A 57671-nucleotide genomic window follows, 5' to 3' on the forward strand; every position below is an offset into this window, starting at 1 on the left:
GCCATGGCAGCTCCTTTCTGTGAAATTGGCCGATCCTCCGGATCGGCGGGCTCGGCCGCCGGGGAGCCTGTGTCTTCCCTCCTACGCTCTGGTCGCTGCGCTCCCGGCGCTCCGTCAGTCCAGACACAGGCGCGGCCGAGCCGAAATGGGTGGCCGGGTAGGGGCCCGACCACCCGGGATCGGCTACTTGACCTTTTCCGCGTCCGCGAGGGCCTGGGTCCAGGCCTCGGCCGGGGGCTGGTTGTTCTGCTCGACGCGGGTCAGCGCGTTGTTGATGGCCAGGAGCACGTCGCCGTTCTTGGGGCCGGCGTGCTGCGGCTTCAGCGCCCTGGCGGCGTCGGTGAAGATCTTCCCGATCGGGGCGTCGCCGAAGTAGGGGTTGACGAAGGTGCTGACCGCCGGGTCGTCGTACAGGGCGGGCAGCGAGGGCAGCGCGCTGGCGTCCTTCCAGAGGGCGAGCTGGCTGTCCTTGCCGGTCAGGAAGTTGATCAGCTCGGCGGCCTCCTTGGGGTGCTTGCCCTGCTTGGGGGCGGCCAGGTGGGTGCCGCCCTGGTTGCCGCCGCCGCCGGGCACGGCCGCGATGTCCCAGGTGCCCTCACCGGGCTTCTGGTCCTTGATCACGCCGGTCTTCCAGGCCGGGCAGACCATGGTGGCGAAGGTGCCCTTGGCGATGCCGGTGGTCCACTCGGGGGTGAACGCGGGAAGGTTGCCGGAGAGCTTGTTCTGGATGATCGAGACGCCCATGTCGAACGCCTTCTTGACGTCCGGGTTGGTGGCCACCACCAGGTTGTTCTGGTCGTCGTAGAGGCCGACGGGGGCCTGCTCGACCATGGCGCGGAAGTGCTCACCGGGGCCGTCGGTGAAGGCGGCGCCCTTCACGCCCGCGGCGACGAACTTCTTGCCGGTCTCCACGTACGCGTCCCAGGTCGGCCAGAGGGCGGAGACCTCGTCGCGCTGGCTGGGCAGCCCGGCCTTCTTGAGCAGGTCGGGGCGGTAGCACATGGCCAGGCCGCCGACGTCGGTGCCCAGGCCGATCAGGGTCTTGCCGTCGGAGGCCAGACCGCGCTGCCACTTCCAGTCCAGGTACTCGGGCTGGCGGGAGGACAGCCCGTAGTCGGCGAGGTTGTGGAACTTGTCCGGGACCTCGCGGAAGGTGTTGATGAAGCCTTCCTCGATGGCGACGATGTCGGCGGCGCCGGCGCCGGTGGCCAGCTGGGTGACCAGGTTGTTGTGGTGGTCGTTGAACTGGGACCGGCGTTCGGTGATCGTGACGTTCGGGTGGGTCTTCTTGAACTCCTCGTACAGCGGCGCGAAGTGGAAGTCGGCGAATAGCGCCACGGTGAGAGTGACTTTCTCAGCGGGCGCGGATGCGGCGGCCGAGCCGCCGGGAGCTGCTGGTTCGGCCTCGCTGCCGCAGGCGGTCAGCGCCGATAAGGCGACGGATGCGGCGATCAGGGGCACGACGTGCCGCCGGACGCGGCGGCGAGGAAGCTGGAGCATGCCGTTGGAACCTTCCTATTTATGATCATGAAGAGAACGTTCCCTGTGGGGAGATTCGACCTGAGCGACAACCCTTGTCAATGGGGTCGCCAGGTAACGATCCCGCCACCTTGAGGGAACGTTCCCCCGATTTTCCCGACATTTACGCACGTCAAAGCGGCGAATTTGCGATCTTACGGGCACGGGAAAGCGTTCTCTCGCAACTCTGAGGCGTTACTCAAAAGTTAATTCAACACTTGACAGATGTACCGAAGCGCGAGCAATCTCAGTGTCCGAGAGCGCTTCCCCGAATGCGTTCCCACGGCCCGGCGCGGCCTTGCCCGGTTTGGCGGCTCCCGTCGAGGAGGTTCCATGCACGCACGCGTCCGATTAGGACTGCTTGCCGCCTTCGCCCTGGTCGTTTCGTATTTCGTCAGCGTCCCCGCCGCGCACGCGGACACCCTGCTCTCGCAGGGCAAAACCGCCACCGCCTCGTCCTACGAGGCCGCCTTCACCCCCGCCGCGGCCGTGGACGGCAGCACCGTCACCCGCTGGTCCAGCCTGTTCTCCGATCCACAGTGGATCCAGGTGGACCTGGGCGTGACCGCCGGCGTCTCCCAGGTCGTCCTGGACTGGGAGGCCGCCTACGCCAAGTCGTTCCGGCTGGAGATCTCCGGCAACGGGACCACCTGGACGACCATGTACTCCACCACCACCGGCACCGGCGGGGTGCAGACCATCCCGGTCACCGGCACCGGCCGGTACGTCCGCATGTACGGCACCGAGCGGGCCACCCAGTGGGGCTACTCGCTCCACGAGTTCCAGGTGTACGGCACCACCGGTCCCACCACCGGCTGCGGCACCGCCAACGCGGCGCAGGGCAAGCCGGCGACCGCCTCCTCCACCGAGAACGCGACCTTCCCTGCCTCCGCGGCGGTGGACGGCAACCTCGGCACCCGCTGGTCCAGCGCTTTCTCCGACCCGCAGTGGCTCCAGGTGGACCTGGGCTCCTCGGTTTCGATCTGCGGGGTCACCCTGAGCTGGGAACCCGCCTACGCGCGGGCGTACCAGATCCAGGTCTCCACCAACGGGACGACCTGGACGAGCATTTACTCCACCACCACGGGCGCGGGCGGGACCGAGACCCTGACCGTCTCCGGTACCGGCCGCTACCTGCGGGTCTACGGCACCCAGCGGGCCACCGCGTACGGCTACTCACTGTGGGAACTGGCCGTGCGCACCGGCACGTCACCTTCCCCCTCGCCGTCCCCCTCGCCGTCCCCCTCGCCCTCCCCATCACCGTCTCCGTCGCCCTCCCCGTCGCCGGGTACCGAGGTCCTGCTCTCCTACAACAAGCCCGGCGTGGCGTCCTCCTCGCAGAACGACGTCAACTGCGGGGACTGCGTCCCGGCCCGTGCCTTCGACCGCGACCCGGCCACCCGGTGGGCGACCAGCTCCACCACCGGCTGGGTGGACCCGGGCTGGATCTACGTGGACCTGGGCGCGGTGGCCCAGATCCGCAGGGTCGTCCTCCAGTGGGACCCGGCGTACGCCAGGGCCTTCCAGATCCAGACCTCCAACGACGCCACCAACTGGACGACCATCTACAGCACCACCACGGGCACGGGCTTCAAGCAGACCCTGGACGTGACCGGTTCCGGTAGGTACGTCCGGATGTACGGCACCCAGCGGGCCACGGCGTACGGCTACTCGCTCTGGGAGTTCCAGGTCTGGGGCACCGGTGGCGCGCCCATCACCCCGCCCCCGCTGCCGCCCGACCCGCGCAACCCCCCGCAGCTGGTCTGGAGCGACGAGTTCAACGACCCCGCCGGAACCAAGCCGAGCGCCGCCAGGTGGCAGGCCGAGATCGGGCCGGGCGTCAACAACGAGCTCCAGTACTACACCAACAACGACAACGCCTTCACGGACGGCAACGGCAACCTGGTGATGGAGGCCCGCCGGCAGACCGTGGCCGGTTCCTCCTGCCCGGGCGGTCCGTGCCAGTACACCTCGTCCCGGCTGAACACCTACGGGAAGTTCTCCTTCACCTACGGACGTGTGGAAGCGCGGATCAAGGTGTCCGGGACCAAGGGCCTGTGGCCCGCGTTCTGGATGCTGGGCGCCGACTTCTTCAGCCAGGGCCGGCCTTGGCCGTACACCGGCGAGATCGACATCATGGAGCACCTCGGCCGTGAGCCGCAGACCGTGTACTCGACCATCCACGCCCCCGCGTACTTCGGCGGCGGCGGGTTCGGATCGCCGTACACGATCGCGGGCGACTTCGCCAACGACTTCCACGTGTTCGCCGTGGACTGGAACAGCACCGGCATGCGGTTCACCGTGGACGGCAACGTCATCCACACCGTGGACCGGGCCAACCTCGAGGCGACCAGAGGCCCCTGGGTCTTCGACCACCCGTTCTTCATCATCCTGAACAACGCGGTGGGCGGCGACTGGCCGGGCCCGCCTGACGCGACCACCGTGTTCCCGCAGCGCATGCTCGTGGACTACGTGCGCGTCTACCAGTAGACGGCCGGAGGTGCCGGTACGGTCGCGCCGGGCCGTGCCGGCACCGAAGGCTCTATCTGTTCTTCAGCAGCCGCTGCCGCCGGGCTTCGAGCTCCTCGGCGAGCGCGTCCAGCTGATCCGCGTTCGAGATCAGCATGGACAGTTCCGCCGGGTCGGTGGGCCCGTCGGTTCGGTCGCCGATCTGTTCCCGGAGCTGGCCGGCCTCCTTGCGGACGCGGGCCAGATTCTCTTCCAGCTGCTGCAATTCATCCATGGTCCAGCCCTACCCACCGGGCTGGACCTCATCGGTTCCAGGGGTGTAAGACTTGGCCAGGCGCCGCCCCGCGCCCAACCCCTGACCGATGGTCCACGCCCATCGGCCGTGCGGGGCAAAGGGGATCATGTCCTCGGGGCAGCACCGGTCAGCCGCACAGACACCGGGCCGCGCCGCTCGCCGGAGCCCGCCTGAACGAGGCGGCCGAGCTCTACCGCCGGGCGGGCGCGTGCTGGACGACCTGGCCGGGCACGCCGCCGCCGCACTCGCCCTGGAGGAACAGGCGGTGATGTTTTTACGCGGATGACGGCATGACGGGTGGATTTTCGGGCAGCGGAAGCACCCCCACGTCATCGGCGTCCCCGGCTAGGAGTGAGAAACATGGTTTTGCTGGGCCTTCTTCTTGTCGTGGTCGCGGCCGCTGTCCTCGTTCAGGCGTCGCTGACCGAGCAGGCGACCACCACGGCCGTCAAGGTGCTGGACTGGACGTTCAACCTGACCGCCTTCGAGCTCTTCCTGGCCGGGGCCGCCACCTCGGCGGCCTTCCTGCTCGGGCTGGCCCTGGTGAGCGCCGGGCTGCGCCGGGGCACCCTCCGGCGGCGGCGCGTGCGCGATGAGCGGCTGGCCGAACGGGACCGGGTCTCCCGGTTGGAGAGCGAGAAGCGCGACCTGGAACGCCGCCTGGACTCGGCCGAACCGACCCGCCCGGAACCCCGGGTGGACCCGGCCGAACCCACCCAGCCCGCCGAACCGGTCCGGCCGGAACCCTCCGACCAGTTGGTCGCCGGTCGCCACGCCAACCGTCCGGCCGACTGACCGGATCATCGACCGCATCGATGCACGGGTACGGCCACGACGGGGCCGTACCCGTGTTGCGATTTGGGCAACAAATCACCGTTATGCCAGGAAACTTGGGATCATCACTGCCTATGGAGCTCACTACGGTGGCGCAGAGTTTCGCGGCCTATTTCCGGCCCTGGGCGCTGACCCTGCCGCGGGTGGCGGTGGACACGCGCGCGGACGGAACGCTCCACGGGCGCGGCTGGTCCATCCGCTGGCGCTGGCAGCCCGACGGCGCCCTTGAGGTGTACGCCACCAACCGGATGACCAACGACCGCTGGCAGACCCTCCACCCCGACGGCCGCACCGAACCCGGCCCCGCCCCACCGGAGATGTACGCCGACGACGAGCCCGGAGCGCGGCAGGCGTACCGGGCGGCCTGGAAGGCCTACCGGGCCACCCTCGACGAGCGGGCCCTGCACCCGCGCCCCTCCGGCGACGCGCCGAAGAAGTGGGACCCGGAGAACCAGCTGATCTGGAGCCTCGACGAGGCCACCGCCTGGGAGGTCGAACGACTCCCACCCCGTCCCGACATCTAACGCCCTTCCGCGCAGAGCGTCTGTCATGCTCTTGCACATCAAGTACGGAGAAAAAGCCAGACATGACTGATGTGTTCACCCTGGGCGAGGTGCTGGGCGTCGTCTCGGCCGAGCGGATCCGCCACGACAGCACCGTCCGCCTGGACGTCGAGGGCGCCGAGATGACCGTGGCCATCGGCCTGGCCCGGCTCGGGCACTCGGTGACCTTCTTAGGCCGCGTGAGTGATGACGAGATCGGGGTGCGCACACTCACCGTGCTCCGCGGCGAGGGCATCGACGTGGGCAACATCCGGATGGACGAGACCGCCTCCAGCGGCATCGTGCTCCGCCAGCGCCGTATCGGCCGCGTCGCCCACGCCGTCCACTACCGGCAGGGCTCGGCGGGCTCCCGCCTGTCCACCGGCGACGTGCCCGCCGAGGGCATCCAGTCCGCCCGCATCCTCCACGTCACCGGCATCACCCCCGCGTTGAGCGGCTTCACCTGGAGCGCCGTTCACCACGCCGTCAAACTCGCCAAGGACGCCGGCGTCACCATCTCCGTCGACGTCAACCACCGCGCCTACCTCTGGGAATCCGCCGAGGAAGCCCGGGAGGGCCTCACCGAACTGGCCGCCTCCGCCGACATCCTCTTCGCCAACCAGGACGAGCTCAGCCTGGTCGAATCCGCTCTTGGAGCGCTCCGGGAACTCGTCGTCACCCGCGGCTCCAAGGGCGCCAGCGCCACCGTCGACGGCTTCCGCTACGACACCCAGGCGGCCCCCGTCACCGTCGTCGACCCCACCGAAGTCGGCGGTGCCTTCGTGGCCGGCTACCTCTCCGCCCACCTCGACAACCTCCATCCCTCCGACCGCCTCAAACGCGGCATAGCCCTCGCCGCCTTCTCCGTAGCCAGCCCCAGCACCTGGCAGGGCCTCCCCACCCGCGGCGAACTCCCCCCGTGACCTCAGGTCCAGGGCTTGGCTCGGATGCGTTCGTTCGCGGGGTCGTAGACGGGGCCTGAGGTGACGGTTGCGGAGATCCAGTTGCCGTTGATGCCGATCTCGGCCTGGGAGGTGCCTTCGGGGAGGTAGGCGTAGGCGATCGAGCGGTCGGTTCGGTGGCCATAGCCGCCGCTGGTGATTCGGGAGACCGGGGTGCCGTTCACTCGGACAGGCTCACCGCCGAGGCAGATGTCTTGCCGGCTGTCGAGGAGCAGGCAGGTGAGAGTGGTCTCCGGCGGTGGGATGGTCGCGCGGCGGGCTGGGCGGACGGCGAAGGTGAGGCCGGCCGCCAGCGGGGTGGTTTCCGGGGTGATGTCCAGGCCCCAGACGCGGTAGCCCTTTTCCAGGCGCATGGAGTCGATGGCGCGGTAGCCGGCGGGGCGCATGCCCTCGGGGGTTCCGGCTGTCATCAGGGTGTCCCAGAGGGTGAGGCCGTAGTCGGTGGGGCAGTAGAGTTCCCAGCCGAATTCGCCGACGAAGGTGACCCGCTGGGCCAGGACGGGGATGTTGGCGACGCTGATCTCGCGGGCCTGCATGTAGGGGAAGGTCAGGTCGTCGTCGGTGAGGGTGGACAGGATGTCGTACGCCTTGGGGCCCCACAGGCAGTAGCAGGCGTAGGCCGAGGTGACGTCGTGGATGTCCAGGTTGTGGCGGCGGAGTAGGGCGGCGTCGTGGCCGCCGAAGGCGGTGCCGGTGATCAGGCGGAAGCGGTTGGCGGAGAGGCGGGTGAGGGTGACATCGGCTTCGATGCCGCCCTGTTCGTTGAGGAGTTGGGTGTAGACGACCGAGCCGATCGGGCGGTCGAGATCGGCCCCGGCCAGTGCCTGCAACGCCTCGAATCCCGAAATTTCCAGCTTCGCGAATGAGGTTTGGTCGAACAGCCCCGCGGCGTCCCGGGTGGCGAGACATTCCTCGCGGATGGCCGGGGACCAGAACCGCCCTGCCCAGCCCCGTGGCCGCCAGTGTTCCGGATCCCCGGCATCGCCGTTCGACGGGTACCAGTTGACGCGCTCCCAGCCGGCCTTCTCGCCGAATTCGGCGTTCAGGGCGGCATGCCGTACCCAGGCGGGAGAGCGGCGCAGTGGGCGGGCGGCGGTGCGTTCCTCGCCGGGGTAGGCGATGTCGTAGTACTTGCTGTAGGAGTCGAGGGCTTTGGCACGGGCCCAGGCGGTGGAGCGGGCGTGCGCGCCGAAGCGGGTGATGTCCATGCCGAACATGTCGTACTCGGGGTGGCCGTCCACGATCCATTCGGCCATGACCTTGCCGACGCCGCCTGCGGCGGCCAGGCCGTGCACGCAGAAACCGGCGGCCACCCAGAAGCCGCGCACGGAGGTCTCGCCGAGCAGGAACTCGCCGTCGGGGGTGAAGGCCTCGGGACCGTGTACGACCTTGACGATGCGACCGTCGGAGCGAAGAGACGGGAGGCGGTGCCGGGCCGAGGTCCAGGACTCCTCGAACTTGGGCATGTCGGGCGGGAAGAGGGTACGGGGGGCAGCCAGCGGGGAGGGGTCATCCCAGATCTCAGGTGTCCGGATATATCCGCCTACGAGGATGCCGCCGTCCTCCTCCCGGAAGTAGACGATGTTGTCGGGGTCGCGGACGGTCGGGGTGTCGGCCGGCACCCCGGAAGGAGCGGTCACCACGTACTGGTGTTTGATCGGGACGATCGGCACGTGCACCCCGGCGAGCCGCCCGACCACCCCGGCGGCGGCCCCGGCCGCGTTGACCACGTTCTCGGTCCGGATCGAGGCCTCCTCCCCGGAGGCCACCTCACGGAGCCGCACGCCATGGACCCGGCCGTCCGAGACGTCGAAGCCGATCACCTCGACCCCGGTGCAGACCCGTACGCCCAGCTTGCGAGCCCCGGCAGCGAGCGCCTTGCCGAGCATGGCCGGGTCCAGCCAGCCGTCACCCGGCAGCCACAGCGAGGCGAGCACGTCGTCCACGTCGAGCAGCGGAAGCCGGTCCAGGGTGGCGGACGGGGACAGCAGGTCCATGTCCAGGCCGTAGGTCTCGGCGGCGCCGGCCTGGCGCAACAGTTCGGCGTGCCGTTCCGGGGTGGTGGCCAGGCGCAGCCCGCCGACCCCGTGCCACCCGGGGTCCAGGCCGGTTAGCTCGCGCAGTTCCGGGTACAGACCGGCCGAGTACATGATCATGCGGGTCTGCGTCACGGTCGACCGCAACTGCCCGACGAACCCGGCGGAATGCCAGGTCGTGCCCTCGGTCAGATCGTGCCGCTCCACCAGGACCACGTCCTGCCACCCCAGCCGGGCGAGGTGGAAGGCGACGCTACAACCGGCTACCCCACCCCCGACCACGACCACTCGGGCGTCTGCGGGAAGTTGCACCATTGGTACCGTCCTGTAACACCAGGGCTCCAAAATCTGATCAATGGTCTGAAGGTAGACCAAAAGGAGCCGGGCATGCCAGATGCCGTCAAGGACGCACTGGAGATGGTCGCGGCCTGGGCCGGGCGCCCGGTCAGCCATACCACGATCAAGGGCGGGCTCAGCCACCACATCGCGCGGGTGGAGACCGAGGACGGTGACCGCTGGCTGCTCCGCGTGCTCGATCCCCGGATCGCGGAGACCGGCCTTGGCATCCCCCTGGACCAGGAGATCGCCAACACGGTGACGGCCGCCGCGACGGGGGTCGGCGCGCAGGTGCTGCACGAGCTGCCGGGCGCACTGATCCTGGAGTACCTGGAGGGCGTCACCCTGGACGCCCCGGCGGTACGCGACCGGATCGACGATGTCGCCGCGGCCTGCCGCAGGCTGCACGCGGGTGCCAGGTTCGGCAACGACTTCTCGATCTTCCGCAAGCACGACGAGTTCGTCACCCTGTGCCGATCGGCCGGGCTGAAGCTGCCCCCCGGGTACGAGGACTGGTCGCCCACCGTCCAGGAGATCGAGGACGCCCTGGCGGCCCGTCCGCTCCCCACCGTGCCCTGCCACAACGACCTGCTTCCGGAGAACTTCATCGCGTCCGGCCGTACCGTCCGGATCGTCGACTACCAGCTCTCCGGCAACAACGACCCCTCCTTCGAGCTCGGCGACGTGGCCGCCGAGGCCGATTTCACCCCGGACCAGGTGGACCAGCTCACCTATGCCTATTTCGGGGATGGCACGCACGCCCCCCGGGTCCGGCTGAATCTCATCATGTCCAACCTGACCTGGACGCTCTGGTTTGTCGTGCACCACGGGCTGACTCCGCAACACCGCGACTTCGACTACAACGCCGAGGCCGCGGACAAGTTCGCGCAAGCCGTACGCGATCTCACCGACCCCGGCTTCGGACGTCTGATCGACGCCGTGCGCCGGTAACCCCCCCAAAGGCAAGCAGAGGAGGCCTTCAGTGGCGCAAACCCTCGACGACGACGCCCGACGACTCGCCGAACTCGGTTACAAACAGGAACTGTCCCGGACCTGGAGCGGATTCTCCAACTTCGCCATCTCGTTCTCCATCATCTCCATCCTGGCCGGTTGCTTCACCACCTTCGGCCAGGCCTGGAACAACGGCGGCCCGATCGCCATCTCCTGGGGCTGGCCGCTGATCTCCATTTTCATTCTGATCATCGGTCTGTGCATGTCGGAGCTGGTGTCGGCGTATCCGACGGCGGGCGGCATCTACTGGTGGGCCGCCAAGATGGGCAAGCCGATCCACGGCTGGTTCACCGGCTGGTTCAACCTGATCGGCCTGATCGCGGTGACCGCGTCGGTGGACTACGGCTGCGCCACCTTCATGAACATCACCCTGGACCGGTTCTTCGGCTTTGAGGTGTCGCTCGGCAACACCTTCATCCTGTTCGCCGTGATCCTGGCGCTGCACGCGCTGATCAACATCTACAGCCACCGGCTCATCTCCATCCTGCAGAACGTGTCGGTGTGGTGGCATGTGTTCGGCGCGGCGGTGGTCGTGCTGATTCTGATCTTCGGACCGGACAAGCACCAGTCGATGTCGTTCGTGTTCACCGAGACGATCAACAACTCGGGCTTCAGCGACAGCAGCTTCTGGTTCTACGTGCTGCCGCTCGGCTTCCTGCTCACCCAGTACACGATCACCGGCTTCGACGCGTGCGCGCACGTGTCGGAGGAGACCCAGGGCGCGTCCACGGCCGCCGCCCGCGGGCTCTGGCAGTCCATCTTCTACTCGGCCATCGGCGGCTGGATCGTCCTGCTGGCCTTCCTGTTCGCGGCCACCAACGTGGACGAGATCAACAACCAGGCCGGGTTCGTCGGCGCCATCTTCGACACCGCCGTGCCGGGCAACATGGCCAACGTGATCTTCGCGGTCTCCACCATCGGGCAGTTCTTCTGCGGCATGAGCTGTGTCACCTCGATGTCCCGGATGACGTACGCGTTCTCCCGGGACGGGGCGATTCCCGGCTGGCGGCTCTGGTCCAAGGTGGACGCCAACCGCACCCCGGTGAACGCGATCATCTTCGGCTGCGTGGTCGCGCTCATCCTCACCCTGCCCGCCCTGTACAAGGCGCCGAACGGCGCTCCGCTCGCCTTCTACGCCGTGGTCTCGGTGGCGGTGATCGGCCTGTACATCGCCTTCGCCATCCCGATCTACCTGCGGCTGCGGATGGGCGACAGGTTCGAACCCGGCCCGTGGACGCTCGGGCCGAAGTACAAGGTGCTCGGCTGGATCGCGCTGATCGAGATCATCGTCGTGTCGATCTACTTCATCATGCCGCTGATCCCGGCGGCCGTGCCGTTCAGCGAGGGCTTCGACTGGACCGCGGTCAACTACGCCCCGATCGTGGTCGGCGTCATGGTGATCGGGGTCGGCCTGTGGTGGGCCCTGTCGGCCCGCAAGTGGTTCACCGGCCCGCGCCGCACCGTCGACGAGCCCGACGAGACCACCGAGACCGCGGTCTCCTGAGTCGCGTTCCCCCGGTACGGCTCTCGCCCGCGGGAGCCGTACCGCCCTCAGGAGGCCTGGAACTCCTGGGCCACGATCGCGCGGACCCGGTCGAAGTCGGCGGCGCCGAGTTCCTGGGCGACCGAGGTCATGTGCACGTCCGGCATGCCGCAGGCGACCGCGAGGTCCCAGGGGGCCAGGTCGCCGTTGACGTTGATGGCGAAGCCGTGGCTGGTGACCGAGCGGCTGGCCCGCATGCCGATGGAGACGATCTTGCGACCACCGCTCCAGACGCCGGTGAGCAGCTCCGAGCCGGGCGGGGTGTCCCGGCGCTCGGCCGTCAGGCCCAGCTCACCGAGGGCCGCGACCAGCCGGAGCTCCACCTCACGGATGTAGTCGACCACGCCCTCGCCGGGCTCCAGCTTGACGATCAGGTAGCCGACCAGCTGACCGGGACCGTGGAAGGTCAGCTGCCCGCCCCGGCCGGTGGACACCACGGGGATGCCGTGCGACGGGTCGGGCAGGTGCTCGGTCAGCGTGCGGCGGCCGGCCGTGAAGACCATGGGGTGACTGAGCAGCCACAGCGTGTCCGGCCGCTGGTCCTCCTGGCGCTGGGCGACCAACTCGGCCATGCGCTCCATGGCCTTCTCGTAGTCGACCAGGTCGTCCTGGATGAGGGTCAGCGGTCGGTGCTTCATGGCATCGAGCATACGTTCACCGGTAGTGGTCCGGCGCCTTGGGGATGAAGACCCACATGATCAGGTAGATCACGAACTGCGGGCCGGGCAGAATGCAGGAGAGCAGGAACAGGAGCCGGACCGTGGTGGGGGCCATGCCGAAGCGTTCGGCGATCCCACCGCAGACGCCCGCGATCATTCTGTGGTGCCGGGACCGGTACATCGTTCTCCTCCTATTGGTGATCTCTCGCTGGGTCCAACGAACGGGCAGGAACTCCCCGTTCCACTACGAACCCTGAGAAAACCCCTAGGGATGGTGAGCCGGTGGCAGCGCGAACGGGTTCATGCCGGCGCCCGCCCGCACCAGCGCCCGCCCGGTCGCCCGCATCACCGCCCGCGTCTGGTCCTTGAGGAACAGCCAGGCCAGCCACCCGGCGACCAGCACCGCCCAGTACGAGATGAGCCGGTAGAGCGCCACCACGGCCGCCGCCGCGCCCCCGCTCGCCCCGGCCGCGATGAAGGTGGCCGCCATCCCGATCTCCATCACCCCGAGACCGCCCGGCACCACCGCCAGCGCCGCCGCGGCCTTGGCGGCGACGTAGCCGAGCAGCAGGGTGTGCGCCCCGATCGGCGCGCCGACGGCCAGGCAGACCGCGGCCAGGCAGGCCACGTCCAGCAGCCAGTTGGCCAGCGCGAGAGCGGCCAGCACGGCCTGGTCCCGCCGGGAGGCCCGGATCGCGTCCCGGGCGGCGCGTACCTCGGCCACCAGGCGGGGGGCGCGTTCGCGCGGGAGCCGTACCCGCCGCCGGACCCGGACCAGCACGGCCGCCGCCACCACGACACCCGCCGCGGCCAGCAGCGTGGGCACCCGGGTCTCCGGCGCGCCGAGCAGGGCCACCGCGGCCAGCACCCCGAAGGCGGCCCCCGAGGAGAACGCGGCCAGCACCAGGGTCGCCGCGATCAGCGACCGCCCCGCCCCCAGCCGCCCGAACTCCCGCGTCGAGTACGCGATGGACACCACCGGTCCCGCGGGCAGCGAGTTGGCCACGGCGTTCCTGGCGTACGTGATGGCCATCGCCCTGCCCAGGGAGACCCTGATCCCGCCCAACGCGAGCAGCCGCCGGAACAGCCGGGCGAAGGTGGCCATGGACATGCACTGCGCGCCCGCCGCCACCCCGAGCCAGACCAGATCGGCCTCGGCGACCACGGCCCAGATCTCGGCCGGCGACGGCAACTGGTCCCGCAGGACCAGATACGCGAGCCCGGTCGCGGTGGGAACCGCGACCCACTTCCACCCGCGAGTCATGCGCACACCTCGAATCTTTCACGGCATGCCTGAGATGACGCTGAGGATGCCTGTGAAAATGGCCACTTGGTCAGGTGGCGGGCACCGGTTGGGGGGCCAGGGCGGGACGCCGTACCGGGACCAGCAGGAGCACCAGCCCGGCCAGGGCCCAGGCGCCGAGCACGGTCAGCGGCAGGGCCAGCGCGTGGCCGTCGAAGAAAACGGTGTTGCGGATGGCCACCGTGCCCTGGCCGATCGGGAGCACGTTGCCGATTGCCGCGTACCACTCCGGGATGAACCTGGCCCCGAGCGGGCCGCCGCTGGCGGGCACGCCGACCACCACGAAGAGCAGCGCGGCCAGGCCCACGCCGGGGGTGCCGAGCAGCCGGACCAGCCCGGACACCACCAGGCCGAGGGTGAAGGTGACCGCCGCGGAGACCGCGACCAGGCCGAGGTAGGCCCCCGGCAGGGCGCCGAAGACGACGTCGGCCAGCCAGGCGTTGGCCAGCGCCACGGTGACGGCGGCCAGCGCGACGGCCCCGATGCGCTCGGCGGTGCTCGCGGGGCCGCGCCCGATCAGTACGGCGATGGCGATGCCCGGGATGACCAGGGCGATCACGTAGAACATGCCGGCGACGCCGCCGGTGTCGCCGGGCGGCAGCGGGTGGGCGTCCTCGACGGTCAGGGTCTGGCCCTGGGCCTGGGCGAGCGTGCTGAACACCTGGGTGACGATCGTGGACGCGGTGCGCCCGCCGGCGCTGGCGACGACCAGTTTGCCCTGCTGGGGCAGGAGCACGGCCTCGACCTCCCGTTCCCCGAGCGCGGCCCGCGCCCCGGCTTCATCCGGATAGGTCCGGATGTCGAAGGCGCCGGGTCTCCTTTCGCTGAGCCCGGCGTCAAGCTGGGCGGCGATCTGCGCGGGGGCGACCACGGCCACCGGGACGCCGTGCGGTTCCGGCTGGTGCAGCGCACCCACGAACGAGGCGGCGAACGCCAGCCCGATGAGGGTGACCAGCACCACGGGGGCGAGGAGCTTCCGCATCGAATTCTCCTTCTAATGAGTTCAACAGCGTTGAGTTCAACATAGTTGAATTCATCATGGTTGAATAGCCCGCATGGAGAACATCAAGAGCGGGCGCCGCCCCGGCTCCCCGCAGACCAGGGAGGCCATCCTCGACGCGGCCATCGAGGCGTTCACCCAGCACGGCTACGCGGGGACCACCATCCGCGGCGTGGCCCGGGCGGCCGAGGTCGATCCCGCGCTGGTCATGCACTTCTTCAGCAGCAAGGACGGGCTCTTCGACGCCGCCCTCCGGCACGGCGGCATGCCGGTACAGCAGCTCGCCGAGGCGCTGGACGGCCCCTTGGAAAGCATGGGCGAGCGGCTGGCCGACCGCTATCTGGCGCTCTGGGAGGACCCGACCATCGGCCCGCGCATCCGGGCGGTGGTGACGTCCGTCGCCGCCTCTCCCGCCGCGGCCGCCATACTGAAGGGCTTCATGCTCCACGAGCTGGCGCTCCCGCTCGTCAAGCGGCTGGGCGGCGACCACCCCGAGGAGCGGGCACTGCTGGCCGCCTCCCAGCTCATGGGGCTGGCCTTCGCCCGCCACGTGATCCAGATCGAGGTGCTGACCGCGCTCTCCCGGCAGTCGCTCGTCGCCTGCGTCGCGCCGTCCATTCAGCGCTTTCTCACCGGGGATCTTCCACTGCGCTAAGTGGGTAATAGGGTGTCATTGACGCTCTTTACGGAGGCCATAGTGGACACGGCGACCCTCCAGACGCAGACGCGGCTGATCCTTCGCCAGCAGATCACCATGATGGTGAACCGGTATTCGGTCCACACGGTGGCGCCCGACGGCTCCGAGGGCACGATGGTCGCCTTCGCCGAACAGAAAAGGCTGGCCCTCAAGGAACAGGTCACCTTCTACACCGACGAGACCCGTGGTGAAGCCCTGGCGGCGTTCAAGGCCCGCAAGGTGATCGACCTGGCCAGCGGGTACGACGTGGTGGACGCCTCGGGCACCCCGCTCGGCCTGTTCCGCAAGGAGTTCGGCAAGTCGCTGTTCCGCTCCACCTGGCACCTCCAGCAGCCTGGCCTGCCCACCTACACCGGGCAGGAGCGCAACCTCGGGGTGGCCCTGCTGCGCCGGGTCACCGACGTGCTCTCCTGGCTGCCGTACCACTTCGACTTCAGCGTCGGGGCCTCGATCGCCTTCTCGGTGGAGCGGCGGTGGGGGCTGCGGGACCGGTACGCCATCGAGATCAACGACCCGCGGCTGGACCGGCGGCTGGTGATCGCCATGGCGGTGGCGCTGGACGCGCTTCAGGGACGCTGACTCCGCTTCCGGGACGTGTTATCGTCGAGGTAGCTCGTCTGCTTCTGGCCCCGATCCTGGGGCGCAGCCCGAGCAAGCCTTTCGAGATCGTCGCGCGTCCTCCACTGTTCGCGTGTCCTTCTCCGCCCGCGTGTCTTTCACTGCGCGCGATCGCCTGACACTTCCCATATCCGCAAGGACAACCATGACTCTTACCCAAGCTCCGCTGGGTGAGCCTCGGACCCGTACCCGAACACGCCCGGCGACCGCCGTGCGCGAGGTCAGCGGGATCCTCGACGGCGCCACCCTGAGAACCTCCGGCTACCTGCCCGGTCCCTTCGACGTGACCGTCCCGAAGCACCTGCTGGCGGGCCTGCGCACCGGTGACCTGATCACCGGCACCGCCGAGGGCGGCCGGCTGACCGCCGTCACCGAGGGGCCGCCCGCTGATCGGCCCGAATTCTCAAAACTCACCCCCGAACATCCCACCCAACGACTCCGCCTCGAAACCACTCGAGGGGTGCTCGCCACCCGGGTGCTCGATCTGATCGCCCCCATCGGCAGAGGCCAGCGCGGGCTCATCGTGGCCCCGCCCAAGGCCGGCAAGACGCTGCTCCTCCAGGCCGTCGCCAACGCCGTCACCGCCAACCACCCCGAGGCGCACCTGATGGTCGTGCTCGTCGACGAGCGGCCGGAGGAGGTGACCGACATGCGGAAGTCCGTCCAGGGTGAGGTGATCGCCTCCACCTTCGACCGGCCCGCCGCCGACCACATCGCGGTCACCGAACTCGCCGTCGAGCGGGCCAAACGGCTGGTGGAGGTCGGGCATGATGTGGTCATGCTGGTGGACTCGATCACGCGGCTGGGGCGGGCGTACAACATGGCCCAGACCGGCGGCGGGCGGGTGCTCACCGGCGGGATCGACGCGCGGGCCATCCATCCGCCGAAGCGGCTGCTGGGGGCGGCCAGGAACCTGCGCGAGGCCGGGTCGCTGACGATCCTGGCCACCGCGCTGGTGGAGACCGGCTCCCGGATGGACGACAACCTCTTCGAGGAGTTCAAGAGCACCGGGAACATGGAGCTCAAGCTCACCCGGGCGCTGGCCGAGCGGCGCGTCTTCCCCGCCGTGGACGTCACCGCCTCCGGCACCCGGCGGGAGGAGCTGCTGCTCGATCCCGCCGAGCTCACCCTGGTGCACAAGCTCCGGCGGGCGTTGCACGCGCCCGAGACGTACGAACCCTTCCTCACCCGGCTGAAGGAGACCTCCTCCAACGCCGAACTCCTGCTCTCCCTCAACGCCGCCGCCTGACATGCTCCCGGTCCATGAGGTGCTGCCGCGGCTGCTGACGGCGCTGGAGTCGGGCGCGGCCGTGCTCACCGCGCCGCCGGGCACCGGCAAGACGACCGTGGTGCCGCTCGCGCTCGCCGAAGGTGGGCGGCGGGTCCTGGTGGCCGAGCCACGGCGCATCGCGGCCCGCGCCGCCGCACGGCGGATGGCCTGGTCACTGGGGGAGAAGGTGGGCGCGCGGGTCGGGTACACGGTGCGCGGCGACCGCCAGGCCGGCCCGGAGACCGTGGTCGAGGTGGTCACCACCGGCGTCCTGCTCCAGCGGCTGCACCGCGATCCCGAACTGGCCGGGGTCGACGTCGTGCTGATGGACGAATGCCACGAACGTCATCTGGACGCGGACACCGCCCTCGCCTTCCTGCTCGACGTGCGCGCCACCATCCGGCCCGAACTGCGCCTGCTGGCCGCCTCCGCGACCGCCGACGCGGCCCGCTGGTCCCGCCTGCTCGGCGACGCGCCCGTCGTCGAGGCGACCGGCATCCGGCACCCGGTCGAGATCATCTGGACTCCGGCCGGTACGGAGATCCTCCGGCATATCTCTTCCGTGGTACGGCTCGCGCTCGCGCGCCATTCGGGGGATGTGTTGTGCTTCCTCCCCGGTGTGCGGGAGCTGGCCACGGTTGCCGGTCTGCTGTCCGGGTTGCCAGGGGACGTGCGGGTGCTTCAGGTGCACGGGCAGGCGTCCGCCGACCAGCAGGACGCCGTACTGACGCCCGGGCCCGAGCGCCGGGTCATCCTGGCGACCGCTGTCGCCGAGTCGAGTCTGACCATTCCCGGCGTACGGGTGGTGGTGGATTCCGGGCTTTCCAGGGAACCCCGGATGGACCACGCCCGGGGCCTGGGGTCCCTGGTGACCGTACGGGTGTCGAAGGCGTCGGCCACCCAGCGGGCCGGGCGGGCCGCGCGCGAAGCCCCCGGAATCGCCTACCGGTGCTGGTCCGCCGCCGAACACGACCGCCTCGCCGCCTACCCCCAGCCCGAGATCGCCACCGCCGACCTCACCGACTTCGCCCTCCAGATCGCGCACTGGGGAAGCCCGGACGCCACCGGCCTGGCCCTGCTCGACCCCCCGCCGCCGGGAGCCCTGGCCGCCGCCCAGGAAACCCTGCACAGCCTGGGCGCCCTCGACGGGACCCGGCTCACCGCGCGCGGCCGCACCATGACCACGCTCGGCGTGCATCCCCGCCTCGCCCGCGCCCTGCTCGACAGCACCCCACGGCTCGGCCCCGCCCGCGCCGCCGAGATCGTCACCCTGCTCGCCGACCCCGCGCTCCCCGGCGAGGACCTGGTCACCACCCTGCGCGCCCTCCGCGACGGCCGCCATCCCGGCGCCGCGCGATGGCGTCAGGAGACCCGCCGCCTGACCACACGAGCGCCGTCCGGCTCCGCCGCCGCAGCTGACGGCGACGATTTCGCGGTCGGGATGGTCGTGGCGCTGGCCTTTCCCGAACGGGTGGCACGGCGGCGCGGGCAGGAGTTCGTGATGGCCTCGGGGACGGCGGCCGAGGGCGGGCCACGGCTGGCCGGGGCCGAGTGGCTGGCGATCGCCAATGCGGACCGCCCGCCAGGCCGTGCGTCGGCACGAATCCGCCAAGCCGTGGCCATCGACGAGGAGCTGGCGCGCCTGGCCGCCGGTTCCCTCCTCACCACCGAAGACGAGATCGGCTGGCGGCGCGGTGAGATCGTGGCGCGCCGGATCACCCGACTCGGGGCCATCGAACTCACCTCAACTCCCCTACCCGGCGCCGACCTCCGCCCCGCCGTCCACCAGGCACTCACCGACGAGGGTCTGACCCTGCTGCGCTGGACCCCGGAAGCGACCGCGCTCCGCCACCGCATGGCCTTCTGCCATCGCACCCTCGGCGCACCCTGGCCCGCCACCGACGACACGTCCCTCATCACCAACGCGGAAACCTGGCTGGAACCCGAACTCTCCCAGATACGCCGCCGCGACGACTTCACCCGCATCGACGTACACGCCGCCCTGAAGCGCCTGCTCCCCTGGTCCGCACGCCTTGACTACATCGCCCCCGAACGGATCAGAATCCCCAGCGGATCCCAGATCAGAATCGACTACTCCACCGACCCACCCGTACTCGCAGCCAAACTCCAGGAACTCTTCGGCTGGACGGCAACCCCCACAGTGGCCGGCGTCCCCCTGACCATCCACCTACTCTCCCCCGCCGGACGCGCAACGGCCATCACCACCGACCTGCCGTCGTTCTGGCGAACGGCCTACCCCCAGGTACGCGCCGAGCTGCGTGGCCGCTACCCCCGGCACCCCTGGCCCGAAGACCCACTGACGGCCACCCCAACCAGCCGCACCAACCCACGCCGCTAACGCCACCTCAGTCAAAGGATCCTGCGGGGGAGGCTGTCACCGGCTAACCATCCTCGATGCCGGAGAGACGGGAGGTGCGGCAGGGGTCGTCGGAGGTGCTGGGTGGGCGGTTGTGGGGGTTGGTCAAGGGTTGGGCTAGGGAGTGAGGGATTGGTAAAGGGATGGGTGGGGGAAGATTTGGGGTTGGGCAGATTGGGATTTTTCGGGTGAAAGTGGTGCATAACGGTTCTGCAGGGCAACATCGCTGGACCAGGGGGACACATGGGACAGGCTCGTCTTCAGCTCGCCGTTCTCAGTACGGTCACCGTGCTGGCGGCAGGCATTGGCGTAGGCACCGCATGGGCGACCCCATTGGCGCCCAATCCGCCGGACTCCGACCAACACGCACCCAGCCACACCGATCAGGATCCGCCGGAAACACCGGCGGAGGAGAACCTGCCGGCGGTGACGCCGCCGGGCAGTCCAACCGCTACCGGGTCACCCTCGCCCACGATGGTGGATCCGACGACCGCCCTTCACAAGGCACTGACCAAGACGGCACAGACTTCCAGCTCGGCCGGACACTTCGACTTCGTCTGCGGCGGGTCCACGGGCAGTGGCCGCTATTCGGCCCAGAGCAAGCCCAGCGTGAAGATGGACGCCAGGATCAGCGACCTGAACGTGAACGGTGAGGCCAAACCAAACAAGCCCCACCTGATCCTCGACAACAACGTCATCTACGCGAACACCGACGGACTGGTGAAGACCGACCCGAAGACGCCGTGGTTCAAGATCGGGGTCGACCAGCTGCCCGGCCCGAACGGCCGGATGATCGCCAGCCTCGTCCACGGCAAGATCAACGACCCCGCCACGATCAAGGGGGTGGTCGACGCGTACCAGGACGTCAAGAAGGTCGGCGAGGAGAGCGTGAACGGCATCAAGACCACGCACTACACGGGGACCTACGATGCCGCCAAGGCCCGGGCGGCGCTGGGGGGCACGACCGGCGGGATGACCAGCCCGTCGCCGATGACCTCCCCGCACCACAGGTCGCCGGGCGGGGAGACCACGAGCCCCGGGGCCGGTCGCACGCCGAGCAACCTGCTGTTCGACATCTGGGTCGACAACAAGGACAGCCTGGTCCGCAAGTCCCAGTACCGGAGCGAGCCGGACGCCAAGACCAAGCTGGACATCACCTCCACGGTGACCAACTACAACCAGCCGGTCACGGTGTCGGCACCGCCGCCGAACCAGACCAAGCAACTCGATCCACACCTACTCGAAAAGTGGTCGGGCAGCTGACCGACCACCGGTCAGGTGACCGTGATCGCGACCGGTCCTGGTGACCGGCGAACAGGCCATCCAGGAAACCCCACCAAAAGAAGGCGCGCCCTCCACACCCGGGGGCGCGCCTTCACCTCGTTTGGCCTCCTCACCTTCACCCGCCGCCCGCCGGACCGGCATGATCGGCCGCATGAATGACTGGCGCGTCCTTATCGAAGAGAACATCGGCCGACTTGATCGGAAAGAGTGGCAGATATCGGACATCTACCAGGTCAAGGGTGGCCGGGAGGAGGCCAGGTCCATCGCGTACGAGCTGGCGATGCGCCACGCCCCCAAGCACCCCGTGACCGAGAAGGAGCGGGTGGTCTACCGCATCAACGAGGACATGTGGCTCACCATGATCACCGGCGCGACCAGCCGCTACCACTACCGCGTCACGGTGGCCGAACTTTTCACCCGCACCAACGCCCCAAAGGAGTGATACCGTGGTGATATCACTTCAATAGCAATGGAGGGGCCATGGAACGACAGGCGTTCCGGACCAACGGTTTCGTGATGGTGCTGGCGCTCATCCTGATCCAGGCGGCCGCGATCCTGATCCCGCTCGCGGCCGGCAGCGTGGTGCAGACCATCGTGATCGGCACCATCGCGGTGATCCTGGTGGGCGTGCTGGCCAGCGGCTTCACCGTGGTCAACCCGAACGAGGCCAAGGTCGCCCAGTTCTTCGGCCGCTACATCGGCTCGATCAAGGACCCGGGCTTCCAGTGGCTGGTCCCGCTGACCCTCCGCCGCCGGGTCACGCTCCGGGTGCGCAACTTCGAGACCGCGAAGCTGAAGGTGAACGACGCCGACGGAAACCCGGTCGAGATCGCCGCCGTGGTCGTGTACCGCGTGGTCGAGACCGCCAAGGCCATTTTCTCGGTGGATGACTACGAGCAGTATGTGGCGATCCAGTCCGAGGCCGCCGTCCGCCACCTGGCCACCACCCATCCGTACGACTCGCACATCGAGGGTCGCACCAGCCTGCGCGACGGCGCCACCATCGCCGAGGAGCTCACCCTGGAGCTGCGGGAGCGCACCGGGCTTGCCGGGATCGAGGTCATGGAAGCCCGCATCACCCACCTGGCGTACGCGCCGGAGATCGCCCAGGCCATGCTGGTCCGGCAGCAGGCCGCCCAGGTGGTCGCCGCCCGGCGGCAGATCGTGGAAGGCGCGGTCGGCATGGTCCAGCTGGCCCTGGCCCGGCTCAGCGAGGAGCACGTGGTCGACCTGGACGAGGAGCGCCGTGCCGCCATGGTCTCCAACCTCCTGGTCGTGCTCTGCGGCGACCGGGCGACCCAGCCGGTGGTGAACACCGGCAGCCTGTACGCCTGACATGTCGGAAACCCGGCGAGAACCGAAGAAAGTGCTGGTCCGCCTCGATCCCGCCGTCCACGAGGCCATCGCCAAGTGGGCGGCGGACGAGCTGCGCAGCATCAACTCCCAGATCGAGTTCGCCCTCCGCCTGGCCCTCAAGCAGGTCGGCCGGACGACCAAGCCGAGTGCTGAGGAGTGAGTCACCCCCGGTCGGGGTCTGATCGGACCATCAGACCCCGATGGGGTGCCAGACGGTCTTGGTCTCCAGGAAGGCTGTCATCCGTCCCGTGCCCGGGTCGGCCAGCCAGTCGATCTCGCCGTCCGGGGGCCGGATCACCCGCTTGAGGTTCTCGGCGGCCAGTTGCTCGCAGGCCACCGCCAGTTCCGGCGCGGCCCCGGTGAGGTCGATGCCGTTGACGTCCATGTGCCCGGCCAGCCAGGGCGCCAGCTCCGCCGCGTCCCCGGTGAGGATGTTGACCACCCCGCCGGGCAGGTCCGAGGTGGCCAGCACCTCGGCCAGCGTGACGGACGGCAGCGGCGCCCGCCCGGAGGCCACCACCACGCAGGTGTTGCCGGTGACGATCACCGGCACGACCACGCTGACCAGCCCGAGCAGCGGCCCCATCGGCGGCGCGACGACCGCCACCACCCCGGTCGGCTCGGTCGAGGACAGGTTGAAGTAGGGCCCGGCCACCGGGTTGGCCGACCCGCGAATGGCGCTGATCTTGTCCGACCAGCCCGCGTACCAGACCAGCCGGTCCACGGCCGCGTCCACCAGTTCCCCGGCCTTCTTGGCCGACACCCCGTCGGCGGCGACCAGCTCGGCCGCGAACTGGGCCCGGCGGCCCTCCAGCATCTCGGCGATCCGGTAGATCACCTGCCCCCGGTTGTACGCGGTGGCCCCCGACCATCCGCCGAACGCCTTGCGCGCGGCGACGACCGCGTCCCTGGCGTCCTTCCGCGACGCCTTGGAGGCGTTGGCCAGGAACTCGCCCTTGGAGGAGGTCACAGCGTAGGACCTTCCGCTCTCCGACCGGGGAAACGCCCCGCCGATGAACAGTTTGTACGTCTTGCGAACGGCCAGCCGCTCGACCGACTCACGCGCGTCACGTGGCAAGGTAGGCCTCCAGACCATGGCGGCCACCCTCGCGGCCGTACCCCGACTCCTTGTACCCGCCGAACGGCGAGGCAGGGTCGAACCGGTTGAACGTGTTGGACCAGACCACCCCGGCCCGGAGCCGGTCGGCCGTCCACAACATCAGCGACGCCTTCTCCGTCCACACCCCGGCCGACAGACCGTACGGCGTGTTGTTGGCCTTCTGCACGGCCTCCTCGGGGGTGCGGAAGGTCAGCACCGACAGCACCGGGCCGAAGATCTCCTCCCGGGCGATCCGGTGCGACTGCGCCACCCCGGTGAAGACGGTGGGCGGGAACCAGTACCCCCGCTCGGGGATCGCGCAGGGCGGCGACCAGCGCTCGGCGCCCTCCTGGTCCCCGATCTCGGAGAGTTCGCGGATCTTGGCCAGCTGGGCGGCCGAGTTGATCGCGCCGATGTCGGTGTTCTTGTCCAGCGGGTCGCCCAGCCGGAGGGTGCCGAGCCGCCGCTTCAGCGACTCCAGCAGCTCGCCGGCGACCGACTCCTGGACCAGCAGCCGGGAGCCCGCGCAGCAGACGTGCCCCTGGTTGAAGAAGATCCCGTTGACGATGCCCTCCACCGCCTGGTCGATGGCGGCGTCCGCGTACACGATGTTGGCGGCCTTGCCGCCCAGCTCCAGGGTGAGCTTCTTCGCGGTTCCCGCCACGTTCCTGGCGATCAGGCGGCCGACCTCGGTGGAACCGGTGAAGGCGACCTTGTTCACGTCGGGGTGGGCGACCACGGCCGCGCCGACGTCCCCGGCCCCGGTGACGATGTTGACCACGCCGGGCGGCAGGTCGGCCTGCCGGCAGATCTCGGCGAACAGCAGCGCGGTCAGCGGGGTGGTCTCGGCGGGTTTGAGCACCACGGTGTTGCCGCAGGCCAGCGCGGGAGCGACCTTCCAGGCCAGCATGAGCAGCGGGAAGTTCCACGGGATGACCTGGCCGGCCACGCCGATCGGGCGGGTGCCGTACCCGGCGTACTCCAGCTTGTCGGCCCAGCCGGCGTAGTAGAAGAAGTGCGCGGCGACCAGCGGCAGGTCCACGTCCCTGGACTCGCGGATCGGCTTGCCGTTGTCCAGCGACTCCAGCACGGCCAGCTCGCGGGCTCGTTCCTGGATGATCCTGGCGATCCTGAACAGGTACTTGGCCCGCTCCGCGCCGGGCATCGCCGACCAGACGGCGAAGGCCTTACGCGCGGCCTGTACGGCCCGGTCCACGTCCTCGGCGGAGGCGCCGGCGATCTCCGCCAGCGGCTCCTCGGTGGCCGGGTTGATCGTCTTGAACGACGGGCCCGTACCGTCCACGAAGTCGCCGTCCACGAACATTCCGTAGGACGACCTGATGTCGACGATGTCCCGGGACTCGGGCGCCGGTGCGTACTCGAACATCATCAGTATCAGTCCAGGGTGAAGTAGTCGGGGCCGGAGTACCGGCCGGTGTCCTGCTTCTGCCGCTGCATGAGCAGGTCGTTCAGCACCGAGGAGGCGCCGAGCCGGAACCAGTCGGGGTGCAGCCAGCCGTCCCCGACGGTCTCGTTGACCAGCACCAGCATCTTGATCGCGTCCTTGGTGGTGCGGATGCCCCCGGCCGGTTTGACGCCCACCTTCCGCCCGGTGGCGGCCAGGAAGTCGCGGACCGCCTCCAGCATGACCAGCGTCACCGGGAGCGTGGCCGCGGGCTGCACCTTGCCGGTGGAGGTCTTGATGAAGTCGCCCCCGGCCAGCATGGCCAGCCAGGAGGCCCGCCGCACGTTGTCGTAGGTGGACAGCTCACCGGTCTCCAGGATCACCTTCAGGTGGGCCGGGCCGCAGGCCGCCTTGATGGCGACGATCTCCTCGTACACCTTCAGGTAGTCCCCCGCCAGGAAGGCCCCCCGGTCGATCACCATGTCGACCTCGTCGGCCCCGGCGGCCACGGCCAGCGCGGTGTCGGTCACCTTGACCTCCAGCGACGACCGCCCGCTGGGGAACGCGGTGGCCACGCTGGCCACCTTCACCCCCGACCCGCGCACCGCCGGTACGGCTTCCGCCACCAGATCGGGGTAGACGCAGACCGCGGCCACCTTCGGCACGTCCGGGTTGGCCGGATCGGGGTGGACGGCCTTGGCGCACATCGCGCGCACCTTGCCCGGCGTGTCGGCGCCCTCCAGGGTGGTCAGGTCCACCATGGAGATGGCCAGGTCGATGGCCTGTCGCTTGGCGGTGGTCTTGATGGAACGGGTGCCCAGCATGGCCGCCCGCCCGTCGGCGCCCACCCGGTCCACGCCCGGCAGCCCGTGGAGGAAGGCTCGCAGGGTCGCGTTGGACGACGCTACGTCGATGCTTGTCGTGGTTGACACCTGACCAGCATCCCCGACCAGGGGTAATGAGTCCAAACCGGGTTCCGCCGATCCTGATCTCGAATCTTTGGCACATCTCACGGGGGTCGGTTCCAGGCCGTTCCGTCCCGGTCTAAGACACCGCCTTAGGTTCCAGACCGGTCTAAGGCGGTCGTAGGCCGAAGGTTCTCCAGGAGATAAGGCATCCGCCTCATGTGGCGGTAGGGGCCTTAGACCGAACCTTGAGTGTGTAAGGAAACGAACAAACGAGGAGAACCCGACATGGGACCCGAACTGCACTACCAGCTGATCATCAACCGAGTGGCGGAGCTCCAGCGCGAGGCCACCAGCCACCGGCGCGCGCGCGAGGCCCAGGCGGCCAAGAAGGCCAAGCAGCGCAGCGGCGAGCGCAGCGCCCGCGCCAGCTTCGGCAAGCTCCGCGCCTCATGACGCCGCCCTGCATGCCCGGCCGGAACCTCCCTCCCGGCCGGGCATGCGAACACCCCCCGTAGCCTGACCAGCTCACAAAAAACGGGGCGATTAGTTCATAGGGGGCATGACATGCTGGACGACATGGTGGGTCGTGCGGTCAGCCCTGTCTTCGTGGGAAGGGCGACGGAACTGACGCTGCTCTCCGAGATCTACGACCAGGCGCGGAAACAGGCCGCCACCGCCGTGCTGCTCGGCGGCGAGGCCGGCGTCGGCAAGACCCGGCTGGTCACCCGCTTCGCCGAGCAGGCCGCGCAGAACGGCGCCCACGTGATCGTGGGCGGCTGCGTGGAGCTCTCCACGGAGGGCCTGGCGTACGCGCCGTTCACCGCCGTACTGCGGCAGCTGGTCCGGGAGATGAGCGCGGTCGAGATCGCCGCGCTGCTGCCGGAGGGCGCCGCCCGCGACCTGGCCCGGCTGCTGCCCGAGTTCGGCGAGCCGAGCGGCGACACCGAGACCGAGACGGCCAGGGCCCGGCTCTTCGAACAGGTCCTCACCCTGCTGGAACGGCTGGCCGAGCGGCAGCCGGTGATCCTGGTCATCGAGGACATCCACTGGGCCGACCGGTCCAGCCGCGACCTGATCGCCTTCCTCAGCCGGAACCTGCGCGCCATCCCGCTGCTGATGGTCCTCACCTACCGCTCCGACGAGCTGAACCGCACCCACCCGCTCCGGCCGGTGCTGGCCGAGTTGTCCAGGGTGGACGGCGTGGTCCGGGTGGAGGTGCCCCGGTTCACCCAGGACGAGGTGGCCGAGCAGATGACCGCCATCCTCGGCGCCACCCCCGAGTTCGCCCGGGTGGGCACGGTCTTCGAGCGTACCGAGGGCATCCCGCTGTTCGTGGAGGCCATGCTCGCCACCGACGGCGACTGCTCGGTCCCGGAGTCGTTGCAGGACCTGATCCTGGGCTCGGTGGAACGGCTGCCCGAGGAGACCCAGCGGGTGCTCCGCATCGCCGCGGCCGGCGGCATCCGGGTCGGTCACGCGCTGCTCGCGGCGGTCAGCGGCCTGTCCGACGTCGACCTGGAGAACGCCCTGCGCCCCGCCGTGGCCGGCAACGTCATGCAGGTCGCCGAAGGCGGCGCGTACGCCTTCCGCCACGCCCTGATCCGGGAGGCCGTGCACGACGAGCTGCTCCCCGGCGAGCACGCCCGGCTGCACGCCCGGTACGCCGAGGAGATCGACCGCGACCGCGCCCTGGTCCCGCCCGGCCGGGCCCCCATCGAGATCGCCCACCACTGGTTCTCCGCCAGGAACGACCTGTGGGCGCTGGTCTCGGCCTGGGAGGCGTCCGGCAAGGCGGCCAACGCCTTCGCCTACACCGAGCAGATCCAACTGCTGGAACGGGTGCTCACCCTCTGGGACAAGGTGCCCGACGCGGCCGCCCGGATCGACGCCGACCACACCACCGTGCTGGAGCGCGCCTCCGAGGCCGCCTACGCCAGCGCGGAGGTGGACCGCTGCATGAAGTTCGTCAAGGGCGCGCTGGCGGAGCTGGACGAGGCGGTCGAGCCGGAGCGGGTGGCCGAGCTGCTGGTCCGGCTGGCCAACTGCAAGATCCAGAAGGGCAAGCAGGGGGCCATCGACCACCTGCGCGAGGCCGAGCGGCTGGTCCCGCTGCCCTCCGAGACCCGGGCCTGGGTGCTGTCCCGGCTGGGCACCCTGCTGATGCTCGGCGACCACGTGGTGGAGGGCACCGCCGTCACCCAGGAGGCGCTGCGCATCGCCCGCGCCCTGGGCGACGAGTGCCAGGAGGCCGACCTGCTGATCAACCTGGCGCTCGGCCACTCCATCTCCGGCGACCTGGAGGCCACCCTCCGCACCAACACCCGCGCCCACGACATCGCCATCCGCCGCAATTCCGGCCGGGTGGCGCTGCGCGCCCTGGCCAACAACGTGGACGCGCTGGAGAACCTGGGCCGCTCCGCGGAGGCCGCCGCGCTGGCCGTCGACGGCGAGAAGCTGGCCAAGGAGTTCGGCCGCTACCGGGAGCACGGCGTGTTCATCGCCAACAACCACGCCGAGGCGCTGGAGTCGCTGGGCCGGTGGGACGAGGCGCTCGCCGTCATCAGGCACGCGATGGCCATGGGCCCCTCCGTCCGCAACCGCTGGCACCTGACCCGCACCCGGGCCATGATCCAGATGGCCAGGGGCGAGACCGAGGCGGCCAAGGCCGACCTGGTGGAGGTCGGCGCCTTCTCCGAGCGGCGCGAGGAGTGGACCCAGGAGTGGACCCACAACACCTGGCTGATCCTCACCTGGCACCTGCTGGCCGGCGACCCGCTCACCGCCCTGGACAAGGCGGAGCAGGCGCTGGTCAACCCGCCCTGGTCGCGTAAGGCCATGCTCGGCTGGCGGCTGCTCGCCCAGATCCAACGGGTCTGCGACGCCGCCGAGCCGGTCGCCAGGGACCGCGCCCACCAGCTCCGCGCCCGCGCCTACGAGCTGGCCGCCACCATGAACACGCACGGCCCGGTGAGCGAGGCGTTCCGGCTGGAGTGCCGGGGCGAGTTCGCCGCCGCCGCCGAGGACTGGCGCCGCCTCACCCGCCCGTACGCCCGGAGCAAGGCCCTGCTGCACGCGGCGATCAACGGCGGCGAGCGGGAACAGGTGGCCGAGTGGCTGCGGGAGGCCAGGAAGCTGGCCGAGGAGCTGGGGGCCGTGCCGCTGCTCACCAGGGTGGAGGCGACCGCCAGGCGCGGCGGCCTGTCGCTGGCCCCGGCGGCGACCGAGACCCCGGACGGGGTGACCCTGCTCACCCCGCGCGAGCTGGAGGTGCTCCGGCTGGTGGCGGAGGGGCGCTCGAACCGGGAGATCGCCGCCGAGCTGGTCATCTCGGTGAAGACGGCCAGCGTGCACGTCTCCAACATCCTGGCCAAGCTGGGCGTCTCCACCCGGGGCGAGGCCACCGCCGCCGCGCACCGGCTGGCGCTGCTCGCCTAGATCAGCGCGTCGGCGATCAGGATGACGCCGAAGACGGCGAACGCGGCGGCGGCGCCGTACCGCACCACCTTTTCCGGGAGGTTGGCGCCGAGCAGGCGGCCCACCATGATGGCCAGCGCGTCGGCCGCGACCATGCCCACCGTGGAGCCGATCCAGGTGCCCAGCCAGCCGTGCTGGGTGGCCAGCGTGATGGTGGCCAGCATGGTCTTGTCGCCCAGCTCGCTGAGGAAGAACGCCACGGTGACCGCCATCAGCACGGATTTGGTGGCGCGGTTGGCCTTGGCGGCCTCCTCCTCGGTGAGCGCGTCGCCGCGGAGGGTCCAGAGGGCGAAGCCGAGGAAGGCCAGACCGGCGATGATCGAGATGGCCGTGGTGGGCAGTGCGTCGCCGATCAGGTCGCCGATGCCCACGCTGATCAGGTGCACCAGGGTGGTGGCGATGGTGATCCCGGCCAGCACCGGGAGCGCTCGGTAGCGGGTGGCGAAGGTCAGGGCCATGAGCTGGCTCTTGTCGCCGAGTTCGGCCACGAAGATGACGGCCAGGGAGATCCAGAACGCTTCCAAAGGGGGTCGCCTTTCCAGTCACCGGCGACCGGGCCGCACTCCGCCCGAGAGGCCCCGGGGCAGGACGTTCGGCCCGGCAGCAGGCATCGCTGTCGGACCGAAGGTCTCGTCCGCCGCAAGGGCTCCGGGACCGGACGCGCCTGAACGCGTCAGTGTGTCGATCTCCGGATTCGGGACTACTCCCCTTCGGGTTCAATGAGAAATGCGTGACCTGGGCAGCCGCAGCGGCGAGTGCCTTGGTAGGCGGCCATGCGGCTGTCTATGGGACGCATTTCTCATTGATGTGTCCTGACCAGGGTAGCGCATGCTCAGAGGCGCACTCCGACCATGACCGGCTCGTTGACCAGGGTGACGCCGAAAGCCTCGGCCACGCCGTCGCGGACCTCGCGGGCCAGGGCGAGCAGGTCGGCGGCGGAGGCGGTGCCGGTCGGGTTGGTGAGGGCCAGGGTGTGCTTGGTGGAGATGCGCACCGGGCCGCGCGCGTAGCCCTTCGGGAAGCCGGCGTGCTCGATCAGCCAAGCCGCCGGAACCTTCACCCTTTGATCGGACATTTCCCATTTTGGGTGGCCGGGGGCGCGGTCGGCCAGCTCGGCGGCCTGGCGGGGGGTCAGGATGGGGTTGGTGAAGAACGAACCGGCGCTGATGGTGTCGGGGTCTTCCGGGTCCAGGACCATGCCCTTGCCCCGGCGCAGCTGGAGCACCGCCGCGCGGGCCTCCGCCAGCGGCACCCGGGAACCGAGCGGGACGTCCAGCAGGTTGGCCAGCTCCTGGTACGCCACCTGTCCCGACATTTCCGAATTTTTCAGCTCATAGGTGACGGCGAGGACTACATGCCGACCGGGGTCCTTCTTGAAGGCGCTGTCCCGGTACGCGAAGCCGCACTCCTCCGCGGGCAGTTCGGCCACCTCCCGGGTCACCCGGTCGAAGACCCGCACCGAGGCGACCGTCTGGGCCACCTCCTGCCCGTACGCGCCCACGTTCTGGATCGGCGTGGACCCCACCAGGCCCGGAATGCCGGACAGGCACTCCAGCCCCGACCACCCTTCGGCCACCGACCGGGCCACCAGCGCGTCCCAGTCCTCCCCGGCCTGCACGGTCACCCGCCCGCCCGGCGCGACCTCGACCCCCAGGGTGGCCACCTTGACCACCAGCCCGGGAAAGCCGTCGTCACCGACCACGAGGTTGCTGCCGCCCCCGAGCACCAGCACCGGCTCCCCGGCCTGGTCCGCCCCGGTCACGAGCTCGACCAGCTCTTCGGTGGAGGTGGCCTCGGCGAAGGCCAGGGCTGGGCCACCGAGCCGCAACGTGGTGTGGGGGGCGAGCGGTACCCCGGCGAGACGGTCAGACATACCGGCGATACTACGGAGTGGCGCGCAGGCGTTTGAGCACCCGCTCGTAGGTGCGGCGGGATTCCTTGTCCCGGTAGGCCGCGTCGACGTCGTAGTAGCCCCGGTGGCGCTCCTGCCGTACGGGCAGGTCCTTCTCGGGGACGATCAGGCGGCCGGGCAGGCTGAGCGAGAACTCCAGGTCGGCGTTGCGGTAGAAGCGCGCCCGTTCGGGGAAGCCGCCCGCGCCCAGCGCCGTCGCGCGGCGGACCGCGAACAGGTAGCCCAGCAGCGCGGTCACCTCGCCGGGCCCGGCGTCCTCCCACTGGTGGCCGTCCCCGGCCGGGTTGGCGCCCCGCCAGCCGGCCGCGGCCACCCCGTCGGCCTGGAGCGCGGTCACCAGCGGCGTGATCGCGTCGCCTTCCACGATCGTCGAGGTCTCCATGACCACGTGCATTTCGGCGTCGTCCAGGTGGAGGAGCTTGCTCCTGGCCGCGCCCCATCCGGCGGAACCGCCCCGCCAGTGGGGTTTCTCGGCCACGTGCCACTCACTGATCCGGTCCGGGTACCGCTCCGCCAGTTCGTGCAGCACCCGGCCGGCGCCGTCCACGTCGCCCAGGTCCAGCGCGATCACCCGGGCTGTGGTGTGCACCATCAGCGCCTCCACGCAGGCGCGCAGATCGTCCGGCCAGCCGTCCACCACCAGGCCGGCCGAGACCGAGAACTCCGGGACCTCGACCTGCGGCTCCTGGTGTTCCGCGATCAACTCATCGATGCGGGAGGTGGCGCTGCTGCCGTCCCAGAGCAGCTGGGAGGCGATCATGGACGGGGTGCCCGCTGGAGTCAGTGCGGTCTCGATCATTCCGCCCGGGGCAGTCGGGTCGTCCATAATGGCCGCCGCCGCGCCGGTCGGCGCCTCCCCCGGCGGGGAGTGCGGATGGGAGATGTCCACCAACACGGCCGACACCGGGATGGACGCCACGGTCGGCCACACCTCGAACGGCGGTTTGGCGGTCAGCTCGAAACCGCCCCCGGGCGTGTCGCGGACGATCCACCCGGCCGCCGTGATCTCCTCGCGGAGCGCGTCGGCACCGGCGAAATCCCGGTCGGTACGCGCCCGCGCCCGCCGTTCGGCCAGCTCGACAACGTCAGGTGGAGGTAGCGTCACATAGCTGACGCTACCCAGCCAGATCGGAAACTATCGCCGGCTCAGGAGAGCTGCACGGTCGCCCGGGCCTTGGAGAGCACCCGGGAGTCGCCGGACCTCGCGGTGAGCGCCACCACGACCCGCTTGTCCTCCAGCTTCTCCTCCACCAGGCCGCTGACCACCAGCGTCGCGCCCTGCTCGTCGTCCGGAACGACCACCATGGAGGAGAAACGCACCCCGTAGTCGACCACCGCGGCCGGGTCTCCCGCCCAGTCGGTGACGAACCGGCCGCCCTCGGCCATGGTGAACATGCCGTGCGCGATCACATCGGGCAGGCCGACCGAGCGCGCGAACCGCTCGTTCCAGTGAATCTGGTTGAAGTCGCCGGAAGCCCCGGCATACATGACCAGGTCGACCCGGCGCACCTGGTACTCCACGGCCGGGATCTCCTGGCCGACCTCGACCTCGTCGTACTTGACCGTCGCCGCCATCGCCTACGCCGCCCCTCCGCGCTCGACCAGAACCTGGTACGTGGTGCAGACCGGCTCCCCGGCCGCGGTGGCCACGTCACTCCGGATGGTCAGGAACTCGTTGCGGCCGACGCTGCGGATCTCCGCGATGGTCGCGGTGGCCACCAACTGGTCGCCCGCGTAGATCGGGCGCTGGTAGGAGAAACGCTGCTCACCGTGGACGACCATGGCGAAGTTGAGCCCGAACTCGGGGTCGGACAGGGCCTCGCTCGCCCCGGCGAGCGTGAAGACGATCGGGAAGGTCGGCGGAGCCACCACATCGGGGTGCCCGGCGGCGACCGCGGCTTCCCGGTCACGGTAGACCGGGTTGTCGTCGCCGATCGCGGCCGCGAACTCCTTGATCTTCACGCGACTGACCTCGTAGGGAGCAGGCGACGGATACGCCCGCCCCACGAAATCACGATTCAAAGCCATCGGTCCCGCGCTCCTTCGGGTGCAGAGGGTGACCAGGCCGACATTAACAGAACAACCTTCGGTTGTCGCATGCGGGTACGATCACGCTCCGAGCGGGCCCATGATGAAACCCGGATGGGCCCGCGATGGACCGTATGGCGGGCTAGCGAGTCAGGCTAGCGGGTCTCGCGGTGCGCCCGGTGCGTCTTGCAGTTCGGGCAGTACTTCTTCAGCTCAAGCCGATCCGGGTCGTTACGCCGGTTCTTCCGCGTGATGTAGTTGCGGTGCTTGCACTCCTGGCAGGCCAACGTGATCTTCGGCCTAACGTCTGTGGCAGCCACGTGGGAGTGCCTTTCTACGACTGGGACTACTGGACGAACCCGCGCCGGGCTCCTTTTGAAGGGGGACCCGGCAGGGTAGTAGCGGAGGCCGGACTTGAACCGGCGACACAACGATTATGAGCCGTTTGCTCTGCCTGACTGAGCTACTCCGCCTGGCGACCGACAAAACTCACCGGCCACGCAAGGATACCCGACTGGCACGACAGTCACGCACACGCGTGCATCGCGATGATCGAGATCGGGAACCCACGACTTTCACCGAAGCCCCCAAATCACTTTCGGCGGGAAACTACCGCCCGCCAAGCCAAAAGCCCCACCCGAATTACTCGGACAGGACTTGATGGCTGAGAGCCCCCAAACGGAATCGAACCGTTGACCTTCTCCTTACCATGGAGACGCTCTGCCGACTGAGCTATAGGGGCGGCTCCCGCCGCGCTCGCGCGCTGCGGACAGGTGTAACCATACACGCACGCCGCTGCGGATGCGAAATCAAATCCCGCCCCGCCGGCGGCGGCGGTCACGGGGTCTGCAAGGTGCCGTTGAGGTCGGCACTCCCCTGCTCAGCGGCCGCCACGTCGGCGTCGATCTCGTACTTGGAGAAGTACGCCTGCCCCTGCGCGGTCTTGACCGAGCTGAGTGTCACGGTCGCGTCATAGGGCCGGTCCAGGCAGGCGGGCAGGCACCAACTGCCGCTCAGCTTGCCGGCGCCGACGGCGGTGTCCGGCCCCCAGGTGCGCCAGGTGATCCCCTTGAGCGAGGTGAACTCGGAGACCACCAGGTCGGCCGGGTGCTGGTCGGGCTTGCCGTGCTCGGCGGCGTAGAAGTTGAACACGTAGACCGGGGCGACGGAGGCCGGAGCCGTACCCGGGGAACCCGTACCGGCTGGCGGGGACGAGCTACAGGCGGCGGCCAGGGATGCGACGGCGAGCACGATGAACAGGCGCATAACCTGACGTTAGATGGCCTGGCCTGCGGATTCCCGGCATCCACGTAACAGTGGCGCTTATGGGACGGTCAGGAAAAGGCCGCCACCTGGCTCGCGGCGCGCCGGGGCAGCGCGATGACCTCGCAGAGGTCGGCGAGGTCCACGTGCCGCGCCACCGCCTCCACCGAGAAACAGTCGGCGATCAGCCGCCCGTGCCGCCGAACCCGCAGCACCTGGCGCCCGCCGAGTGTCGCGGGCACGATCTCCAGACCGTCCGGCCCCACCCATCGCCTGTCCATAGCTCGACAAAATAGCGTCCAGCACCGTCAATTTCGGGTAGCGACACCCGCCACTCGCGTTTCATACCGGAACGGCCCCAAGTCAACCCTAGGTCGACCTTAAGCGGGCAGTCGCACGCTGGGGCCATGACGAAACCCGATCTCACCGGTATCCGGATCATTCACCGCGCCATGCGGGGCGACCTGCACCGCCTGGTCGCCCTCACCGAGGCCGCCAGCACCGGCCAGACCACGTTCACCCCGGCCAGGGCCGCCGCGCTCGCCGCGTACATCGGCCAGGTCAGACACGCCATCCACGTGCACCACACCCGCGAGGACGAGATCGTCTGGCCGCTCCTGGAGCGCTCGGCCGGCGCCGCCGTGGACCTCGCCGACCTCTCCGAGGACCACTCGGTGCTCGACCCGCTGCTCGCCGAGATGGTCGCCGCCGCCGACGCGTTCGCGAACGGCACCGGTCAGCCGGGCGCGCTGGCCAGTGCCGTACGGAAACTCTCCGACCTGCTCGACGAGCACATCGAGGAAGAGGAGCGGCGGATCTTCCCTGTCATCCAGAAGTACGTGACCGGGGAGGAATGGGAGCAGACGGAGAAGAAGTTCCGCAAGGGCGGCGACGTCCGGTTCGAGCTGGCCTGGGTCTCCGAGTACACGACCCCCGAGGAGCGTGCCTTCCTGCGGGCCAAGGCCGGGCCGATGCTCACCCTGATGCTGGCCCTGATCCGCCCCGGCCACCGCCGCCGTCAGCGCCTGCTCTTCGGCTCCGCCGCCTGACGCACCCGTGCCACCCAGTACGCCGAGCCCAGGCGTTCGGCCACCGCGACGGCGTCGGCGAAGTGCCGGTCCGCGCCGGGCTCGCCCAGGGACCTGGCGAGCTCCCCCAGCGTCAGGTCCACCGGGCCGAGCGTCATCGACCCGCTGTGCAGGCCCGCGAACTCCCCTGCCGCGAGGCTCAGCTCCCGGTAGCACTCGGCGGCCACCGTCCGGTCGCCGAGTGCCATCGCGGTCTCGGCCCGCAGCACCGTGACGAACAGCCAGTAGACGCCGTGCTCGGGCCACACGTCCGGCCGCCAGACGGCCCGCGCCTCGGCCCGCCGCCCCGCCGCGACCAGGGCCCGCGAGTAGAACTCCATGAAATCGCCCCCGAGGACGCGCCAGGTCTGCTCCAGCTCGTCCAGCACTTCCTCCGCGCGCCCGGTGAGCAGCCCGATGACGAACCGGGCGACCAAACTGAACAGGTCGGCGTTGGGGCTGCCCGCCTCGGACATCCGGTCGGAGATCACCAGGAAGGCCGCCTCCGCGGCGGGGAAGTCGCCCGCGAGGTAGTGGTCGAGCGCGTCCAGGATGGCAACGATCACCAGCATCTCGCCGAGCTGGCCGGTCGTGGAGAGCCGGGTGGCCTGGTCGGCGTGCCAGCGGGCACGCGCCCGGTCGCCCCGGCCCAGCGCAACCATGATCATGAGGTAGTGGCCGAAGGCCTGGTAGCCGGGCAGACCGGCCCGTTCCGCCACCGTGAGCATGTCCTGTCCCGCGGCGACCAGCTCGTCCCGGCGGCGCGGATAGGTGAGCACCCAGTACAGCCCGTTCAGCGCCATGCAGTGCAGTTGGGGGTCGTCCAGCTCGCGGGCGATCGCCAGCGCCTCCCTGGCGGCCTGCTCGATCTCCTCCCGGCTGTGGCCCTCCAGTTCGTGGCAGAGCGCGACCAGCAGCCGCCCGCGCAGGGCGGGATCCGCCGCCGGGATGGCCTCCCTGATCGCCCCCAGCATCTCCTGATCCTGGGGTGCGCTCCGGCGGATCGTCCAGAGCAGCGGGGCGTCCAGGCAGGCCGCCGCGCGGCCCAGCGCCGCCGGATCGGCCAGCCGCCGCGCCACGGCCACCGCCTCGGCACGCAACGGCAGCGCGGCGACCACGTCTCCGGCGTGCGCCAGCGCCGAGACCAGGCGGCAGAGCACGTCCAGCCGGAGCTCGTGGTGCGGCTCGGCCGCCAGGTCCAGGGCGGCCAGGGCCCCCTTCAGCAGGGTGACCGCCTCGCGGTGCGCGTACAGGCTGGAGGCTCGGGTGGCGGCGCGCACGGCGTACTCGACGGCCCGGGTGGCGGTGGTGGCGGTGGCCGCGGCCAGGGCGTGGTGGGCGAGGGCGGTCACGTCGCCTGGCCGTACCGACTCCAGGGCGGTGAGGACCTTCTCGTGCAGGCGGGTGCGGCGCAGCCGGGGGATGTCCTCGTAGAGAGTCTCCCGGACCAGGACGTGCGCGAACCTGACCATGCCGGGGACGGGCTCGGTGAGCAGGCCGGCGAGCACGCCCGCCTCCAGGCCGTCCAGCACGGTGTCCTCGTCCGCGTCCGGCAGGGCGACCAGTACGTCGGTGTCGGCGTCCCGGCCGAGCAGGGCGGCGTTGCGCAGCGTGGTCTGGGCGGTCGCCGGCAGCCGGGCCAGCCGCCGCCTGATCACATCCCGCACGCCCGGGGGCAGCCGGTAGGCCGCCGCGACGCCCTCGGCGCCCAGCAGCCGCGCCGTCTCACTGACGAAAAACGGGTTGCCGCCGGTGCGTTCGGCGATGGCCGCGATGGTGGCCTCGTTCACCGCGACCCCGGAACGTTCCCGGACCAGGGTGGCCACGTCCGCCACTTTCAGCCCGTCCAGGGTCAGGTTCTCCGCCGTCTGTACGGCCAGGGCCGCGCCGGTGGCCATCAGGTCGGCGCCGGTCTCGGCCGGGCGGTGGGTGAGCAGCACCAGCGCCGGGGTGCCGGTCAGCCGGGCGGCCAGGTGGCGGAGCAGGTGCAGGGTCTCGTCGTCGGCGCGGTGCACGTCCTCCAGCACCACCAGCAGTGGCCCCGGCACCTGCTCAAGGAAGTCGCCCACCGCCCTGGCCAGCCAGAACTGCCCGTCCGGCGCGGCATCCTGGGAGAGCAGCGGGGCCAGCCTGGCCGCCACCTCGGGGCTCGGCTCGCGTACCGGGAAGAGCTGGCGGAGCACCTCGGTCCACGCCCACGCCGGGGGCACCCCGCCGAGGGTCTCCGGGCAGCGGCCCACGGCCGTCGTCCAGCCCTGCTCGGCCAGGGTCCTGGCCAGCGCCTCGGCCAGCGTGGTCTTGCCCGCCCCGGCGTCCCCGCCCAGCCAGGCCACCCGGAAGCCGCCCCGCGCCGCGGCGGCCGCGGCGGCCAGCCGGGCCAGCTCTGTGGTCCGCCCGACCAGGCCGGTGGCCGGGGGCGGCGGTGTGGGCAGGGCCGGCTGGAGCGGGGGCGGAACCGGCTGCAGCGTCTCGGTCTGGGCGAGGATGTCGGTTTCGAGGGTGCGCAGCGCCGGTCCCGGGTCGACGCCCAGCTCCTCGGCGAGGATCTCGCGGGTCCGGCGGATGGCGGCCAGCGCGTCGCCCTGCCGTCCGGCCCGGTAGTAGGACAGGGCCAGCAGCCGTACGGCGTTCTCCCGGTGCGGGTGCGCGGTCACGTGCCGTTCCAGGTCCGGTACGGCGGCAGCGTGGCGGCCCAGGGCCAGGTTCGCCTCGGCGCGGTACTCGACGGCGGCCAGCTTCAGCTCCTCCAGCTGGACGGCCTCGGCGCGGGCCCACTCCTCGTCGGCGAACTCGGCGTACGCGATGCCGGTCCACAGGGCCAGGGCCTGGTCCACGCGGTCGATCGCGGTGGCCGGTTCGCCGGCGTTCAGGGCGCGGGCGGCCTCCTCGACGAGGCGGGGCAGGTGCCAGGCGTCGACGTCCTCCGGGTGGAGCTGGAGGCGGTAGCCCGGCGGGGCGCTGACCAGAATGGTGGCCGGGGTGCGCGGGGCGCGGGCCGGTTCCAGGATGCGGCGGAGGTTGGAGACGTAGACCTGGAGGGCGGCGAGGGCCTTGGGCGGGGGCTGGGCATGCCAGAGGTCGTCGATGAACCGGTCGGTGGAGACGATGTGGCCGCCCGCGGCCACCAGGCGCGCCACCACGGCACGCTGGAGCGAGGTCCCCAGGTCAACCTGGCGATCCCCCACTTCGGCCGTCAACTGCCCCAAAACACGTATACGCACCATCGTGGGAGAAGCATAGGTCTGCGGGGCGTGTGGGGACAGTGGGCCCTACCTTTTCCGGCATCTCGCTTGCCCCGTCCCGATTTATCAGGAGATGATACGCGTCGAATTGATATTTCGGTTTATATGGGGGAAAAGTGCCTAACAAAACGCGACATGAATATGAGGTCGTGCTCACCGAATACTCCACCGAATGGGAGGACCTCTACCGCGAAATCCACGACCGGCTCCGTACGGAACTCGCCGGACTCGACGTCGACATAGAGCCGGTCGGCAGCCGTCTGGTGCCAGGAATCTACGCCAAACCCGTGCTCGACATCATGATCCGGGTCCCGTACGACACCCGCGACAAGGTCGACCAGGTCATCATCGACATGGGCCTCAAGAAACTCGCCATCGCCGAACTCGACGACCGCGTCTTCTACCGCCGCTGGACCTCGTCGGGAAACCCCGACCTCCACATCCACATCGTCAACGACGAACAATGGCGCACCAGCCATGAACGCCACTTCCGCGCCCAACTCCTGGCCAACCACGACCTGGCCCTCTCCTACTCCCACATGAAACGCCTCCTCCAAACCCTCTCCAACGGCGATCCCACCACCTACAACGAAGCCAAAACCGACTTCCTCACCTGCCTGGACACCATCCTCAGCCGTTTCCCCGCGATCAATTGATCCCGCGACCGGTCGCCGTACGCTTATACCGATTCGAGTACGGCGGCCGATGCGCGGATTGCCCAGGGGACGTACTCACTACCCCACCCTGAAAATGCGGCACCCTTGAAGCCATGACCAAGGGAGGCCACGCAATGGGGGACGACGACCAGTTAGCCCTTGCCCGGGACCCGGCGACCATCGCGAAAGCCGTACGCGACGAGATCGCCGTCCCTACCGGCGCCTACTCCGGTGACCACACCACGGTGAACAACTTCCTCAAGTACGTCCAGGCCGAGCTCAACCGCCTCCCCCTCCTGACGGTCGACCACTCCGTCTTCGACAGCTACGGCTCCGGTTACGCGTCCTTCGTCGAACTCTGCCTGACCAAACGCGACGGCTCCGCCCGCGAAGTGTCCGCCGACAGCACCACCACCACCTACCTCCCCCTCACCATCTCCCGCCTGGCCCCCTTCGCGGCCCTGCACGACCTGGACAACCGCACCACCCGCCCCGACGGCACCGGCGGTCGCGGCCTCCCTCACCTGGAAGCGGTGGCCACCCCACCCATCCCCGGCTGGCAAGAAGAGCTCCGCCAACTCCACCAAGCCCTGACCCACCTCAACATCACCCTCCTCGACCTCCCCACCCTCAGCACCCCCATCGCCCCAGCCCACACCCTGCAAACCAACCTCGGCGACCACCCGTACCGCGTCTACGACGCCTGGTTCCACTGGATGGACTGAAAACAGGGCAGCCGGGCACATGAGTCGTTCATGTGCCCGGCTGGGGTGCCTGTGAGAGCGGGAACCGCGAGTTCAGCGGTAGTTCTTGAACTGGAGGGCGATGTCGAGGTCCTTGCCCTTGAGGAGGGCGATGACCTCCTGGAGTTCGTCCTTCTTTTTGGAGCTGACGCGGAGTTCCTCGCCCTGGATCTGGGCCTTGACGCCCTTGGGACCTTCCTCGCGGATGAGCTTGGAGATCTTTTTGGCGTTCTCCTGGTCGATGCCCTCCTTGAGGGCGATGGCCATCCGGTACTCCTTGCCGGACAGCTTCGGTTCGCCCGCGTCGAGGACCTTGAGAGAGAGGCCGCGCTTGACGAGCTTCTCCTTGAAGACGTCGAGGACGGCGTTCGCGCGCTCCTCGGAGTTCGCCTTGATCTCGATGCTCTTGCCCGACCACTCGATGCCGGCGCCCGTGCCCTTGAAGTCGAAGCGGTGTCCGATCTCCTTCACCGTCTGGTTCAGGGCGTTGTCGACCTCCTGCCGGTCGATCTCCGAAACCACGTCAAAACTGCTGTCGGCCATCGCTGTCCGTATCCTCTCGTTGTTGCTTTCGACCCTAATAGCCCGGAGCACGCAGGACCCTGCGCATCACTACACGCGGCGCGAGCTCCAACCCCAGCTCCCGCTCCCGCGCCACCAGCGCCCTCATCTCCGGCCCCCAGCCCTGCGGCTCCTGTACGGCGAAGCCTCGCCGCGCGTACCAGGGCGCGTTCCACGGCACATCCCGGAAGGTCGTCAGCGTCACCGCGTCGGCCACCGCCGAGGCATGGTCGCACAGCGCCGCCAGCAACGCACTCCCGATTCCACGCCGCCCGTGCTCGGGATGAACCGCCAGCTGCTCAAGGTGTACGGCCCCGTCAACCCACCCGTACATCGCGAACCCCACCGCCGGCCGACCGGCCACGATCACCAGCTCCGGGGAGGTGCATTCCTCGACCATGGTCGTCCCCGCCGGAAAGCAGATCCCCACCCGCGCGAACACTCCGTCCGCCGCGATCTCCACCGCCGCCAGCCCCGGCAGATCATCCGCCTCGGCCCACCTGATCACGCGCCCCATCCTCCCGCATCCCGGACCCACCCACACGCCCGGAAACCGGTGTCACGTGCACCCGCGAAGTCCGCTATTCTTCTACCTGTCGCCGCGCAAGCGGAAGACACGGCAGGTTGCCCGAGCGGCCAAAGGGAGCGGACTGTAAATCCGTCGGCTCAGCCTACCCAGGTTCGAATCCTGGACCTGCCACCAGCAGCAGAAACGGCCCTTGACCAGCGCGTACGCCGGTCAAGGGCCGTTCTCGTCTGTCCGGCTGTCATCGACCATCCACGGGTGGCCTCTCCCAATGCGTTCCCGTGATCAGGGGCGGGTAGCGTCCCAGATCCGGCACATTGGCCCCGCCGACTTGACCATCGAGGCGCTTCGCGCGGGCGCATAGCAGCACGTTCACGCTCTGACCCGCCCGCTGGACGGGCACAGCGGGCCGACCAGACACAAACGGTTCCGTCGCCGTTCGGGCTCGATGACGGCGCTCAGGTGTCCGGCTTCAGGGTCTGGAGCCGGAGAGCATGACCGAGACAATTCATGCACTTATGTGCGATACCGGACGAATCCGAAATTTTCGGATTGCCTGCTGGAGAAACGGTCACGGTTCTTAACGGCGAACATTCGCCCGAGTGGCCGGTTGTCGGTAGTACTCATCTCAAGGTCCTATCAGTCAGGACTTCGCCGCTATCCTTGCCTTCGGCTGGGCGCGATCGAAAATGGCCATGGTGAATATGAGGGATACTCGGCCAATCGGGAGTTGACGGTGACAGGCGGCATGTTCAGTATGGCAACAGGTGTTCCCGCCAGGCGGAGTGTCATCATGTGGCTTGAGATCAGCCAACGCCTGAGAGCGAGATGGCACTACGTCAGCTTCTTTTTTCTTGCCGAATGGCCGCTGGCGGTGGCGGCGTTCGGAGTTGTTCTGACCTTCCTCACCTCGGGTCCGACGATCCTGAGCTTCGCACTGCTGCTGACGGTGTTGAGCGTCACGACAACACTGATCAGTTTCAGCCGGGAGATTCATGGGGCGGTGATCAGGCGTTCGCGGTTCGAATTTGTCAAGATGAGTTTGCCGGTGGCCGACCTCAAGGCCCGCTATCGCAACAGCATGGTCAGGTGGGTGGAGGTACCGCACCGGGGAACATTTCTGGTGGACGACGCCTCCAGTGCAATCCTTCGTGAACGACCCGTCACGCTGAGGTTGGGCGAGAGGCCCTACCGCCTTCCGCGCGAGCTGAAGGCTTTCGCGCCTCAGGCGTTCAGGATCTCCAGCAAGGGAAGCATCGTCTTCAACGGTGAACTGATGGCCATGGCCTCGGACATCTCTCTTGACGGCGCGGCAGGGGGCCATCCCGTCGCCACCGTCCGGGTGACCCGCTACTTCGACAGCCTCTGCTCCAACGAGCTGTGCACCTACAAGATCATTCACACTGACACGGGCGACGAGACCAACCTGTACGAAAGAGAGGTCTGCGACCCCAGGACGCGCACGCTCCGAGGTTTCTCGGAGAGCCGGCTCTCGAATCACATCGGTGTGTCGACCTTGGCGATTACCACCGATGAATGTGTGGTCGTCTGCGTTCAGAGCCGGAACAACCTTCCGAGCAAGGTGCTGTACGCGCCGTCAGGTAGTGGCACCATCCCGCCGAGTGACTGTAAGAGCGGTGATTCGTTGCAGGACCTTCTGGTTCGGGCGATGGAGCGGGAGCTGGCCGAGGAGACAGGGATCAGCGGACCGGACATCCAGCGGACGCGGGTGCTCGGATGCGGCCGGTGGATCGAAAGAGGCGCGAAGCCCGAGTACTTCGGCGTGACCTATCTCGCCATCTCCTCCAGAGATATCGAAGACCGCCGGGTGAAAGTCTCGGAGCGTCTGTACACGGGCAGCATCCGCGCCTTCCCGGTGAACCTCAAGACCCTGAAGCGGAACCTGCTGGCCGGAGCTTCGGTGGTGAACCCATCCTGTCCGGCCGATTTTCGGTACTCCGGTTCTGTTCCGCTACTCGTGGGGCTTCGTTTCGCGGCGCTTGATTTCGATCAGGACGGCTGAATCACCGGCCCGCGGCGTCAGCGGTGACGGGACAGGCGGCGGCGAAGGAAGGCCGCGCCTGCCAGGAGGAGGGCCGAAGCGCCTGCCAGCCAGTACCAAGGGCTGGGACTGGCGGGCGGGACGTGGCTTTGGAGGTGGGTGGTGGGAGTTGGGAGGCGGGCGGTGTGGGTGGCGCAGACGATGGGGTGGTTGGTGTTCTTCTTGGTGGCGCAGGCCACGATGGCGAGGCGTTGGAGGTTGGCGGGGAGGTCGCCGACCTCGGCGGTGGTCTTGAATTCGGCCTTTTCGCCTGCGGGGAGGGTGCGGGTCCAGGTGATGCGGTCCTGGGTGTTCTTGGCGGGGGGTGTGGTGGAGAGAAGTTTGAGGCCGGGGACGAGGGTTTGGGAGATGGTGAGGTCGGGAGAGTCCTGCGGGCCGGTGTTGGTGACCTGGATGGTGTAGGTGAGTCGGTCGCCCTGGCTTGCGGTGGTGTGTCCGTTGTCGATGGCGATGGTCAGGGCGTAGCCGGGTGCGGGCTTGGCTTTCCGGGCTTCGGTTTTCCCTGGTGCTTCATCCGCTCCGGTCCCCTTGGCTGACTGGGTCGCTTCGTGGGGAGTGGGAGGCTCGGCGGCAGCCGTGGAAGGGGACGCCAGGGTGAATGCCGTGGGCAATGCCAGGGCGAGTGCCAGGACTGCGCGGGAGGCGTGGTGTCGAGAGATGCCGTGGGCGAGGTGGAAGGGCATGGGTTAAATACCTTATGGGTGGAAATCAGGTCTTTGAATTTCAGGGAAAGCCGAGGCCGGACCAATGATAGGGCCGGTGGATGGGAATCCACCGGCCCGAAAGAGGGTGTGTCTTCACCCCGGAGACAATTCCGGGGGAAATGTTTTCGTCAGAGCGTGGAAGCGATGTAGTTGAGAGTCGTGGTGTAGGTGTCGGGGCGGACGAAAGGAATGGCCATCCGGTAGGTGTTGTTGATCACGTCGCCGGCCTCCGCCGAGGGGGACTCCTTGGTGGCCACCACCAGCGGGGTGCCAAAGGTCAGGGCGGCGAAGGTGGCGGCCTGCGCCGGGCCCTGGACCTCCAGATCGCTGGACGGAATCACGTCGGTGTTGCCCACGATGGCGCCGGCCAGGTTGGCCGTGGCGGGGGCGACGGTGACGTTGTAGCCCGCGAAGTTGTTGGTGGTGACGCGCATGGACACCGGCTGGGTGGGGGTCTGGCCGGGCGAGCCGGTCAGGGTGAAGGCCGCGGTGAGGTCGCTCAACGTGATCGATGAGGTGACCTCCACGTTGGCCGTCGTGTCCCCCGTGTCGGTGTCGGCCGCCGCCGGGTGAACACCGGCGTGCAGGACGCCCATGACCGCCGCCCCGGCGAGAGCCACAGAAAGACCGGCAATCCGAAATTTAGACATATCAATCTCCTCCTAGCATCTTTCCGACTGCTCTCAGATGATCACCAATTAGTCCGCCAAATAAACCCGGCAGATCATATTTTCAGGTACGACTTCACTGGCTGGTGGCAATATAGTCAAGGGTCGCCGAATAAGTCCCAGAGGGAACGAATGGGATATCGACCTCGTAATCCGTACTCAATTGGTCGCCATGGGGCGCGGACGGTGTGTCCTGCTCATGAACGGAGACCACGCCGACCGAGGAAAGCGGCTGAAAGTCCGCCGTCCCGCTCTCCCGTACCTTCATGGCCGAGATCGGAATGGTGGCGCTGGTGTCCGGCGAGGTGAACTCCGGCGAGGCCGCCCGCACCGTGACGACGTACCCGCCGGGACTGTTGGTGGTCACCGTGTAGGTGACCGCCCCGTCCCCGCGTACGGTCGACCGTGGTGTTCCGGTCAGCGTAAACCCGCTGGTGATATCGGCTAGGGCGAGGCTCTCCGCGGTGATGGACATGCTGCTCGCGCAGCGCGCGTCGGCGCCGCCGGTCGGACAGGTGCTCCCGGCGTCGTCGGAGACGACCGAGTCGACCAGAACGGCGTCCCCGCCGCTGGGAGCGCGGGTGGTCACGGTGTAGGTGACGGTGGCCGTCGCGCCGACGGCCAGGTCGCCGGTCCAGGTCAGGTTGGACGCGGTGTAACCGGCCGTGCCAGAGGAGGCGACGGCGTCGTTGTTGTAGACCGCGTCGTCCAGCACCCCGGCCAGGGCGTTGGTGAAGCTCGCCCCCGTGTACGGCGTCTGCCCCGTGTTGGCCACCGTGACGGTGTACCGGACTGTGCCCCCCGCCACGATGGACGCCGGATCGGTGCTCACGGACAGGGTGAGGGCCGGGATCAGCACGGTCACCAGCGCCGAACAGTTCCCGGAGGAACAGGTGCTCCCCAGCGTGGTGGAGCTCACCGTGTTCGTCATCAGGGTGTCCCCCAGGTACGGATCACGAACGGTCACCGTGTAGCCGATGACGGCGGTCTCCCCCACACCGAGGTCGCCGGTCCAGGTCAGGTTGGGCGCGGTGTATCCGGTCGTGCCGGTGGAGGCGACGGCGTCGTTGTTGTAGACGGCGTCGGTCACGTCGAGCGAGTCGCTGATCTGGGCCCCCGTGTACGGCGCCTCCCCCGTGTTGGCCACCGTCACCGTGTAGGCGACCGTCTGACCCGGCACCGCGGTCACGGCGTCGGCCGACTTGGTGATGGTGAGCTCCGGAATCAGGACCTCGACCGAGGTCCTGCAGGCCGGGTCGGTGCTCCCGACCGGGCAGTCGTTGCCCGGTGTGGTGGAACTGGCCAGGCTGGTCATCGTGCTCCCGCCGGTGGGCGGGTTGTTCACGGTGATCGAGGCCGTGGCGGTCGCGGTCTCCCCGAGGCCGAGCGGCCCCGTCCAGACGACCGATCCGTCCGGGTTGAAGGTCAGGTTCCCTGAGTTCACCACTGCGTCGTTGTTGTAGGTGGCGTTGTCCAGGGCGTCCGCCAGGGCGAAGGTGAAGTTCGCGGTGGGCTGGGCGACCTGGCCGGAGTTGGTGAACGTCACCGTGTACCGCACCACCTGGGTGGGGATGGCCGTGGTCGTGTCCGCCGTACTGGTGAACGTGAGCACGGAGACGGGCACCCGGGCCGCGCAACGCGGGTCGGTGCCGCCGTCCGGGCAGTTCGCGCCCGAGGCCGGTGAGGTCACCGTGTTGGACAGGATGTTGTCCCCGCCGCCTTGCACTGTCACCGAGTAGGTGATGGTCGCGGACGCGCCCGTGGCGAGCGCGCCGGTCCAGGTGAGGTCGGAGCCGGTCCTGGTCACCGAACCGCTGGTGGCGTCCGCGTCGTTGTTGTACGCCGCGTCGTCCAGCACCCCCGACAGCGCGTCGGTCAGCGACGCGGCCGGGTAGGCGGTCTGGCCGGTGTTCTGCACCGTGATGGTGTAGCCCACGGTGGCGCCCGGCGCGGTGGTGGCGGTGTCCGCGGTCTTCACGATGGTCAGCGCGGGGGTGAGCACGACCACCGTGGCGATGCAGCCCGTCGCGGGTGCGCCCGCCGGGCAGGTGCTGCCGGGTGCGGTCGAGGTGAGCGTGTTGGCCATCAGTTTGTCGCCGGGATCGGGGTCGCGCACGGTCACCGAGTAGGTGATCGTCGCCGTCGCCGTCTCCGCGAGGTCACCGGTCCAGGTGAGGACCTGGTCGGCGTACGACACGTCCCCGGTGGTCGCGGAGGCGTCGCCGTTGTAGACGGCGTCGTCGAGCAGGCCGGCGAGCGGATCGGTGACGCTGATCCCGGTGTACGGCGTCTCGCCCGTGTTCTCCAGGGTGATGGTGTAGGTGACGCTTCCCCCGGGCACGGCGGTGGGCGCGCTCGCGCTCTTGGTGATGGTCAGCGCCGGGATCAGCACCTGCACGGACGCCGAGCAGGCCGGGTTGGCGTTGCCGGTCGGGCAGTTGCTGCCCGGGGTGTCGGAGATCGCCGACATCCGCGCGACGCGGTTGCCCGGGTCCGGGTTCCGGACGGTGAAGGTCGAGCTCATCGTCACCACGCCGCCGACCGGGATGTTCCCTGTCCAGACCAGTCCGTGGTCGCTCGAGAGGGTCCCCGAGGTCACCGTCTCGACCCCGGGGAGAACGTCGTCGATCAGGTCGCCCCCCGGGAAGGCGATGCTGATGCCCTCGTACGGCGTCTGCCCGGTGTTGGTGAAGGTGCTGGTGAACTGGATGGCCCCACCCGGCGTGGTGGTGCCGGCGTTGGCGCTGACGCCGATGGTCAGGACGGACACGGTGACCGTCTCCGCGCAGCGCGGGTCGCTGCCGCCCACCGGGCAGTTGCCGCCCGGGGAGGTGGAGGTCAGCGTGTCGGTAAGGATCTTGTCGCCGTTCCCGTTCGCGGTCACGCTGTAGGTGACGGTGACCGATCCGCTGGCCGGGACGTTGCCCGTCCAGGTGAGGTTGGGCGCGGTGTAGCCGACGGTCCCCGCGGTGGCGACGGCGTCGTTGTTGTAGACGGCGTCGTCCAGTTCCCCGCTCAGCGAGTCGGTGAAGGTCGCCCCCAGGTAGGGCTCCGCCGCCGAGTTGGTGACGGTGATCGTGTAGGTGACGGTGCCGCCGGGCGCGACCGAGGTCCTGTCGGTGTCCTTGCTGAACGTCAGGTCGCTCACGTCGGCGACCGGCGTGGTCAGCGAGCACCGCGAGTCGGTCGATCCCACCGCGCAGTTGCTGCCCGCTGTCGTGGAGGTGGTGGTGTTGACCAGGCTCTTGTCCCCCAGGTCCGGGTTGTCCACCGTCACCGAGTAGGTGATGGTCGCGGACGCGCCGACGGCCAGGTTGCCGGTCCAGGTCACGTTGGGCGCGGTGTAGCCGGCCGTGCCGGTGGAGGCCGAGACGTCGTTGTTGTAGACGGCGTCGTCCAGCACCCCGCTCAGCGAATCGGCGAGGTTCGCCCCCGTGTACGAGGTCTGCCCGCTGTTGGTGACCTTGAGGGTGTAGGTGACGGTCTCGCCGGGCGCCGCGGCGTCGGAGTCGGCGGACTTGACGATGGTCAGCGCCGGGGTCAGCACGGTCACGTTGGTGAAACAGCCCGAACCAGCCGAGCCCGGCGGGCAGCTGCTGCCGACGGCGCTGGAGCTGACCACGTTGTGCAGCCGCTTGTTGCCCGGACTCGGGTTGAGCACGGTGACACTGAAGGTGACGACTGCCTCGCCACCCACCGGCAGGTTCCCGGTCCAGGTCAGGACGGGGCTGTCGTAGGTGACCGTACCGGCCGAGGCGACCGCGTCGCCGTTGTAGCCGGCGTCGTCCAGCACCGCCGACAGGTCGTCGGCGACCTGCGCCCCCGGGTACGGCGTCTGCCCGGTGTTGCTCACCGTGACCGTGTAGTTGACGGTCCCGCCGGGCACCGTGGTGGCGGTGTCCGCGACCTTGGTGATGGACAACGCGGGCACCAGCACATCCACCTGGGCGGTGCACTGCGGGTCACTGCCACCGGAGGGACAGTTGTTCCCGGCGGCGCTGGAGACCAGCGTCCCCGTGATGATCTTGTTGCCCGGGTCGGGGTTCTTCACGGTGAGCGTGCCGGTCACCGTGACCACACCGCCCACCGGGATGCTCCCGGTCCAGGTGATGCCGGTCGGGCCGAGCGAGAGCGTGCCAGAACTGGCCGTCTGGTCACCGGTGGGCACCGCGTCGTCCACGGTGTCCGCGCTGCCGGCGAAGACGCTGATCCCGTTGTACGGCGTCTGCCCGGTGTTGCTGAAGGTCGCGTTCAGCTGGATCACCGACCCCGGCGTGGTGGTGGCCGTGGTGTACGCCTGCTGGAGCACCAGCCGGGACAGCCGCACGGTGACCGCACAACGGGTGTCGGTGCTCCCGGACGGGCAGTTGTTCCCGTACGCGGCCGAGGTGACCGCGTTGCTGAGCAGCCCGTCACCCGGGTCGGGGTTGCGCACGGTCATGCTGTAGGTGATCGTGGCCGTGGCCCCGACGGCCAGGTTGCCCGTCCAGGTGAGGTTGGGCGCGCTGTAGCCGACCGTGCCGCTGGAGGCCGCTGCGTCGTTGTTGAACACCGCGTCGTCCAGCACCCCGGTCAGCGCGTCGGTGACGCTCGCCCCCGTGTACGGCGTCTGCCCCGTGTTGGCCACCGTCACCGTGTAACCGACCGTGCCCCCCTGCACCACCGTGGCGGTGTTGGCGGTCTTGGTGATGGTGAGGGCCGGGACCAGGATGGTGACCGCAGCGCGGCACCGGCTGTCGGTGTTCCCGGCCGGGCAGTTGTTCCCCTGCGTGCTGGAGGTCACCCGGTTGACCATGCCGGTGTCCCCGACGTACGGGTCGCGCACGGTCACCGTGAAGGTCACGGTGGCGCTCGCCCCGACGGCCAGGTTGCCGGTCCAGGTGAGGTTGGGCGAGCTGTAGCCGACCGTGCCGCTGGAGGCGACCGCGTCGTTGTTGTACACCGCGTCGGTCAGCACCGCGGCGAGCGAGTCGGTGAACGACGCCCCCACGTACGGCGCCTGCCCCGTGTTGGCCACCGTCACCGTGTAGGTGACCTGCTGACCCGGCTCGGCCGTGCCGGTACCGGCGGCGGCGGTGATGGTGAGCTGGGGCAGCAGGATCTGCACGCTGGTGGAGCAGGCCGGAGCCGAGCCACCGACCGGGCAGTTGTTGCCCGGCGTCGTGGAGGTGACCGTGCTGGTCAGCGTGCCGGCCGTGGTGGTGGAGCTGTTCACCGTCACCGACGCCGTCGCGGTCACCGTCTCCCCGACGCCCAGCGCGCCCGACCAGGTCACCGTCCCGTCCTGGTTGAACGTCAGGTTCCCCGAGCTGGCCGCCGCGTCGTTGTTGTAGGTCGCGTTGCTGGCCGCGCCCGGCAGCGCGAACGTGAAGTTGGCACTGGTGAAGGAGGTCTGGCCGGAGTTGGTGCCGGTGATCGTGTACCGCACCACCCCGCCGGGAACGGCCGTGGTGACGTCGGTGGCGCTGTTGATCGTCAGCCCGGGAATCAGCACGGTGACGGTCCTGGCGCACCGCGGGTCGGTGCCGCCGGACGGGCAGTTGCTGCCCGCGCTGGTGGAGGTCACCGTGTTGGTCAGGTTCTTGTCCCCGTTGTCCGGGCTGTTCACCGTCACCGAGTAGGTGATGGTCGCGGACGCGCCCGCCGACAGGTTGCCGCTCCAGCCGAGCACGGGAGCGCTGTAGGAGGCCGTGCCCGTGCTGGCCGAGACGTCGCCGTTGTAGACGGCGTCGTCCAGCACGCCGGAGAGCGGGTCGGAGATGTTCGCGGGGGCGTAGGCGGCCCGGCCGGTGTTGCTGACCGTGATCGTGTAGTGCACGGTGTCGCCCGGCGACGGCGTCGCCTTGTCCGCGGTCTTGGTGATGGTCAGTTCGAGCAGGCTCACCGACGCGCGGCACCGGCTGTCGCCGCTTCCGGAGGCGCAGTTGGTGCCCAGCGTCCCCGAGGTGACGGTGTTGGCGAGCGTGCCGTCGCCCGGATGCCCGGTGCGTACGGTGACGGAGTAGGTGATGGTGGCCGTCGCCCCCGCCGCGAGGGTGCCCGTCCAGGTCACGTTCGGATCGGTGTACGCCGCCGACCCCACGCTGGCGGCCACGTCGTTGTTGTAGGCGGCGTCGTCCAGCACGCCGGTCAGCGGATCGGTGAAGGCGACCCCGGTGAACGGGCCGGCGCTGGTGTTGCCGACCGTGATCGTGTAGTTGACCACGGTCCCCGCCGCGGCCGCCGTGGTGTTGGCGGTCTTGGTGATGACCAGCGGGCCCGCCCCGATGGTGAGCGTCACCGCCTTGTTGTCGCGCTGGCTGTTGGCGTCCACGACCGTGACCGTGAAGGCGTAGCTGCCCACCGTCGTCGGGGTGCCCGAGAGCAACCCCGTGGAACTGTTCAGGGTGAGCCCCGGCGGCAGGCTGCCCGTGCTGACCGACCAGGTGTACGGCGCGGTGCCGCCGGAGACGGTCAGCTGGTCGCTGTAGGCCAGACCGACCTGGCCGCTCGGCGGCGCCGCGAAGGTCAGTGTCGGGCTGGCCACCACGACCAGGGTCACCGCCTTGGTGGCGGTCTGGTTGTTCGCGTCGGTGACCTGCACGGTGAAGGGGTAGCTGCCGGCCGTCGTCGGGGTGCCGGAGAGCAGTCCGGTGGAGCTGTTCAGGGTGAGCCCCGGCGGCAGCGTGCCCGAACTGAGCGACCAGGTGAAGGGCGCCGTGCCGCCGGTGACCGTCAGCTGGTCGCTGTAGGCCACGCCCACCTGCCCGTTCGGGGGCGCCGGGAAGGTCAGCGACGGGTTGGCGTTGGGTGTCACCGTGCTGGACGGGGCCGAGGCCGGTCCGGACCCCGCCGCGTTCACCGCGGTGACCGTGAAGGTGTAGGCGGTGCCCGGGGTCAGCCCGGTGACCGTCTGCGTGGTGGCCGTGCTGGAGAAGGTCTGCGGTGTCTGGGCCACCCCGCCGATGCGCGGCGTGACCACGTACGAGGTGATCGCGCTTCCCCCGTTGGACGAGGGGGCGGTCCAGGTCAGCGTGGCCGAGCCGTCCCCGGCGGTGGCCGAGGTGATGGTCGGCTGCCCGGGCACCGTGTACGGCACGACCGCGTTGGACTGCGCGCTCGCCGTACCGGTGCCGATGGCGTTCACCGCCGCCACCGTGAAGGTGTAGGAGGCTCCGGCCGTCAGCCCGGTCAGCGTCCGGGTGGTGGTGGAGGCGTCGTAGGACACCGGGGTCTGGGCGACCCCGTTGAGGTACGGCGTCACGACGTACCCGGTGATCGTGCTGCCGTGGCTCTCGGGAGCCGTCCAGGTCACGGTGGCGCTGGTGACGCCGGCGGTCGCGGTGGGCGCGGCCGGGGTGCCGGGTTTGTCGGTGTAGACATAGCTCGCCTGACCGGCGACGCCCTGCGTCACCACGGTCACGTTGACCGTGGCCGCCGAACTTCGGGCGGGCATGGAGGAGATGCTCAGGGTGCCGTTGGCGTTGACGGTGAAACATCCGGCCGCGGGTCCCGACTGGCACGGCAGCAGGACGACGGGCGTGCCCGCCTGCAGCTCGGCGGTGGTGCCGATCTCGATGGCCGTCGCGCCGGAGATGTTGGAGCCCCCGACGGTGACCGCAATGCCGCCCGCGATCGTGCTGGTGGCGGGGGTGACGGTGATCCCGGAGGGCGCGGTGGGCACCGTCCCGGCCGTGGTCGACTGGGCGATATCGGGATTGGCCTCGTTCGATGAGGCGGTCACCGTGGAGGACGACTGAATGAGGGCGGGCGTGACACTGCTGCCCGTGACGATGCCCACCACGGTCACTGGCTGCAGCGTCGTCCCCGCTGTGTACGGCGCGTTGTTGTTGGTACAGGTGATCTGCTGTCCGGACGGCGCCTGGCAGGTCCAGCCTGTCCCGTACGCACCCAGGGGCACCACGCCGGACGGCACCGTCTCGGTGATGGAGATCGCGGAGCTCTCGTTCGCCCCGGAGGAGTCCACCCCGGCGGTCACGGTGTACGTCACCGGGGCGCCCGGCTGCGGCGAGGACCCGACGTAACTCGTCTGGGCGACGTCGAGCACGGGGACGGGGTTGAAGCTCACCACCTTGACGCTGTCGATCTCGTGGAAGTCGGTGAGCGAGCCGGTCGAGCCCACCCAGCCGAAGGCCAGCTGCCGGGGGACCCCCGCCGAGTTGAGCCAGGACGAGGAGGGATAGAGCGTGGAGGAAACGGTCGGGAGCGTGCCGTCCAGCGACTTGGCCGTGCCACCCACCGGGGTGAGCACCAGCTTGTAGTGACCGGCCGCCACGGTCAGGCCCGAGGCTGTGGTCACGCCGGCGGCGGTGGGGTTGATCACGATCTCGACCGGAACCACGGAGGCGGCCCGGGTACTGCCCCGCAGCGCGACCGCGGGCGAACTGGTCGAGGTGGCGGTGCTGTTGATCGCGCAGTAGCCGACCGTGCCCGCCCCCGGCCCGCGCACCACGACCTGGCCGGGCACCCTGCCGCCGGTGGTGCTGATGTACGCCGGGTTGGTGCAGCCGCTGCCCTGGTAGACGCTGTTGCTGAAGTTGCCGTAGACGTCGAAGCCGAAGCCCAGGTAGGCGTTGGCCAGGCCGGGGCCGGCGCTGCCGGCCGAGTAGCCCAGCGATCCGCCGCTGCGGCCGATGTTGGCCGGGGGCAGCGGATTGGTCGGGTCCACGGCGGCGGCCACGAAGGTCAGGCCGTCCGCGCCGGTGCCACCGTACTGGTAGGCGTTGAACGTCACGTCCAGGCCCTGGGAGGTGGGCACACTGATCGCGCCGAACAGGCCGCCTTCCTGGCTGGTGCTGGTGTTGGTGAGGCGGAGCGTGCCCAGCCCGGCCGCGTCGGTGTTGGTGGAGCAGCTGTGCAGGCCGGAGCCGTTGGGGTTGCCGACGGCGGTCAGGCAGGCGGTGTTGGTGCCGCTCTGCCCGGTGGGCAGTGCGGGCAGCGTCACCGGATAGGTGGAATCGGCTGTGTTGTTTTTGAACGGCTGGTTGAACAGCAGGGTGCCGGCCGCGGACGCGGAAGGCGCGGACAGGCCGATCAGGGACGCGCTGGCGGTGGAGCCGAGCAGGCCCAGGACGACAGCCTGCGAGATCAGGCGGCGAGCGGCGCCGCGGGCGAGGCGATGGCTAAGCATGGATGGTGTCTGTCATCCCGTTCAGCGCGGCGGCGGTGGCCTTCGCGCGGCGGCGGCGCCGTACCAGCCACCCGGCCAGCAGCAGGGTCAGCAGGACGACGACCAGGATCATGGCCAGGTGCAGCGGGAAGACGATGATCGGCACCGTGGCCGAGCGCACGCCCGGGCCCGGGGTGTCCACCGCGACCGTGACGTCGCAGAAGCAGACCAGCGGCGGATCCCAGAGGGTGGTCACCTCGCGGGTGGCGCCACGGACCACAGTGAAGTCGGGGAACGCCACCGACTCTCCGCCGACCTGGGCCTGGAGCCGCCCGGCGCCGCGGAAGTCCCGGTGCACGGTGCCGAGGCTGCGGATGCGCGCGGTGATCGGCACCGGTCCGCCCAGCACGTACTCCGGGGCGGTCAGACCGGCGATCTCGGCCGAGGTGTCCACGGCGCCGGGCACGGCGACGAAGACCGGGGCGGCCACGCCGCGGTTGATCCGGATGTTCGAGCCGTTGTCGCCCGCCGGCACCTTGAAGATCACCGCGAACTGGTGGTCTCCCGGTTCCGGCGCGGGCGGCACGTCTACCCGGAGGGTGACCTTCCGGGTGGTGCCCGGCTCCACCCGCAGGCTGGACGGTTCGACGCGCGCCCAGGCCGCGGCGGCGAACGGGGCCTGCGGCTGGAACCTCAGCGAACCGTCCTCCCCTGTGGTGAAGTCGGCTTTCTCCACGGTGACGTCGAAGGCCGCGCGGCCCTTGTTGATCAGTTGGAACTCCTGGGCGGTGGACGCCTTTCCCGCCGGAATGGTCAGGCGGGTCGGGCTCACCTCCAGCGAGAAGTCCGGTACGGGCTCGGACGCGGCGGGGGCGGGGCAACCTGCCCAGAGCAGGCCCAGCGAGATGCCCATCGCCAGCATTCGGCGCAATGGGACATGTCGAGAATTTTGACGGTTCTGGTGCAAGGTAAGACGCTCCATACGGTGATCAATTCCAGAAGCTATCCACTTGATCACCAAGACTCCCGCTCGCGTCCTACCGTGGACTCCCTTCGCTTTCTCTCAAAAAGGTCTTGACACGGGAACAGATTGTCCGAAGAACAGAAAATACCCGACCAAAGACAGCTCTTAGTGACATCCCCTGCCAACTGGGTAAATCTAGCGGGGCAGCATTTCCCAGTTCATATCCACACGCAGACATAGTCGCCATTTTTGGGGGATTAATGGCAAAAAACACCATATTGGTGGTCACGGGGGCGCAGCTCGCAGTGCTGACCGCCCTCTGCCTGCCCTTGAGCCCGGCCGCAGCCCACACCATCCGCCCGGATAGCCCGAACGCGCAGGAGGAGCATCCGCTGGGAGGCATCAAGGTCTCGGTACGAGTCCTGCCTCCCGGCACCGACCCACCGCCACCGGGGACGGATCCACACCAGCCCGGCACGCACCCGCAGCAACCGGGCACGAATCCGCAGTATCCCGGCTCCGGCGGGCCCTACGTCATCCGACCGGTACACCGCCCGGACGAGGCCCCTCACCAGGGTTGGTTCGACCCCGGGATGACCCACCCTCACGACGGAACCTCAACCCACCAAGGCAACTCAACCCACCAAGGCAACTCAACCCACCAAGGCAACTCAACCCACCAAGGCAACTCAACCCACCACGGGGATGCGATCCACCACGGCAATGCAGTCCACGAAGGTCACACCACCCACACCGGGCAGGTCACCCACGATGGCTCAATTCATCATTCAGGCGACGTGAATTCGACCGGCAACACCCAGATACACCAATCGCCCGCCCTGCCATACAGCGGCATCGACACCCGGCGTCTCATCCTGGCGATATCAAGCGCCCTGACCGCCATCCTCGCCGGCGTCCTGCTCATTCTGGTCTCCCGGAAAAGCGAGAACGACTGATCCCACCCGGCCCCTGACCGCTTATTCGCGGTCGGGGGCCTTTCGGAAAAACTAGGTTCCGAGCACCCGAATAGACACCCACAGCGCGACTACGGAAACCACTATCCCCGCCGGAACGGTGAGCAAGCCAAGCCGTGTGAATTCCGAGAGGCGTACCTGTTCATGGGCGATACGCCGCCAGAGCAGCGTGGCCAGGGACCCGGCGTAGGTGAGGTTGGGCCCGATGTTGACCCCGATCAGCACGGCGAGCACGGCGGCGGGTCCGCTGGTGAGGGGAAGGAGGACAAGCACGGCGGGCAGATTGTTGATCAGGTTGGCGAGCACGGCGGCGAGCGCGGCCACTCCGAGCAGAGCCGGCAGGCTGTCCCCCGCTGGAAAGAACCACCCGAGGTCGGGACCGTGATCGACCACAGCACGCACGACGACCCCCAGCGCCAGCACGAACACCAGAAACGGCAGCGCGGCGGCGTCCAGGATCGCCCGCGGAGTGGTGTTCCCCCGGGCGAGGGAGCGCACGCCGAGCACCAGGGCCCCGGCGGCGGCGGCCCAGACGGGTCCCAGTCCGAACGCCGAGGTCACCACGAAACCGGCAAGCGTGCAGGCCACCGTGACCAGCGCGAACATCGGCATCTCGACAGACCCGCCAGCGGGCCTCCCGGCGTCCAGCTCTCCCGCGAAGAACCGGCGGAAAACGACGTACTCCACGAGGATCGCCCCCAGCCACGGCAGTGTCATCAACGCCGCGAACCGGGTGAAGCTCAGCCCGCTGGCCGCGAAGGCCAGCAGGTTGGTCAGGTTGGAGACCGGCAACAGCAGCGAGGCCGTGTTGGCCAGGTGGCCGCAGGCGTACACGTGGGGCTTGGGCCGTACGCCGAGCCGCGCCGCCGTGGCGAAGACAACGGGGGTGAGCAGCACCACGGTGGCGTCCAGGCTGAGCACCACGGTGACCGCCGAGGCCAGCCCGAACACCGAGGTCAGCAGCCGCCGTCCGGAGGCACGGGCCATCCAGGCCCCGCACGCCTCGAACAGTCCCTCGTCGGCGCAGAGCCGGGCCAGGACGAGCACCGCGCCCAGGAACGCCACCACGGGCGTGAGCCGCTCGATCTCCTGCCGCGCCTGCCCCCAGGAGATCGCCCCCGCCGCCACCACGATCGCGGCGGCCGGTGCCGACACGACGGCCTCCGGTAGCCCGAACGGCCGGATCACCGCGCTCGCCAGTACCGCGACCAGCAGCACGACACACAAGATCTCCAGAGCAGCGCCCTCCCAGCCGCGCGACCAGCACATCGTTCCACGCCGCCCCTGGAACGTGGTCACCCGCTCCTTCGTGGAAGATCCCGGTTTCACCGCCCTGTCGGGTCACGTTCGCGGGTCCGTCGCCAACTGAGACGGATTCGTGAGGAACCTTTCGTGTGCCGCCCGCATCTATCCAGGTGACGAAAGGAATTGACATGAAGCTCGGGAAATCGTTAGCGATGCTCGCGGTCGCCGCGGCGGCCGTCGCCGCGCTGCCGGGGGTCGCGGAGGCGCGAACGGGAGCCGCCTCCGGGGTCGCCAGGTACGTCTGGGTGAACAGCTGCCCGAAGAAGGACTACACGGTGCCGTGCGGGCCGTGGACCGTGACAACGCGGACCGGGAAGAAGGTGGCGCTGCCGGACGCTCAGGTCTTCCCGGTGGACGCGGCGGGCAGGACTGACAAGGAGTCCTCCACCACGATCGCGCTGAGCGGGGACGGCGCGCATGTGGCCTACTTCCGCAAGTCCGACAATCGGCTGGTCGTCCGGGACCTGCGGAACAACAAGGTGCGTACCCTGCCGTCCAAGGCGGCGAAGCTGCCCAAGGGTATCGGCATGTCCGATGTGGACACCTTTCTGTCCGAGGACGGGAACCTGCTGGTGATCGACTACTTCGACGAGGGCGCTCGCCGGCCTTCGCTGATCGTCGATGTGGCCGCGGGTACCACCCGCACCCTGCCCGGGAACGCCAACATGCAGGGCTTCAGCCCCAACGGGGAACACCTGCTGGTCACCCGCTACACCGACGAGAACACCACCGAGTTCGCCGTGTTCGACGCCCAGGGCGTCAAGGAGAACAGCCAGGTGGTTCCCCAGATCGTGGCCAACAACGCGCCGCTGGCCCTGTCCGACGACGGCAGCACGGTGGCCCTCATCGTGACCAGCCCGAAGAGCACCCAGACCCTGCGCGTGTACGACC

47 protein-coding genes, 3 tRNA genes and 1 pseudogene (1 of these 51 running past the window's edge) are annotated in these 57671 nt (G+C 69.3%); 23 read left to right on the top strand and 28 right to left on the bottom strand.

The features are described from left to right. Positions 1–183: 183 nt before the first annotated feature. Positions 184–1500 (bottom strand): ABC transporter substrate-binding protein, encoded by a 1317-nt coding sequence (locus tag KIP79_RS36550; RefSeq protein WP_214109570.1) that lies wholly within the window; start codon positions 1498–1500, stop codon positions 184–186. 351 nt (positions 1501–1851) lie between these two features. Here KIP79_RS36550 and KIP79_RS36555 point away from each other — a divergent pair, with 351 nt between their 5' ends. Next, positions 1852–4008, top strand: a complete 2157-nt coding sequence (locus KIP79_RS36555; protein WP_261368034.1) for a discoidin domain-containing protein — start codon at positions 1852–1854, stop codon at positions 4006–4008. Positions 4009–4060: 52 nt separating this feature from the next. Here the strand turns inward: KIP79_RS36555 and KIP79_RS36560 are convergent, their stop codons facing one another. Continuing rightward, positions 4061–4261, bottom strand: a complete 201-nt coding sequence (locus KIP79_RS36560; RefSeq protein ID WP_214109571.1) for a hypothetical protein — start codon at positions 4259–4261, stop codon at positions 4061–4063. A 381-nt stretch (positions 4262–4642) separates the two neighbouring features. Between KIP79_RS36560 and KIP79_RS36565 the strand changes: the two genes are divergently transcribed. The 3 genes from KIP79_RS36565 to KIP79_RS36575 all read left to right on the top strand — a co-directional run bounded on the left by KIP79_RS36565 (position 4643) and on the right by KIP79_RS36575 (position 6581). Then, positions 4643–5077, top strand: coding sequence for a hypothetical protein (locus tag KIP79_RS36565; RefSeq protein WP_214109572.1), 435 nt, complete (start codon positions 4643–4645; stop codon positions 5075–5077). Positions 5078–5190: 113 nt separating this feature from the next. After that, positions 5191–5640: a hypothetical protein gene (locus tag KIP79_RS36570; protein ID WP_214109573.1), complete on the top strand. Its 450-nt coding sequence runs from the start codon at positions 5191–5193 to the stop codon at positions 5638–5640. A 62-nt stretch (positions 5641–5702) separates the two neighbouring features. Continuing rightward, positions 5703–6581, top strand: coding sequence for a sugar kinase (locus KIP79_RS36575; RefSeq protein ID WP_214109574.1), 879 nt, complete (start codon positions 5703–5705; stop codon positions 6579–6581). A gap of 2 nt (positions 6582–6583) precedes the next feature. On the opposite strand, the gene KIP79_RS36580 is transcribed toward KIP79_RS36575, so the two are convergent. Further along, on the bottom strand, positions 6584–8971 hold the full coding sequence (locus KIP79_RS36580) for a GcvT family protein (RefSeq protein ID WP_214109575.1): 2388 nt from the start codon (positions 8969–8971) through the stop codon (positions 6584–6586). A gap of 72 nt (positions 8972–9043) precedes the next feature. On the opposite strand from KIP79_RS36580, the gene KIP79_RS36585 reads away from it, so the two are divergent. Then, positions 9044–9943 (top strand): choline/ethanolamine kinase family protein, encoded by a 900-nt coding sequence (locus KIP79_RS36585; RefSeq protein WP_214109576.1) that lies wholly within the window; start codon positions 9044–9046, stop codon positions 9941–9943. A gap of 31 nt (positions 9944–9974) precedes the next feature. Continuing rightward, complete coding sequence (locus tag KIP79_RS36590; RefSeq protein WP_214109577.1) at positions 9975–11507, top strand: amino acid permease; 1533 nt, start codon at positions 9975–9977, stop codon at positions 11505–11507. Positions 11508–11554: 47 nt separating this feature from the next. On the opposite strand, the gene lipB is transcribed toward KIP79_RS36590, so the two are convergent. The 4 genes from lipB to KIP79_RS36610 form a co-directional block, all read right to left on the bottom strand. Further along, on the bottom strand, positions 11555–12184 hold the full coding sequence (lipB, locus tag KIP79_RS36595) for a lipoyl(octanoyl) transferase LipB (RefSeq protein WP_214109578.1): 630 nt from the start codon (positions 12182–12184) through the stop codon (positions 11555–11557). A 16-nt stretch (positions 12185–12200) separates the two neighbouring features. Beyond that, complete coding sequence (locus KIP79_RS36600; protein ID WP_214109579.1) at positions 12201–12386, bottom strand: PspC domain-containing protein; 186 nt, start codon at positions 12384–12386, stop codon at positions 12201–12203. Positions 12387–12470: 84 nt separating this feature from the next. After that, complete coding sequence (locus KIP79_RS36605) at positions 12471–13469, bottom strand: lysylphosphatidylglycerol synthase transmembrane domain-containing protein (RefSeq protein WP_214109580.1); 999 nt, start codon at positions 13467–13469, stop codon at positions 12471–12473. Positions 13470–13539: 70 nt separating this feature from the next. Beyond that, a complete protein-coding gene (locus KIP79_RS36610; protein ID WP_214109581.1) occupies positions 13540–14490 on the bottom strand; it encodes a hypothetical protein in 951 nt (316 codons plus the stop codon). Between the two features lie 73 nt (positions 14491–14563). Here KIP79_RS36610 and KIP79_RS36615 point away from each other — a divergent pair, with 73 nt between their 5' ends. The 8 genes and pseudogenes from KIP79_RS36615 to KIP79_RS36650 all read left to right on the top strand — a co-directional run bounded on the left by KIP79_RS36615 (position 14564) and on the right by KIP79_RS36650 (position 22270). Continuing rightward, positions 14564–15163 carry a TetR/AcrR family transcriptional regulator gene (locus tag KIP79_RS36615; protein ID WP_214109582.1) on the top strand — a complete coding sequence of 200 codons (600 nt, stop codon included), beginning with the start codon at positions 14564–14566 and terminating at the stop codon, positions 15161–15163. Positions 15164–15205: 42 nt separating this feature from the next. Beyond that, a complete protein-coding gene (locus KIP79_RS36620) occupies positions 15206–15784 on the top strand; it encodes an LURP-one-related family protein (RefSeq protein ID WP_214109583.1) in 579 nt (192 codons plus the stop codon). A 259-nt stretch (positions 15785–16043) separates the two neighbouring features. Continuing rightward, a pseudogene (rho, locus tag KIP79_RS36625) lies at positions 16044–17072 on the top strand (transcription termination factor Rho); the annotation flags it as partial. A gap of 1 nt (position 17073) precedes the next feature. Further along, the gene (gene hrpB / locus KIP79_RS36630; RefSeq protein ID WP_214109585.1) at positions 17074–19452 is read left to right on the top strand and encodes an ATP-dependent helicase HrpB; all 2379 of its coding nucleotides are present in this window, start codon (positions 17074–17076) and stop codon (positions 19450–19452) included. Between the two features lie 261 nt (positions 19453–19713). Further along, positions 19714–20733 (top strand): SCO4651 family lipoprotein, encoded by a 1020-nt coding sequence (locus KIP79_RS36635; protein WP_504742724.1) that lies wholly within the window; start codon positions 19714–19716, stop codon positions 20731–20733. A 172-nt stretch (positions 20734–20905) separates the two neighbouring features. After that, entirely contained in the window at positions 20906–21196 is a 291-nt protein-coding gene (locus tag KIP79_RS36640; protein WP_214109587.1) for a hypothetical protein, read from the top strand. Positions 21197–21234: 38 nt separating this feature from the next. Further along, positions 21235–22089, top strand: a complete 855-nt coding sequence (locus KIP79_RS36645) for an SPFH domain-containing protein (RefSeq protein ID WP_214109588.1) — start codon at positions 21235–21237, stop codon at positions 22087–22089. 1 nt (position 22090) lies between these two features. After that, complete coding sequence (locus tag KIP79_RS36650; RefSeq protein ID WP_214109589.1) at positions 22091–22270, top strand: type II toxin-antitoxin system antitoxin; 180 nt, start codon at positions 22091–22093, stop codon at positions 22268–22270. A gap of 30 nt (positions 22271–22300) precedes the next feature. Here KIP79_RS36650 and KIP79_RS36655 read toward each other — a convergent pair whose 3' ends face one another. Genes KIP79_RS36655 through deoC form a run of 3 tightly spaced genes read right to left on the bottom strand, consistent with a single transcriptional unit; the run spans position 22301 to position 25546 of the window. Continuing rightward, positions 22301–23206, bottom strand: a complete 906-nt coding sequence (locus tag KIP79_RS36655; protein WP_214109590.1) for an aldehyde dehydrogenase family protein — start codon at positions 23204–23206, stop codon at positions 22301–22303. After that, positions 23178–24599, bottom strand: a complete 1422-nt coding sequence (locus KIP79_RS36660; RefSeq protein ID WP_214109591.1) for an aldehyde dehydrogenase family protein — start codon at positions 24597–24599, stop codon at positions 23178–23180. Before KIP79_RS36660 ends, KIP79_RS36655 begins: the two co-directional genes overlap by 29 nt. Before the next feature lie 5 nt (positions 24600–24604). Continuing rightward, positions 24605–25546 carry a deoxyribose-phosphate aldolase gene (deoC, locus tag KIP79_RS36665; RefSeq protein WP_214109592.1) on the bottom strand — a complete coding sequence of 314 codons (942 nt, stop codon included), beginning with the start codon at positions 25544–25546 and terminating at the stop codon, positions 24605–24607. A 261-nt stretch (positions 25547–25807) separates the two neighbouring features. On the opposite strand from deoC, the gene KIP79_RS36670 reads away from it, so the two are divergent. Both KIP79_RS36670 and KIP79_RS49825 read left to right on the top strand, forming a co-directional pair. Continuing rightward, on the top strand, positions 25808–25975 hold the full coding sequence (locus KIP79_RS36670) for a hypothetical protein (RefSeq protein WP_214109593.1): 168 nt from the start codon (positions 25808–25810) through the stop codon (positions 25973–25975). A gap of 111 nt (positions 25976–26086) precedes the next feature. Then, positions 26087–28957 carry an ATP-binding protein gene (locus tag KIP79_RS49825; protein ID WP_214109594.1) on the top strand — a complete coding sequence of 957 codons (2871 nt, stop codon included), beginning with the start codon at positions 26087–26089 and terminating at the stop codon, positions 28955–28957. On the opposite strand, the gene KIP79_RS36680 is transcribed toward KIP79_RS49825, so the two are convergent. From KIP79_RS36680 to KIP79_RS36725, 10 genes are all read right to left on the bottom strand, one after another. Next, the gene (locus tag KIP79_RS36680) at positions 28954–29520 is read right to left on the bottom strand and encodes a TMEM165/GDT1 family protein (protein ID WP_214109595.1); all 567 of its coding nucleotides are present in this window, start codon (positions 29518–29520) and stop codon (positions 28954–28956) included. The two genes, KIP79_RS49825 and KIP79_RS36680, sit on opposite strands and share 4 nt — an antisense overlap. A 308-nt stretch (positions 29521–29828) precedes the next feature. Beyond that, on the bottom strand, positions 29829–30869 hold the full coding sequence (locus tag KIP79_RS36685; RefSeq protein ID WP_214109596.1) for a UDP-N-acetylmuramate dehydrogenase: 1041 nt from the start codon (positions 30867–30869) through the stop codon (positions 29829–29831). A 10-nt stretch (positions 30870–30879) separates the two neighbouring features. Beyond that, the gene (locus KIP79_RS36690) at positions 30880–32013 is read right to left on the bottom strand and encodes a CysS/YqeB C-terminal domain-containing protein (protein WP_214109597.1); all 1134 of its coding nucleotides are present in this window, start codon (positions 32011–32013) and stop codon (positions 30880–30882) included. A gap of 41 nt (positions 32014–32054) precedes the next feature. Continuing rightward, positions 32055–32483: a MaoC family dehydratase gene (locus KIP79_RS36695; RefSeq protein WP_214109598.1), complete on the bottom strand. Its 429-nt coding sequence runs from the start codon at positions 32481–32483 to the stop codon at positions 32055–32057. 3 nt (positions 32484–32486) lie between these two features. After that, positions 32487–32936 carry a MaoC family dehydratase N-terminal domain-containing protein gene (locus KIP79_RS36700; protein ID WP_214109599.1) on the bottom strand — a complete coding sequence of 150 codons (450 nt, stop codon included), beginning with the start codon at positions 32934–32936 and terminating at the stop codon, positions 32487–32489. Positions 32937–33091: 155 nt separating this feature from the next. After that, positions 33092–33256: a 50S ribosomal protein L33 gene (gene rpmG, locus KIP79_RS36705; protein WP_036325591.1), complete on the bottom strand. Its 165-nt coding sequence runs from the start codon at positions 33254–33256 to the stop codon at positions 33092–33094. Between the two features lie 79 nt (positions 33257–33335). Beyond that, a tRNA-Met gene (locus KIP79_RS36710) sits at positions 33336–33409 on the bottom strand. Between the two features lie 196 nt (positions 33410–33605). Further along, positions 33606–33678: transfer RNA gene (locus KIP79_RS36715), tRNA-Thr, on the bottom strand. 95 nt (positions 33679–33773) lie between these two features. Next, the gene (locus tag KIP79_RS36720; protein ID WP_214109600.1) at positions 33774–34202 is read right to left on the bottom strand and encodes a hypothetical protein; all 429 of its coding nucleotides are present in this window, start codon (positions 34200–34202) and stop codon (positions 33774–33776) included. Positions 34203–34270: 68 nt separating this feature from the next. Then, on the bottom strand, positions 34271–34480 hold the full coding sequence (locus KIP79_RS36725; protein WP_214109601.1) for a transposase: 210 nt from the start codon (positions 34478–34480) through the stop codon (positions 34271–34273). Positions 34481–34606: 126 nt separating this feature from the next. Here KIP79_RS36725 and KIP79_RS36730 point away from each other — a divergent pair, with 126 nt between their 5' ends. Then, positions 34607–35248, top strand: coding sequence for a hemerythrin domain-containing protein (locus tag KIP79_RS36730; RefSeq protein WP_214109602.1), 642 nt, complete (start codon positions 34607–34609; stop codon positions 35246–35248). Here KIP79_RS36730 and KIP79_RS36735 read toward each other — a convergent pair. Continuing rightward, the gene (locus KIP79_RS36735) at positions 35218–38463 is read right to left on the bottom strand and encodes an ATP-binding protein (RefSeq protein WP_250214434.1); all 3246 of its coding nucleotides are present in this window, start codon (positions 38461–38463) and stop codon (positions 35218–35220) included. The genes KIP79_RS36730 and KIP79_RS36735 overlap by 31 nt on opposite strands. 194 nt (positions 38464–38657) lie before the next feature. Here KIP79_RS36735 and KIP79_RS36740 point away from each other — a divergent pair, with 194 nt between their 5' ends. Beyond that, the gene (locus tag KIP79_RS36740; protein WP_214109604.1) at positions 38658–39164 is read left to right on the top strand and encodes a GrpB family protein; all 507 of its coding nucleotides are present in this window, start codon (positions 38658–38660) and stop codon (positions 39162–39164) included. Between the two features lie 113 nt (positions 39165–39277). After that, positions 39278–39889, top strand: a complete 612-nt coding sequence (locus tag KIP79_RS36745; RefSeq protein ID WP_214109605.1) for a hypothetical protein — start codon at positions 39278–39280, stop codon at positions 39887–39889. A gap of 72 nt (positions 39890–39961) precedes the next feature. Here KIP79_RS36745 and KIP79_RS36750 read toward each other — a convergent pair whose 3' ends face one another. Both KIP79_RS36750 and KIP79_RS36755 read right to left on the bottom strand, forming a co-directional pair. After that, positions 39962–40450, bottom strand: coding sequence for a YajQ family cyclic di-GMP-binding protein (locus tag KIP79_RS36750; RefSeq protein ID WP_214109606.1), 489 nt, complete (start codon positions 40448–40450; stop codon positions 39962–39964). Positions 40451–40484: 34 nt separating this feature from the next. Beyond that, complete coding sequence (locus KIP79_RS36755) at positions 40485–40985, bottom strand: GNAT family N-acetyltransferase (RefSeq protein ID WP_214109607.1); 501 nt, start codon at positions 40983–40985, stop codon at positions 40485–40487. A 101-nt stretch (positions 40986–41086) separates the two neighbouring features. Here KIP79_RS36755 and KIP79_RS36760 point away from each other — a divergent pair. Together KIP79_RS36760 and KIP79_RS36765 are read left to right on the top strand one after the other, a co-directional pair. Continuing rightward, positions 41087–41171, top strand: a tRNA-Tyr gene (locus KIP79_RS36760). Positions 41172–41787: 616 nt separating this feature from the next. After that, the gene (locus tag KIP79_RS36765) at positions 41788–43017 is read left to right on the top strand and encodes a hypothetical protein (RefSeq protein WP_214109608.1); all 1230 of its coding nucleotides are present in this window, start codon (positions 41788–41790) and stop codon (positions 43015–43017) included. A gap of 17 nt (positions 43018–43034) precedes the next feature. Here the strand turns inward: KIP79_RS36765 and KIP79_RS36770 are convergent, their stop codons facing one another. The 4 genes from KIP79_RS36770 to KIP79_RS36785 form a co-directional block, all read right to left on the bottom strand. Further along, positions 43035–43739, bottom strand: a complete 705-nt coding sequence (locus KIP79_RS36770) for a DUF11 domain-containing protein (RefSeq protein ID WP_214109609.1) — start codon at positions 43737–43739, stop codon at positions 43035–43037. A 149-nt stretch (positions 43740–43888) separates the two neighbouring features. Beyond that, positions 43889–44410, bottom strand: coding sequence for a hypothetical protein (locus KIP79_RS36775; protein WP_214109610.1), 522 nt, complete (start codon positions 44408–44410; stop codon positions 43889–43891). A 94-nt stretch (positions 44411–44504) separates the two neighbouring features. Then, entirely contained in the window at positions 44505–53558 is a 9054-nt protein-coding gene (locus KIP79_RS36780; protein WP_214109611.1) for a DUF7927 domain-containing protein, read from the bottom strand. After that, positions 53551–54450 carry a COG1361 family protein gene (locus tag KIP79_RS36785; RefSeq protein ID WP_214109612.1) on the bottom strand — a complete coding sequence of 300 codons (900 nt, stop codon included), beginning with the start codon at positions 54448–54450 and terminating at the stop codon, positions 53551–53553. The genes KIP79_RS36780 and KIP79_RS36785 overlap by 8 nt, the downstream gene beginning before the upstream one ends. A 311-nt stretch (positions 54451–54761) precedes the next feature. Between KIP79_RS36785 and KIP79_RS36790 the strand changes: the two genes are divergently transcribed. Continuing rightward, complete coding sequence (locus tag KIP79_RS36790; RefSeq protein ID WP_214109613.1) at positions 54762–55457, top strand: hypothetical protein; 696 nt, start codon at positions 54762–54764, stop codon at positions 55455–55457. 51 nt (positions 55458–55508) lie between these two features. Here the strand turns inward: KIP79_RS36790 and KIP79_RS36795 are convergent, their stop codons facing one another. Further along, positions 55509–56774, bottom strand: a complete 1266-nt coding sequence (locus KIP79_RS36795; RefSeq protein WP_214109614.1) for an SLC13 family permease — start codon at positions 56772–56774, stop codon at positions 55509–55511. A gap of 134 nt (positions 56775–56908) precedes the next feature. On the opposite strand from KIP79_RS36795, the gene KIP79_RS36800 reads away from it, so the two are divergent. After that, positions 56909–57671 carry the 5' portion of a hypothetical protein gene (locus KIP79_RS36800; RefSeq protein WP_214109615.1) on the top strand. The gene runs 239 nt beyond the window's last position, so 763 of the gene's 1002 nt are visible here — the first part of the coding sequence; it begins with the start codon at positions 56909–56911; its stop codon lies beyond the right edge, outside the window.

Source organism: Acrocarpospora catenulata, from assembly GCF_018476525.1.
Taxonomy (GTDB): Bacteria; Actinomycetota; Actinomycetes; order Streptosporangiales; family Streptosporangiaceae; genus Acrocarpospora; species Acrocarpospora catenulata.

Excerpts from the sequence above, each read along its gene's own strand:
- KIP79_RS36650 (WP_214109589.1), top strand. The coding sequence starts at position 22,091 with ATGTCGGAAACCCGGCGAGAACCGAAGAAAGTGCTGGTCCGCCTCGAT.
- KIP79_RS36685 (WP_214109596.1), bottom strand. The coding sequence starts at position 30,869 with ATGTCTGACCGTCTCGCCGGGGTACCGCTCGCCCCCCACACCACGTTG.
- KIP79_RS36585 (WP_214109576.1), top strand. The coding sequence starts at position 9,044 with ATGCCAGATGCCGTCAAGGACGCACTGGAGATGGTCGCGGCCTGGGCC.
- KIP79_RS36750 (WP_214109606.1), bottom strand. The coding sequence starts at position 40,450 with ATGGCCGACAGCAGTTTTGACGTGGTTTCGGAGATCGACCGGCAGGAG.
- KIP79_RS36730 (WP_214109602.1), top strand. The coding sequence starts at position 34,607 with ATGACGAAACCCGATCTCACCGGTATCCGGATCATTCACCGCGCCATG.
- KIP79_RS36755 (WP_214109607.1), bottom strand. The coding sequence starts at position 40,985 with ATGGGGCGCGTGATCAGGTGGGCCGAGGCGGATGATCTGCCGGGGCTG.
- KIP79_RS49825 (WP_214109594.1), top strand. The coding sequence starts at position 26,087 with ATGCTGGACGACATGGTGGGTCGTGCGGTCAGCCCTGTCTTCGTGGGA.
- KIP79_RS36605 (WP_214109580.1), bottom strand. The coding sequence starts at position 13,469 with ATGACTCGCGGGTGGAAGTGGGTCGCGGTTCCCACCGCGACCGGGCTC.
- hrpB (WP_214109585.1), top strand. The coding sequence starts at position 17,074 with ATGCTCCCGGTCCATGAGGTGCTGCCGCGGCTGCTGACGGCGCTGGAG.
- KIP79_RS36720 (WP_214109600.1), bottom strand. The coding sequence starts at position 34,202 with ATGCGCCTGTTCATCGTGCTCGCCGTCGCATCCCTGGCCGCCGCCTGT.
- KIP79_RS36635 (WP_504742724.1), top strand. The coding sequence starts at position 19,714 with ATGGGACAGGCTCGTCTTCAGCTCGCCGTTCTCAGTACGGTCACCGTG.
- KIP79_RS36610 (WP_214109581.1), bottom strand. The coding sequence starts at position 14,490 with ATGCGGAAGCTCCTCGCCCCCGTGGTGCTGGTCACCCTCATCGGGCTG.
- lipB (WP_214109578.1), bottom strand. The coding sequence starts at position 12,184 with ATGAAGCACCGACCGCTGACCCTCATCCAGGACGACCTGGTCGACTAC.
- KIP79_RS36775 (WP_214109610.1), bottom strand. The coding sequence starts at position 44,410 with ATGTCTAAATTTCGGATTGCCGGTCTTTCTGTGGCTCTCGCCGGGGCG.
- KIP79_RS36765 (WP_214109608.1), top strand. The coding sequence starts at position 41,788 with ATGTGGCTTGAGATCAGCCAACGCCTGAGAGCGAGATGGCACTACGTC.
- KIP79_RS36600 (WP_214109579.1), bottom strand. The coding sequence starts at position 12,386 with ATGTACCGGTCCCGGCACCACAGAATGATCGCGGGCGTCTGCGGTGGG.
- KIP79_RS36565 (WP_214109572.1), top strand. The coding sequence starts at position 4,643 with ATGGTTTTGCTGGGCCTTCTTCTTGTCGTGGTCGCGGCCGCTGTCCTC.
- KIP79_RS36725 (WP_214109601.1), bottom strand. The coding sequence starts at position 34,480 with ATGGACAGGCGATGGGTGGGGCCGGACGGTCTGGAGATCGTGCCCGCG.
- KIP79_RS36785 (WP_214109612.1), bottom strand. The coding sequence starts at position 54,450 with ATGGGCATCTCGCTGGGCCTGCTCTGGGCAGGTTGCCCCGCCCCCGCC.
- KIP79_RS36655 (WP_214109590.1), bottom strand. The coding sequence starts at position 23,206 with ATGGTCTGGAGGCCTACCTTGCCACGTGACGCGCGTGAGTCGGTCGAG.
- KIP79_RS36695 (WP_214109598.1), bottom strand. The coding sequence starts at position 32,483 with ATGGCGGCGACGGTCAAGTACGACGAGGTCGAGGTCGGCCAGGAGATC.
- KIP79_RS36660 (WP_214109591.1), bottom strand. The coding sequence starts at position 24,599 with ATGATGTTCGAGTACGCACCGGCGCCCGAGTCCCGGGACATCGTCGAC.
- KIP79_RS36560 (WP_214109571.1), bottom strand. The coding sequence starts at position 4,261 with ATGGATGAATTGCAGCAGCTGGAAGAGAATCTGGCCCGCGTCCGCAAG.
- KIP79_RS36555 (WP_261368034.1), top strand. The coding sequence starts at position 1,852 with ATGCACGCACGCGTCCGATTAGGACTGCTTGCCGCCTTCGCCCTGGTC.
- KIP79_RS36770 (WP_214109609.1), bottom strand. The coding sequence starts at position 43,739 with ATGCCCTTCCACCTCGCCCACGGCATCTCTCGACACCACGCCTCCCGC.
- KIP79_RS36645 (WP_214109588.1), top strand. The coding sequence starts at position 21,235 with ATGGAACGACAGGCGTTCCGGACCAACGGTTTCGTGATGGTGCTGGCG.
- KIP79_RS36790 (WP_214109613.1), top strand. The coding sequence starts at position 54,762 with ATGGCAAAAAACACCATATTGGTGGTCACGGGGGCGCAGCTCGCAGTG.
- KIP79_RS36640 (WP_214109587.1), top strand. The coding sequence starts at position 20,906 with ATGAATGACTGGCGCGTCCTTATCGAAGAGAACATCGGCCGACTTGAT.
- KIP79_RS36575 (WP_214109574.1), top strand. The coding sequence starts at position 5,703 with ATGACTGATGTGTTCACCCTGGGCGAGGTGCTGGGCGTCGTCTCGGCC.
- KIP79_RS36700 (WP_214109599.1), bottom strand. The coding sequence starts at position 32,936 with ATGGCTTTGAATCGTGATTTCGTGGGGCGGGCGTATCCGTCGCCTGCT.
- KIP79_RS36550 (WP_214109570.1), bottom strand. The coding sequence starts at position 1,500 with ATGCTCCAGCTTCCTCGCCGCCGCGTCCGGCGGCACGTCGTGCCCCTG.
- KIP79_RS36615 (WP_214109582.1), top strand. The coding sequence starts at position 14,564 with ATGGAGAACATCAAGAGCGGGCGCCGCCCCGGCTCCCCGCAGACCAGG.
- KIP79_RS36570 (WP_214109573.1), top strand. The coding sequence starts at position 5,191 with ATGGAGCTCACTACGGTGGCGCAGAGTTTCGCGGCCTATTTCCGGCCC.
- KIP79_RS36670 (WP_214109593.1), top strand. The coding sequence starts at position 25,808 with ATGGGACCCGAACTGCACTACCAGCTGATCATCAACCGAGTGGCGGAG.
- KIP79_RS36580 (WP_214109575.1), bottom strand. The coding sequence starts at position 8,971 with ATGGTGCAACTTCCCGCAGACGCCCGAGTGGTCGTGGTCGGGGGTGGG.
- KIP79_RS36745 (WP_214109605.1), top strand. The coding sequence starts at position 39,278 with ATGACCAAGGGAGGCCACGCAATGGGGGACGACGACCAGTTAGCCCTT.
- KIP79_RS36780 (WP_214109611.1), bottom strand. The coding sequence starts at position 53,558 with ATGCTTAGCCATCGCCTCGCCCGCGGCGCCGCTCGCCGCCTGATCTCG.